General features: G+C 43.2%; 74 protein-coding genes (2 of these 74 only partly in view). 5 read left to right on the top strand and 69 right to left on the bottom strand.

All coding sequences use genetic code 11. The features are described 5' to 3' along the window. From ACQKMP_RS15285 to ACQKMP_RS15095, 39 genes are all read right to left on the bottom strand, one after another. Positions 1-1735 carry the 5' portion of a hypothetical protein gene (locus ACQKMP_RS15285; RefSeq protein ID WP_427469717.1) on the bottom strand. Its footprint begins 470 nt before the window's first position, so 1735 of the gene's 2205 nt are visible here — the first part of the coding sequence; its start codon is at positions 1733-1735; the stop codon falls past the left edge of the window. Between the two features lie 11 nt (positions 1736-1746). Then, on the bottom strand, positions 1747-2355 hold the full coding sequence (locus ACQKMP_RS15280; RefSeq protein ID WP_427469715.1) for a putative phage tail protein: 609 nt from the start codon (positions 2353-2355) through the stop codon (positions 1747-1749). A 3-nt stretch (positions 2356-2358) separates the two neighbouring features. Next, positions 2359-2697: a phage tail protein gene (locus ACQKMP_RS15275; protein ID WP_340974580.1), complete on the bottom strand. Its 339-nt coding sequence runs from the start codon at positions 2695-2697 to the stop codon at positions 2359-2361. Between the two features lie 11 nt (positions 2698-2708). Continuing rightward, positions 2709-3731, bottom strand: coding sequence for a DUF2793 domain-containing protein (locus ACQKMP_RS15270; RefSeq protein ID WP_427469713.1), 1023 nt, complete (start codon positions 3729-3731; stop codon positions 2709-2711). Between the two features lies 1 nt (position 3732). Next, the gene (locus tag ACQKMP_RS15265) at positions 3733-4146 is read right to left on the bottom strand and encodes a phosphoglucomutase (protein WP_427469711.1); all 414 of its coding nucleotides are present in this window, start codon (positions 4144-4146) and stop codon (positions 3733-3735) included. A gap of 1 nt (position 4147) precedes the next feature. Continuing rightward, positions 4148-5212, bottom strand: a complete 1065-nt coding sequence (locus ACQKMP_RS15260; RefSeq protein WP_427469709.1) for a baseplate J/gp47 family protein — start codon at positions 5210-5212, stop codon at positions 4148-4150. Beyond that, positions 5199-5612, bottom strand: a complete 414-nt coding sequence (locus ACQKMP_RS15255) for a DUF2634 domain-containing protein (protein WP_340974576.1) — start codon at positions 5610-5612, stop codon at positions 5199-5201. Before ACQKMP_RS15255 ends, ACQKMP_RS15260 begins: the two co-directional genes overlap by 14 nt. Beyond that, complete coding sequence (locus ACQKMP_RS15250) at positions 5609-5902, bottom strand: DUF2577 domain-containing protein (RefSeq protein WP_340974575.1); 294 nt, start codon at positions 5900-5902, stop codon at positions 5609-5611. Before ACQKMP_RS15250 ends, ACQKMP_RS15255 begins: the two co-directional genes overlap by 4 nt. Positions 5903-5904: 2 nt before the next feature. Then, positions 5905-6870 carry an XkdQ/YqbQ family protein gene (locus ACQKMP_RS15245; protein WP_427469707.1) on the bottom strand — a complete coding sequence of 322 codons (966 nt, stop codon included), beginning with the start codon at positions 6868-6870 and terminating at the stop codon, positions 5905-5907. A 4-nt stretch (positions 6871-6874) separates the two neighbouring features. Continuing rightward, positions 6875-7570: a LysM peptidoglycan-binding domain-containing protein gene (locus ACQKMP_RS15240; RefSeq protein ID WP_427469705.1), complete on the bottom strand. Its 696-nt coding sequence runs from the start codon at positions 7568-7570 to the stop codon at positions 6875-6877. Further along, positions 7570-10035 carry a hypothetical protein gene (locus ACQKMP_RS15235; RefSeq protein ID WP_427469703.1) on the bottom strand — a complete coding sequence of 822 codons (2466 nt, stop codon included), beginning with the start codon at positions 10033-10035 and terminating at the stop codon, positions 7570-7572. The genes ACQKMP_RS15240 and ACQKMP_RS15235 overlap by 1 nt, the downstream gene beginning before the upstream one ends. 68 nt (positions 10036-10103) lie before the next feature. Next, positions 10104-10499, bottom strand: coding sequence for a hypothetical protein (locus ACQKMP_RS15230; RefSeq protein WP_427469701.1), 396 nt, complete (start codon positions 10497-10499; stop codon positions 10104-10106). Positions 10500-10737: 238 nt separating this feature from the next. After that, positions 10738-11160, bottom strand: coding sequence for a phage tail assembly chaperone (locus ACQKMP_RS15225; RefSeq protein WP_427469699.1), 423 nt, complete (start codon positions 11158-11160; stop codon positions 10738-10740). Positions 11161-11186: 26 nt separating this feature from the next. Beyond that, on the bottom strand, positions 11187-11648 hold the full coding sequence (locus ACQKMP_RS15220; protein WP_427469697.1) for a phage tail tube protein: 462 nt from the start codon (positions 11646-11648) through the stop codon (positions 11187-11189). After that, positions 11649-12965: a phage tail sheath family protein gene (locus ACQKMP_RS15215; RefSeq protein WP_427469695.1), complete on the bottom strand. Its 1317-nt coding sequence runs from the start codon at positions 12963-12965 to the stop codon at positions 11649-11651. A 3-nt stretch (positions 12966-12968) separates the two neighbouring features. Next, entirely contained in the window at positions 12969-13163 is a 195-nt protein-coding gene (locus tag ACQKMP_RS15210; protein ID WP_427469694.1) for a hypothetical protein, read from the bottom strand. After that, positions 13160-13582, bottom strand: coding sequence for a phage tail terminator family protein (locus ACQKMP_RS15205; RefSeq protein WP_340974565.1), 423 nt, complete (start codon positions 13580-13582; stop codon positions 13160-13162). The genes ACQKMP_RS15210 and ACQKMP_RS15205 overlap by 4 nt, the downstream gene beginning before the upstream one ends. 2 nt (positions 13583-13584) lie before the next feature. Next, positions 13585-13989 (bottom strand): HK97 gp10 family phage protein, encoded by a 405-nt coding sequence (locus ACQKMP_RS15200; RefSeq protein WP_340974564.1) that lies wholly within the window; start codon positions 13987-13989, stop codon positions 13585-13587. Further along, on the bottom strand, positions 13986-14357 hold the full coding sequence (locus tag ACQKMP_RS15195; RefSeq protein WP_427469692.1) for an ABC transporter ATP-binding protein: 372 nt from the start codon (positions 14355-14357) through the stop codon (positions 13986-13988). The genes ACQKMP_RS15200 and ACQKMP_RS15195 overlap by 4 nt, the downstream gene beginning before the upstream one ends. A gap of 2 nt (positions 14358-14359) precedes the next feature. After that, positions 14360-14728 (bottom strand): phage head-tail connector protein, encoded by a 369-nt coding sequence (locus tag ACQKMP_RS15190; RefSeq protein WP_427469690.1) that lies wholly within the window; start codon positions 14726-14728, stop codon positions 14360-14362. Continuing rightward, positions 14712-14990 (bottom strand): hypothetical protein, encoded by a 279-nt coding sequence (locus ACQKMP_RS15185; protein WP_427469688.1) that lies wholly within the window; start codon positions 14988-14990, stop codon positions 14712-14714. The genes ACQKMP_RS15190 and ACQKMP_RS15185 overlap by 17 nt, the downstream gene beginning before the upstream one ends. A gap of 19 nt (positions 14991-15009) precedes the next feature. Further along, positions 15010-16002 (bottom strand): major capsid protein, encoded by a 993-nt coding sequence (locus tag ACQKMP_RS15180; RefSeq protein WP_427469687.1) that lies wholly within the window; start codon positions 16000-16002, stop codon positions 15010-15012. A gap of 26 nt (positions 16003-16028) precedes the next feature. After that, positions 16029-16385, bottom strand: a complete 357-nt coding sequence (locus ACQKMP_RS15175) for a hypothetical protein (RefSeq protein WP_076303915.1) — start codon at positions 16383-16385, stop codon at positions 16029-16031. Then, the gene (locus ACQKMP_RS15170; protein WP_427469686.1) at positions 16382-16996 is read right to left on the bottom strand and encodes a phage scaffolding protein; all 615 of its coding nucleotides are present in this window, start codon (positions 16994-16996) and stop codon (positions 16382-16384) included. The genes ACQKMP_RS15175 and ACQKMP_RS15170 overlap by 4 nt, the downstream gene beginning before the upstream one ends. Before the next feature lie 141 nt (positions 16997-17137). Further along, positions 17138-17299 carry a hypothetical protein gene (locus ACQKMP_RS15165; RefSeq protein WP_427469685.1) on the bottom strand — a complete coding sequence of 54 codons (162 nt, stop codon included), beginning with the start codon at positions 17297-17299 and terminating at the stop codon, positions 17138-17140. After that, entirely contained in the window at positions 17256-19058 is a 1803-nt protein-coding gene (locus ACQKMP_RS15160) for a minor capsid protein (protein WP_427469684.1), read from the bottom strand. The genes ACQKMP_RS15165 and ACQKMP_RS15160 overlap by 44 nt, the downstream gene beginning before the upstream one ends. Then, on the bottom strand, positions 19055-20554 hold the full coding sequence (locus tag ACQKMP_RS15155; RefSeq protein WP_427469683.1) for a phage portal protein: 1500 nt from the start codon (positions 20552-20554) through the stop codon (positions 19055-19057). Before ACQKMP_RS15155 ends, ACQKMP_RS15160 begins: the two co-directional genes overlap by 4 nt. A 19-nt stretch (positions 20555-20573) precedes the next feature. Beyond that, the gene (locus ACQKMP_RS15150) at positions 20574-21818 is read right to left on the bottom strand and encodes a PBSX family phage terminase large subunit (protein ID WP_200870224.1); all 1245 of its coding nucleotides are present in this window, start codon (positions 21816-21818) and stop codon (positions 20574-20576) included. Continuing rightward, positions 21811-22668 (bottom strand): terminase small subunit, encoded by an 858-nt coding sequence (locus ACQKMP_RS15145; RefSeq protein ID WP_427469682.1) that lies wholly within the window; start codon positions 22666-22668, stop codon positions 21811-21813. Before ACQKMP_RS15145 ends, ACQKMP_RS15150 begins: the two co-directional genes overlap by 8 nt. 65 nt (positions 22669-22733) lie before the next feature. Continuing rightward, a complete protein-coding gene (locus tag ACQKMP_RS15140; protein ID WP_427469681.1) occupies positions 22734-22961 on the bottom strand; it encodes a hypothetical protein in 228 nt (75 codons plus the stop codon). A gap of 73 nt (positions 22962-23034) precedes the next feature. Beyond that, the gene (locus ACQKMP_RS15135; protein ID WP_427469680.1) at positions 23035-23643 is read right to left on the bottom strand and encodes a hypothetical protein; all 609 of its coding nucleotides are present in this window, start codon (positions 23641-23643) and stop codon (positions 23035-23037) included. Positions 23644-24125: 482 nt separating this feature from the next. After that, a complete protein-coding gene (locus ACQKMP_RS15130) occupies positions 24126-24323 on the bottom strand; it encodes a hypothetical protein (protein WP_427469679.1) in 198 nt (65 codons plus the stop codon). 171 nt (positions 24324-24494) lie between these two features. Next, a complete protein-coding gene (locus ACQKMP_RS15125; protein ID WP_427469678.1) occupies positions 24495-25019 on the bottom strand; it encodes a sigma factor-like helix-turn-helix DNA-binding protein in 525 nt (174 codons plus the stop codon). 44 nt (positions 25020-25063) lie between these two features. Continuing rightward, positions 25064-25285, bottom strand: a complete 222-nt coding sequence (locus ACQKMP_RS15120; RefSeq protein ID WP_427469677.1) for a hypothetical protein — start codon at positions 25283-25285, stop codon at positions 25064-25066. A 13-nt stretch (positions 25286-25298) separates the two neighbouring features. Next, the gene (locus tag ACQKMP_RS15115; RefSeq protein ID WP_339189771.1) at positions 25299-25724 is read right to left on the bottom strand and encodes a YopX family protein; all 426 of its coding nucleotides are present in this window, start codon (positions 25722-25724) and stop codon (positions 25299-25301) included. A gap of 35 nt (positions 25725-25759) precedes the next feature. Then, positions 25760-25927: a hypothetical protein gene (locus tag ACQKMP_RS15110; protein WP_427469676.1), complete on the bottom strand. Its 168-nt coding sequence runs from the start codon at positions 25925-25927 to the stop codon at positions 25760-25762. A 28-nt stretch (positions 25928-25955) separates the two neighbouring features. Then, a complete protein-coding gene (locus ACQKMP_RS15105) occupies positions 25956-26300 on the bottom strand; it encodes a hypothetical protein (protein ID WP_339189767.1) in 345 nt (114 codons plus the stop codon). A 3-nt stretch (positions 26301-26303) separates the two neighbouring features. Continuing rightward, entirely contained in the window at positions 26304-26741 is a 438-nt protein-coding gene (locus ACQKMP_RS15100) for a hypothetical protein (RefSeq protein WP_427469675.1), read from the bottom strand. Positions 26742-26764: 23 nt separating this feature from the next. Continuing rightward, complete coding sequence (locus tag ACQKMP_RS15095) at positions 26765-26926, bottom strand: hypothetical protein (protein ID WP_427469674.1); 162 nt, start codon at positions 26924-26926, stop codon at positions 26765-26767. Positions 26927-27081: 155 nt separating this feature from the next. Between ACQKMP_RS15095 and ACQKMP_RS15090 the strand changes: the two genes are divergently transcribed. After that, positions 27082-27354, top strand: coding sequence for a hypothetical protein (locus ACQKMP_RS15090; RefSeq protein ID WP_427469673.1), 273 nt, complete (start codon positions 27082-27084; stop codon positions 27352-27354). A 327-nt stretch (positions 27355-27681) separates the two neighbouring features. On the opposite strand, the gene ACQKMP_RS15085 is transcribed toward ACQKMP_RS15090, so the two are convergent. From ACQKMP_RS15085 to ACQKMP_RS15070, 4 genes are read right to left on the bottom strand one after another with little or no spacing between them, the layout of a single operon-like run. Beyond that, positions 27682-28908, bottom strand: a complete 1227-nt coding sequence (locus tag ACQKMP_RS15085; protein WP_427469672.1) for a phosphoadenosine phosphosulfate reductase family protein — start codon at positions 28906-28908, stop codon at positions 27682-27684. 4 nt (positions 28909-28912) lie between these two features. Further along, a complete protein-coding gene (locus tag ACQKMP_RS15080; protein ID WP_427469671.1) occupies positions 28913-29302 on the bottom strand; it encodes a hypothetical protein in 390 nt (129 codons plus the stop codon). After that, the gene (locus ACQKMP_RS15075; protein WP_427469670.1) at positions 29299-29793 is read right to left on the bottom strand and encodes a hypothetical protein; all 495 of its coding nucleotides are present in this window, start codon (positions 29791-29793) and stop codon (positions 29299-29301) included. The genes ACQKMP_RS15080 and ACQKMP_RS15075 overlap by 4 nt, the downstream gene beginning before the upstream one ends. 17 nt (positions 29794-29810) lie before the next feature. Beyond that, positions 29811-30374 carry a dUTP diphosphatase gene (locus ACQKMP_RS15070; RefSeq protein WP_427469669.1) on the bottom strand — a complete coding sequence of 188 codons (564 nt, stop codon included), beginning with the start codon at positions 30372-30374 and terminating at the stop codon, positions 29811-29813. A gap of 53 nt (positions 30375-30427) precedes the next feature. Here ACQKMP_RS15070 and ACQKMP_RS15065 point away from each other — a divergent pair, with 53 nt between their 5' ends. Beyond that, positions 30428-30592 (top strand): hypothetical protein, encoded by a 165-nt coding sequence (locus ACQKMP_RS15065; protein ID WP_188114692.1) that lies wholly within the window; start codon positions 30428-30430, stop codon positions 30590-30592. Positions 30593-30644: 52 nt separating this feature from the next. Here the strand turns inward: ACQKMP_RS15065 and ACQKMP_RS15060 are convergent, their stop codons facing one another. From ACQKMP_RS15060 to ACQKMP_RS15000, 13 genes are all read right to left on the bottom strand, one after another. Further along, positions 30645-30911, bottom strand: coding sequence for a hypothetical protein (locus ACQKMP_RS15060; RefSeq protein WP_405176318.1), 267 nt, complete (start codon positions 30909-30911; stop codon positions 30645-30647). A gap of 34 nt (positions 30912-30945) precedes the next feature. After that, on the bottom strand, positions 30946-31623 hold the full coding sequence (locus tag ACQKMP_RS15055) for an HNH endonuclease (RefSeq protein ID WP_427469668.1): 678 nt from the start codon (positions 31621-31623) through the stop codon (positions 30946-30948). A gap of 200 nt (positions 31624-31823) precedes the next feature. Next, complete coding sequence (locus tag ACQKMP_RS15050) at positions 31824-32066, bottom strand: hypothetical protein (protein WP_427469667.1); 243 nt, start codon at positions 32064-32066, stop codon at positions 31824-31826. Next, complete coding sequence (locus tag ACQKMP_RS15045) at positions 32059-32589, bottom strand: Holliday junction resolvase RecU (protein ID WP_427469666.1); 531 nt, start codon at positions 32587-32589, stop codon at positions 32059-32061. The genes ACQKMP_RS15050 and ACQKMP_RS15045 overlap by 8 nt, the downstream gene beginning before the upstream one ends. Further along, positions 32573-32731 carry a hypothetical protein gene (locus ACQKMP_RS15040; protein ID WP_427469665.1) on the bottom strand — a complete coding sequence of 53 codons (159 nt, stop codon included), beginning with the start codon at positions 32729-32731 and terminating at the stop codon, positions 32573-32575. Before ACQKMP_RS15040 ends, ACQKMP_RS15045 begins: the two co-directional genes overlap by 17 nt. After that, on the bottom strand, positions 32728-32988 hold the full coding sequence (locus ACQKMP_RS15035; protein WP_427469664.1) for a hypothetical protein: 261 nt from the start codon (positions 32986-32988) through the stop codon (positions 32728-32730). The genes ACQKMP_RS15040 and ACQKMP_RS15035 overlap by 4 nt, the downstream gene beginning before the upstream one ends. A gap of 166 nt (positions 32989-33154) precedes the next feature. After that, positions 33155-34147: a Lin1244/Lin1753 domain-containing protein gene (locus ACQKMP_RS15030; RefSeq protein ID WP_427469663.1), complete on the bottom strand. Its 993-nt coding sequence runs from the start codon at positions 34145-34147 to the stop codon at positions 33155-33157. A gap of 18 nt (positions 34148-34165) precedes the next feature. Then, complete coding sequence (locus ACQKMP_RS15025; protein ID WP_427469662.1) at positions 34166-34489, bottom strand: hypothetical protein; 324 nt, start codon at positions 34487-34489, stop codon at positions 34166-34168. After that, positions 34489-34887: a hypothetical protein gene (locus ACQKMP_RS15020; RefSeq protein ID WP_427469661.1), complete on the bottom strand. Its 399-nt coding sequence runs from the start codon at positions 34885-34887 to the stop codon at positions 34489-34491. The genes ACQKMP_RS15025 and ACQKMP_RS15020 overlap by 1 nt, the downstream gene beginning before the upstream one ends. A gap of 455 nt (positions 34888-35342) precedes the next feature. Beyond that, entirely contained in the window at positions 35343-35570 is a 228-nt protein-coding gene (locus ACQKMP_RS15015; RefSeq protein WP_427469660.1) for a hypothetical protein, read from the bottom strand. Then, positions 35567-36310 (bottom strand): phage antirepressor KilAC domain-containing protein, encoded by a 744-nt coding sequence (locus tag ACQKMP_RS15010; protein WP_427469659.1) that lies wholly within the window; start codon positions 36308-36310, stop codon positions 35567-35569. Before ACQKMP_RS15010 ends, ACQKMP_RS15015 begins: the two co-directional genes overlap by 4 nt. 274 nt (positions 36311-36584) lie before the next feature. Beyond that, a complete protein-coding gene (locus tag ACQKMP_RS15005) occupies positions 36585-36863 on the bottom strand; it encodes a group-specific protein (RefSeq protein ID WP_427469658.1) in 279 nt (92 codons plus the stop codon). Positions 36864-37022: 159 nt separating this feature from the next. Beyond that, positions 37023-37208: a helix-turn-helix domain-containing protein gene (locus ACQKMP_RS15000; protein ID WP_427469657.1), complete on the bottom strand. Its 186-nt coding sequence runs from the start codon at positions 37206-37208 to the stop codon at positions 37023-37025. A 217-nt stretch (positions 37209-37425) separates the two neighbouring features. Here ACQKMP_RS15000 and ACQKMP_RS14995 point away from each other — a divergent pair, with 217 nt between their 5' ends. The 3 genes from ACQKMP_RS14995 (at position 37426) to ACQKMP_RS14985 (ending at position 39546) form a co-directional block, all read left to right on the top strand. Further along, positions 37426-37857 carry a helix-turn-helix domain-containing protein gene (locus ACQKMP_RS14995; protein ID WP_427469656.1) on the top strand — a complete coding sequence of 144 codons (432 nt, stop codon included), beginning with the start codon at positions 37426-37428 and terminating at the stop codon, positions 37855-37857. A gap of 20 nt (positions 37858-37877) precedes the next feature. Continuing rightward, complete coding sequence (locus ACQKMP_RS14990; RefSeq protein WP_427469655.1) at positions 37878-38339, top strand: ImmA/IrrE family metallo-endopeptidase; 462 nt, start codon at positions 37878-37880, stop codon at positions 38337-38339. 73 nt (positions 38340-38412) lie between these two features. Continuing rightward, on the top strand, positions 38413-39546 hold the full coding sequence (locus ACQKMP_RS14985; protein ID WP_427469654.1) for a tyrosine-type recombinase/integrase: 1134 nt from the start codon (positions 38413-38415) through the stop codon (positions 39544-39546). A 118-nt stretch (positions 39547-39664) separates the two neighbouring features. Here the strand turns inward: ACQKMP_RS14985 and glnA are convergent, their stop codons facing one another. The 13 genes from glnA to mutS form a co-directional block, all read right to left on the bottom strand. Next, positions 39665-40993, bottom strand: coding sequence for a type I glutamate--ammonia ligase (glnA, locus tag ACQKMP_RS14980; RefSeq protein WP_042128352.1), 1329 nt, complete (start codon positions 40991-40993; stop codon positions 39665-39667). A 33-nt stretch (positions 40994-41026) separates the two neighbouring features. Continuing rightward, positions 41027-41437 carry a MerR family transcriptional regulator gene (locus ACQKMP_RS14975; RefSeq protein WP_042128355.1) on the bottom strand — a complete coding sequence of 137 codons (411 nt, stop codon included), beginning with the start codon at positions 41435-41437 and terminating at the stop codon, positions 41027-41029. 83 nt (positions 41438-41520) lie between these two features. After that, positions 41521-42774 (bottom strand): aminotransferase class I/II-fold pyridoxal phosphate-dependent enzyme, encoded by a 1254-nt coding sequence (locus ACQKMP_RS14970; RefSeq protein WP_042188884.1) that lies wholly within the window; start codon positions 42772-42774, stop codon positions 41521-41523. Between the two features lie 133 nt (positions 42775-42907). Further along, the gene (hflX, locus tag ACQKMP_RS14965; protein ID WP_042188885.1) at positions 42908-44197 is read right to left on the bottom strand and encodes a GTPase HflX; all 1290 of its coding nucleotides are present in this window, start codon (positions 44195-44197) and stop codon (positions 42908-42910) included. A gap of 40 nt (positions 44198-44237) precedes the next feature. After that, positions 44238-45203, bottom strand: coding sequence for an AAA family ATPase (locus ACQKMP_RS14960; RefSeq protein WP_042188887.1), 966 nt, complete (start codon positions 45201-45203; stop codon positions 44238-44240). Positions 45204-45296: 93 nt separating this feature from the next. Then, on the bottom strand, positions 45297-45953 hold the full coding sequence (locus ACQKMP_RS14955) for a YdcF family protein (RefSeq protein WP_340970217.1): 657 nt from the start codon (positions 45951-45953) through the stop codon (positions 45297-45299). Positions 45954-45957: 4 nt separating this feature from the next. Continuing rightward, the gene (locus tag ACQKMP_RS14950; protein WP_042128364.1) at positions 45958-46512 is read right to left on the bottom strand and encodes a DUF402 domain-containing protein; all 555 of its coding nucleotides are present in this window, start codon (positions 46510-46512) and stop codon (positions 45958-45960) included. Positions 46513-46722: 210 nt separating this feature from the next. Further along, entirely contained in the window at positions 46723-49293 is a 2571-nt protein-coding gene (locus ACQKMP_RS14945) for a transglycosylase domain-containing protein (RefSeq protein ID WP_042188891.1), read from the bottom strand. Between the two features lie 139 nt (positions 49294-49432). After that, positions 49433-49672, bottom strand: a complete 240-nt coding sequence (hfq, locus tag ACQKMP_RS14940) for an RNA chaperone Hfq (RefSeq protein ID WP_042128368.1) — start codon at positions 49670-49672, stop codon at positions 49433-49435. Positions 49673-49691: 19 nt separating this feature from the next. Continuing rightward, the gene (miaA, locus tag ACQKMP_RS14935) at positions 49692-50651 is read right to left on the bottom strand and encodes a tRNA (adenosine(37)-N6)-dimethylallyltransferase MiaA (RefSeq protein WP_340974876.1); all 960 of its coding nucleotides are present in this window, start codon (positions 50649-50651) and stop codon (positions 49692-49694) included. A gap of 10 nt (positions 50652-50661) precedes the next feature. After that, entirely contained in the window at positions 50662-51441 is a 780-nt protein-coding gene (locus ACQKMP_RS14930) for a class I SAM-dependent methyltransferase (RefSeq protein WP_427469653.1), read from the bottom strand. 42 nt (positions 51442-51483) lie between these two features. After that, entirely contained in the window at positions 51484-53469 is a 1986-nt protein-coding gene (gene mutL / locus ACQKMP_RS14925; protein ID WP_081951145.1) for a DNA mismatch repair endonuclease MutL, read from the bottom strand. Between the two features lie 32 nt (positions 53470-53501). Further along, positions 53502-55124: the 3' portion of a DNA mismatch repair protein MutS gene (gene mutS, locus ACQKMP_RS14920; protein ID WP_340970224.1), read on the bottom strand. Its footprint extends 1131 nt past the window's final position; only the last 1623 of its 2754 coding nucleotides appear in the window; its start codon lies off the right edge, out of view — the gene reads right to left on this strand; it ends in the stop codon at positions 53502-53504.

Genomic DNA, 55124 nt, shown 5'->3' with positions numbered 1-55124 from the left:
GCACAGCTTCTGGAGTCGTGCCGTTAGGCTGTGTGCCATATTTATTAATGGAACCGCTATGTGAGGAATATATACCAATAACATTTCCCGTACCTGTGTTAGTAATTGATGTAACTTCCCCGTTTTCCGTAAAAATACCCATATTACGGTTGGATATTGTGCAGTTTCTGATATCTGCTTTCTGTGCACTGATAGTAATACCCGGCTGAGATGCTGCACTAGCTATAACAATGCAATTGCGGATATCTATCATTCCACCATCATACACGTTAAAAGCAGCACCTATCGTAGAAGTAGCAGTAAATCCATTTACAACAATACGTTTACAACGCTCTGCCGTAAAGCCGATGATTGTCGCACTCGTCCCCAAGAATTCAACATGAGCGCTTCCTTCCTTTCCGCTTATTTTCACCGACTCTGAGTATGATCCGCTTGCAACATTAATCGTTACAACATGATTTAAGATTTGAGGAATCATGCTGATAGCCTTATTAATTGTTTTAAATGCTCCTGCTGCTGTATTAGCTAACCCCGTATTACTATCATTACCATCTGTACGGACATAGTAAGTGATATCTGCCGTGGTTTGTAGTGGAATAGATGATTCTCTCGGATCTCCTAAAATTAACCCACCCTGTTTCGCATCTGATAACAAAACGGCTGTTAGTGTATTGGCACTTAAACCAATTTTAGAGCCTTCTGTAGCTAAATAACCAATGCTGTTATTAGCGCCTTGTATGTTAGTTGCGAAAACATTAGAAGAGTTACGTGACCATATGGCCCCGCCTTTATTCGAATATATTCCGTTACTCACTATAACGTTGGACCCATAAGCACAAACGCCGTAAGTAGTTCCCCCACCACCGCTCAACGCGTAGCAATTACTTAACCATACCCAAGTACAAGCGATCACATCAAAAGCGTTATCTGTTGTCGCTGTTGACGTTATTCCAATCAAGGTTATCTGAGAAGAACAACCGACAACATTTACTCTTTGTACATTGGTAACTCCGCTCGCTAGTGTGCCCAAACTTGCTATTTCAATCGGGCCACTTCCACCAAAACCTTTTAGATCAATTGCTTCTGCATAGGTTCCAGCTGCAATTTTTATAGACCGTGAATGTTCACCAATCTTAGGCAACATTGATACAGCCTTGGCAATTGTTTTAAAAGCAGCCCCCGCCGTATTTGATAATCCGGTGTTATTATCATTTCCATCAGATCTAACGTAATAGGTAATACTAGCCGTTGTCTGCTTGACTCTTTCGTTTAATTGGCCTTGGATTGGTGCAGTTACACCATAGAGTTGATCTAGTGTAGCGTTATTTATCTTACCAGTACCGATCTTGAGCATGTTAATATATGCTTCATCATTGATGTCACTATCCATGATGGAACCAGCCGCATTTATCTTACTGAACTTAATTCCGGCATTAGCATTAACATCAGTATCTACAATTACTCCTGCTGCAATAGCTGTAACTCCATCACCGGTACTGGTAACGTCTCCGGTATGGTTTGGATGCGTGTAGTTATTCGCGCCTGTTGCAATACCCGCTAGCTTTGTTTTTTCAGCTGCGGTGTAATCGTTCGTAGATAATTGTTTGCCAGTAACTTTATCGACCTTTCCAGTAACGGCATTATCCAATATGTCCATATTCCCGTTCAGATCGGCAATATCAACGAGATCCGTTCCCTCTGGCTTCTTTAAGCCCAAATTCCCTGTAGTTTTCATTTGTCACTCTCCTATCCAAAAGTTCTTAAGTCGTTCCATGTACCAGTACCAGCAGTATTCCATGATATTGCTTTAAGCGAATCCCAGAAGGTATACGTATAAGCAAACTCATAAGCTAAGTGTGCTGGCTTAATCTCATCGATTATCTGAATTAGTCCAGCCATATTCGGAGGTATGCCTAGAATCCCAATAAATCTAATGATGAACCGGTATTCTCCAGGAACTTCTTCTACGGATACATCCCCGCCAGCAAAAGCCGATGCTGTTCGTTGAATCATTTCGGGTGTTGTTGTGCCAGTTCCCCGCCGTTTAGCCTTAATCATTTCTCTTCTACTGATGTAAGACTTTGATGGATCCGAACTTAATCCAAGCTCAGCCTCCCAACGTGCAAGGCTCCATGTTGCAGTTTCAACATAAGCCTGATCTAGCACGTCCTGTACACCTGTAGTTAAGCCATGTATTTCAATACCTAAAGATTCCTGCAGTTCTTCTATTTCTTGTATACCCCTGTAATAGGATGGTAAGTATTTCATAAGATCAACTCTATTTATCTCATCGCTGTCTTCTATTTCATCAGCCGAAAAAAGAAGAGTGCTGTATAAAGAATCTCCATAGCTCAACCATCACACCCCCTTTAATTGGTTCCACGTTAATGGACCCTTACCCATGTATTCGGAGTGTGTGTGTGATGATGGAGGATATGTTGATGGTTTCCCAGCTACACCAGACCAAGGGACAGCATCAGCGTTAGCAGCATAGTCAACTTTGCCATCGTTGTTCGTATCATAAATACTTTTAAGCATATCTCCTGAGCTTTGAGCAGCCACCAACAACACATTACCGGTTATTGTACCAATATATAACTTACTCGTATCAGTACAATAACCAAGCTCACCGACAGCTAGTGTTCCGATGGCACTTTCCAGGCCTCGTCGGATCTGGATCATTACATTTCTAGCCATTGCCTCGCCTCCTAGAACGTACCGCCATCAATCGTAGCCACCGTAAGTTTATTGCCATTAGCTGTATCGTATACAATGCTGGAACTATCAATATTAGCCTCGATCCCGGTCGCGTTAACAACAATGCCTTTACCTGGCTTAGCAGCTACCGTAGTAGAATCTACAACAATCCCGTTTCCAGCTCCTACCGTCAATGTAACTGTATCAGACTGACCGCCGCCAGTTAGACCGTTACCCGCTGTAATCGTCTGAAGAGCGCCGCCTGTCCGAACCCACGCCGTACCATTCCAGCTATAAATCTTCTGCTCATCGTCTACATAAGCAGTCCATCCTATAGCAGGGGTATAGTAAGCCCATGCCCCAGATTGAAATTCAGCAATTTGATTTGTCTTTCCCGCCCAAACCCCTGTCGCTGAGGCAGGAATGATGTAACGGTCGGCTTCAACCGGACTTGCAGGCGGAGTTAATAAATGCTGATCTTTAACTGATGCTTGCGGTTCAATGTTATGTTTCGCAAGTTCAATTTCATTCTTAATCTTCTGTGCTGACCACAAGTCTGTAATCGTAGTTCCGGAATCATTAATCACTCTGTGCTTGGTAGCATCATCGATGTGAGTCTTGATCTCAGCAGCAGTTTTAGTGTTCGTCCCATCTGACACCTTATTGATATGCCCTGCACTGACATCAGCCTTTAATATCTTTGCATAATTAGCACCATCCGCTATATTATCAAGTGACCCCGTTAAATCGCTGAGTGCTTGAGCATTCACTCGCCTCCAAGCTGTCCCATCATCAAAGTAAAGATATCCGCTATTTGCCCCGCTCGTTACGTAAAACAGACGTCCAACCGATGCGGCCACCGGACGAGAAGCCTCTGCACCTGACAAAGCTCGCCCAACCATTGAGTTTGTTGTACCGTCTCCGATATATATTTCTTTAGTATCTGTACAAAAACCCATTTCGCCAACAAGCAATGCACCATACGTGCTAAGTTGAGCTTTAGTACCACGTTTTATTTGTATCGTCTGTGCCATCTTATACCCCTCTCGTAAATGATCCGCCGTCTATCAGACCACTCGATTTATACCGCTCTACCTCTGTCTGTGTGGCTGTTACAGACTTTTGTAGCACATTAATATCATCAGCCTCTACCGTGTCCCCTGGTGTTTCATAGGTTACGTAAACTTCAGCAGCTCCACTAAATATCTTAATTAACCTACGCCATGGTGTATCACTTGGAATAGTTAAAGTCCAGTTTGTTAATTTATCACCAGTTAATTTACTACCGCTATAGACTTGAATAGTTGAGTTATTGATATTATCGTGATTCAATAAACCCTCATAAACGCCTGCAACAGGTGCTATCCGTTCTTCAATAACATAGTTGTTTCCAGTTGGATTTTTGTTCAGCTTCTCTTGAAAAACATCTATTTTATTCGGGTAGGCCATGTTACACCCCCAATTCCACAGTACCGATCACTGGCACCTCTTCTTCGGAAAGAACAATGTTCCCAGCAACTCCATTGAGTAGCAATCCAACATAATCAATAACCCCATCAGTGCCTAAAAGGAGCGATCCAATTACGGCTTGACTAACATAAGTAGATACAAAAGACGCTGACTTACGCCAAGCTTCCAATCGCTCCAAAAAGGTATTCTTCACACCCTGCAAGCTATAACCAGGTGCTAAGGTTACCTTAGCTGATATATTAATAGTCTTGCCGATTGCTGATGTAACTGTTACGACTGCACCTATTGGAGCTTGTCCTTCGCCTTTCCCTGCGACTGGATCGATGTAGTCTTGTACTTGATTAACAAGAACGCTTGATGCCGGAGAACCTTCTGTATTTACAATGACGACTTTTACGGTTTTCGGACCTGACCATAATGGAAATACGCGAGCTCCGCCCACTCCGGAAACTTCAAGAGACCATTCAATGTAATGATATTTATTTCCACTGGTCGCTGGACGTCTGGCAGAATCAAGGTACCGCTGTCGTAATGCATTGTCAGTCTCTCTATCAGTACCGGGAACAAGTAACTCTTTCAATTCAGCTCTTGCTAGATTGTTAATAAAATCGATAGGGATTAAGACACCGAAATGCTGATTTCCCGCAATTCCATCAACCTCTGCCTCAAGGCGGTACTCTCCTAAGGAGAGCCGAGAAACCACCTTATAATTGTTTGAACCAATCGCGAAGCGACTACCAATTGGAACATCCATTAAGGTGTTGGTCGCATTATAAAACAGCCCCCGGAGTTGAGCCTTAGTTGCCTTCTTGCGGGTCACACCAGACCAAGCAATCGACCGATCCAGATAATCGCCACTAGCGGTATCGGCAAATATTAAATTCGCGTTAATATCCAACTCAACATACATCTGAGCCAACTCCATTGCCGCCGGAGCCATAGCATCATAAATAATACTGCCCTCTCGCTTATCCAGCTCATCGGGTATTCGATCTAGCATCCGCTCTAAGATCGTTTCAAACGTTTGGTTCTCATACACCACCATTCACCTCCAATCGGTCTGTATAGTTTCCGTAGTCGCTCTCCACATCAAATAAGACAAGTGCAGTATCACCATCATAGGTAAATCTAAAGTTGGTCACGGAAACGATACGATCATCTTGCAGAAGCGCCTCCCTAGCCCAGCGTTCTAATTCTGTTTCAAAAACTGCTCTCCCACGCACTACACCTACATCCGCCTCACTACCGTAATTGTCGCTGTAAATTAGATTTTCAAACCGGGTTGTGGAGAGGATTTTAATAGCTGCCTGTTTTACAGCATCCAATCCGTCCACTACCACGGATCCTATACGTCCGTTTACAAGGTCTAATTTGTAGGTGAGGCTTGGTTGTGGCGTATCCTCCATGTCCTCATTTAGCAGTACATTATCGCTCTGTGGTATCAATTACTCACCACCCTATCCATGATTACGTAATGCTGACCGCCCTGCATACGGATAAGAAGCAGTTTATCTCCAGCGGCAAGGGCTTTCCGGATTACAACTTCCTGAGTGCCTACAGTCGCCTTTAGCTCAGTTAATGATTCCGGCACAATTAAAAAATCCTCTGGAAGAGATAGCCGGTTATCGACTAGCACTTCAAGAGGATTTATCTTTGTTACGGATCCTAATTGCACTATGACGGGACCTTGAGCATTGACAGCGCCTAAGGCAGCTTGTTTTATCGCTTCAATCATGTTTACACCAACCTCAACTCTAGGTCCATGGTATGCACGCCACCTTCTTTCTTGTGAGTACATTCATCGACCAAGAAGAATTTATTTATGTTCATCGCCTTGATATATAAATTGACGTAACATCCTGCGCGCATCCGATAATCGCCAAGAGCCTCTATACTAAGCGTTCTCTTTTCTCGATTTTTCATAAATAATTGCTGTTCCAATTGCTCTTTAATCTGAGCCTGATTCAATTTTTCATCCACCGATTCGTAGAGTTGTAGTAACCCCCACTTAGCAATACTGGCGCTATCCTTGGTAACGTAAGTTTCCCGCTTACCCGTTTCCTTGTTATCCCGATACAAGACGATTTGATTATAGGTTTCATCATCAATGTTGCGGCTGTAGGAGTAATCAGTCATAAGTGAATCATCACCCACAACAAAAGGAAAGCGCATATTAGAAACATTACGTATCGTCAAGCTCCCAAAATCGTCGAAGAATACGAAGTTGGTCCCGTAATTAATCAGCGTTTCATCTAACGCCATGCAGATCATATCAATAAACGTTTTATCGTCACGGATTTGGGAAGGTATAATGTATCTAGTATCTTCCAGCTTTCCAGTCTTTAGCTGCATGTCCTGTGCGATCTTTTGAACTACCTGAGTCGCAGTCTGTTTGCTGAAAACATAAGTTCCGCTATTCATCAGATAACGAACTTGATCATAGGCCAAAATTGTTATTTCTTCAGCCGTACCCGTTTCAATACTGAAGATATATCCATAGAAGACCTTATGTCCTTCATCTGTGTACCGAACCACATCGCCATTGTTCAACTGGAATTTTTTATCTTGCCATGGTCCATCGTCTACAAGAGTGAATTCTAGGGACGCTGCCTTGCCTATGCGGATCGTCTTCCAAGATATATCAGTAACGATGCTGGATACATCCCAGACGGCTCCATTTTTATTATCGATCAATAATTCCACTTAATCACCCCGGGAGCTTCAGGACGGAACCGATCTTGAGCGTCTTCAGCTGCGCGTCCGTTAAGCCGTTTAACTTCTGAATCTCTTTCCACCGGCTGCCGTCACCGAGTTCTCTTTTAGCAATCTTCATCAGAGTGTCCTCGGATTTGACAGTAACTGTTTTCGACTTTGTACGTTCATCTGCGCGTTTCGCTGGCTCTTTCTTTGTTGTAGTGGTTGTACCGGCTGCTGTCTCGGTTGTCTTCAGCTTCACTTTTTTAGCAGCGTAAAAAACATACTCCTTCAAGCTGATATCATATTCAAAATCACCTGGGGATCCAGCAACCTCTTTATAATTGAATTCCTCAATACTGGCCGCAATGTTGATTTTTAGACCCGTTGACGTAAAAATAAACCGGATAGGCTTCCTCTTGTTCATCCAGGTTTCAATCAATTGGATGTAGTCCGCAGGTTGCCCCCAGTTTTTTGATGATACATAGCTTGGTACGGTACCACCTACAGCGATAGCCGGGAAAAAGCTGCTGAAGCTGATCTCTTTCAACTTAGCTGCCTTGATCACGTTTATTTCACCGAGATCAGTTATATTGTAGGTCTCACCATCCCCTTCTCCGCCGATCTCAATTTCTTCCGGCAGGACAGGGATCTCAAACCATATCGCACGATTGTTAAAACTCAATTCGATACTATAGCCGTTGTTCATTAGGAGTATACCCCCTTGGCTGTACTGGCCACTTCTTCAGTAAGCATGGTGCCGATCTTTTTAACGATAGAATCGACATTAGCCTCATTGGTTACTGGTCCTGTCTTCACCTGAATTGTAGGTGTCAGCGTCACAAAGTTTTGAATGTTCTTCATTTCGGCGACATCACGCATAACCTTGAGATCCTCTTTGCTGATATCAATTGGCTTTTCCACTTTGCCGAGTTTATCCACTTTTTTGAGCTTATTCTTTTTATCATTGTCAGTCGCTGAACCATTTCCCGCACCGGTGTGTGTGGAATCCCATTTAGAGAAATCATACCCTTCTGCAGCTTCTTTATTTTTATTCTGCTTGGCTAATTCCTCTGCTTCTTTTGCCATTTGATCTTTGGCTCGTTTATCCGCTCTATCCTCAAGCATTTTCTGTACTTTAGCTTCTCGTGCAGCAGCCGCTTTGGAGGCATTATTCTCAGCAGCTGTTATATTCGCTGCCCTTTGTTGGCGAGCCGCTTCTTCTTCAGCGGCAGCTCCCGTTGCAAATTCAACGTGCCCAATTGCTTTTATGCTTACAAACTTTAATCCGTTGAGTTTTTCGATAAGTCCATTCAACCTATCTATTGCTCCGTTTGCTAAATCTTCCATTAACTTAAGAGATTCAACTTTCGCATATCCGAATGCATCAGCTATTCCGTATCCAACCTTCATGAAGAAGATAGGAACCTGGTCGAAGAAATTAAGAATTGCATTCCATGCCCTCATCATACCTGCAGCAAATTGGTCGTTAGTCTTCCATAAATTTATCAACCATTTAACAAGTAAATAAAGAGCTGCCACCACAGCAATAATAATAACAATAACCCATGTAAGAGGATTTGCTAATATCGCAGCATTCAAACCAACCTGGGCACCAGTGGCAGTCGTTGTTGCAGCCGCCTGTGCTAGCGTCGCACCTGTCGCAAACGCCGCTCGTGCTGCAGCAATTGCCTGCAATCCGTTTTGAATACCCATAACAATATTGGCACCAATAATCGCTGATTTCCATGTAACAAATGCTGCTGCAAGACCGATTATAATTGGTTCAATAGTTGTCCAATTATTTGAAAAGAAATTATAGACATCCTTAATAACACCTAGCAAGGAAATAACATGAGTTACTACCCAATCCAGTCCCGTTCTCAAACCCTCGAAAAAAGGTTGAAAATCTCCATTTTTAAACGCTGTATTAACCATTGTTATGAGTGGCAGTAGGGACTCCATAGCAGCTCCACCGGCGTCAGCCAATTCTGATCTTACATTGTTGCCTAACGTCTCCAATTGTTTCGCTGGCGAAGCCATCATGGTATCAAAGGCTGCTTGCCCCATCTTTTGCTTTTCAAGCAATTTATCAAAGGCTTTAATAAAACCATCCATGTTCCCCGATTTACCCAAGTCATCAATCTTAAATGCCCGTATATCACTTTTAGACATGTTAAAGCGTTCTGCCAGAGACACAATATCACCGGACATTGCCTCTTTGAGAGCGAAAGCCGCTCCTTCGATGCCATTGCCTGCTGAATCAAAAGCATTGAGCCGTTGAGCTAGGTTATTAAGTTCGCTTAATTGATCCGTATTTTGAGTGGTAGAGAAAAAGGACAGCGTACTTTGTAGCGATTTAGTAACATCCTGACCAGCTGCAAGCGCTTCGGCTTTGAACTTATCAAACATTGCCTTCCCAATCTCAGCATCTCCGGTACGCGCCTTGAACATATCTTCCATTTTCTGTTGCTCCATTGCCCCTCCAACTGTCTTTTCGAAGAGTGCTTTAGCACTAGCCAGAGACAGGTAGGCAGCTACCAAACCTTTAATGTTACTTAGCCAAGCTGAACTACTTTTACCAGCTTCTCGCACTCTACCATTAACCCTAGATTGCAAGTCCGCTATTTGACGTTCAAGTCTAGCTATACGTTCAAGCGCTTGACGTAGTTCATCAGCGTCAGAACTACGTGTACGAAGTTGACGTGTAACACTTATAAGTTGCAGAACTAGCCTTTGTAAGTTAACAAACATCGCTTCAAGTGAGCGTGGGAGCTCAATCCTGATGCGTGCTTGAATATTACCGAGCTCCGAATCAATCTGTCTTCTGATGGCAGCAATCTCAGTGGTGATATCTGCTGAATTAAGACGAATTTTTAGAATAGATTCTTCTCCGCCTAACTGCTGACGTATAGTTGTTAGTCTCTGCAGAATCTCACTAGAGTTAATACTGATTCTGATTAGGCTACCAGATCCCAAAGCAGCTATTTGCTGTTTAATAATATCCAAATTATGAATAACATCGAAAGCACTAATCCTTAATGTAATTGGATTTTGTACTTGTGCTTGCAAACGAGCCATAAGTTGCAACGTAGACGCAAGTACAGTATTCACCTGTGATAACCGTTGGCTGAAAGCATCGTTCAGAGCTAAACTGGCGGCAATACCATTCATACGAGCTCTCCTTTCTAAGGAAATAAAAAAGCACCCCTTTTAGGAGTGCCTTCCGATGATTTAAAAATTTATAATTCAACTACGTTGGAGTTCTTTGCTCTTAATGTCAACTCATCTGCAATTTTTTGAGCCTCTTTGATGTCTATTGATTTGCCCGTAGCAATATCTATTTTAAACGTAACAGAATTCAATTGTCCTGATTTATTGGTATAACTAATTAATAGATAGGATGACATCGAAATACCACCGTTTGGCGCTGGAGTTTTCTCTGTTTTAAATTGAGCCCCTTTTATTTGCAAGACATCAATTAAAAAATTCGTCCCTCCACCTTCAATATTTAATTGAGTAGAGTTCAGTTCAACCTTGCAAAGATTTCTTTCCGGTAAAGGTAGCCCATCTACGTGATATAAATTTGCTGTTATAGACTGAATCTTTTTTGAATCACTTTTCTTAAAAAAGCCCATTTCATCACTTCCCCTAGAACATTTTCCTATATTCTACCATAGTAATTGTGAGGTTGTGATCATTTTTTGCGAGCCTTGGACTTAGCTGCATCCCTTTTCTCTTTATCGATTCGGACCAAGATCATAGCATAGATCGCGGATCTATCTGGTTTGGACAGTGCCATTAACTCGTGTGGCATGATATGAAGTTCGTGGAGGGCGTAGTAAGCTAAGTTAGCCTCACTATCACCCTCCTCGATTAGTTTTTTACATCTTCAACCAGTTCATTGATATCCTGATCAAAGCCGTTCAAGGATTGGACCTGATCAGTTAACTTGGTAAACTCGCCTGGAAGTAACATCTTGCGCACCAGGGCCTCAGCACCTTTTACCCCGTATGTCTCTTGTAAAGCTGCGTCCTTCAGGTTAGGGTAAACAACAGTTGCTGTAACCAATTTAGCAACATACTCATTCGGATCAGTCTCAGAAGTATATTGTCCATACTTAGCCTTTGTACGTTTAGTTGCTGCCTTTCGAATCTCTTGATTCTCCGCCTCAGTGATACTACGTAGCTTCCAAGGAATAGCCTTTCCATCTTTATCTTTAAATCTAGGAGAGACCACGAAATCCTCTGTAGTCTCCACCGCTGCGTTTTGTGCGTAGAATGCTGAAAAATCGCTCATATTATTAATTCCTCCTGAATTTTATTTTAATTGGCTGGTGGGTTAAATGATTGACCCATATCAATATCCTCAAAGGTAAAATCAATATCCTCTTCTAGTGCATCGGACTCTGTATCCAGTGATACCATAACTACACTATCCAAGTTTACACCTAGTAGAGTAATTGTTTGAGACCCAATGGTAGATCCCGGATCTTCATTAGTTACCGTAATATCAAAGTTGGTATCTCTACCCGTTTTGATATAATCGATCATCAACTGGCGGAACCGACTTGTTACATAATAAATCGTCATGCTGCCGGTACCCGACCATCCAGTAGTTTTATGCTGAGTACCACGGCGACCTAATGTTTTAACTTCAGCCTTTTCCTTCTCTACGGAAGCTTCCAGCGTTTTGATATAAAACATTTCCTCAACCTGGCCGTTAATTGTGGCGTAAGCCCGCCCCTCTTGTCCGCTAATCGTGTCATTTGCTTTTAAGAACGACATCTATCTCACCTGCACTTTCATATATACTTTTTCGATACTGTCTACTGGCTGGATATTAGCTTCAACGTAGATTGCATCTGAGTCAACACCAGGAAGTACCGTGATATCCGTCTGGGCATCAAAGTTTTGAATAGCAGAAATGCCCTGCAAACTATCCAGATAGATTACAGCCTCTTTACGAAACAAAACTCGGCCATCGACATTGTTTGATACCTTACCGATGTAAAATGATTCAAAGATACGCTTCAAATCATTGGCAATACCATCCAGCACACGAAGCACACGGTTTTTTTGAAGTTGTTTCCCCTTCTTTGGAGTATAAGAGAGGAAAGTATTAATATCCTGCTCCACCACGGCCCGATTAACGGAAGGTGTAAAGACAAATTCCCCAGCTTTTAACGCTGCCTCAATTTGTGTGCTCGTATACCTTGGTGCCACATCTACAGCATCGTCGTATGCCGAATAAGTCAGAGACTCATTCATTTCTGCACCAGCCGTCGCTCCAGCAACCCATGCTGTCGCTTGTGCTGCTGTTAATGTTGTCCCATCGGAGAGAACCACACCATTCTTAACGCTGATTACACCTTCGAAATCGGCAACAGGGTAGTTTTCAAGTACAGCCTGTACCTTTTTACCTTCCGACTCTCTTAAACGCCGTACAAAGGCAGCATATACCGCTTTGAGTGCGTTGTCCGTGGATGTGAGTGCAACTGTCTGGAAATCGTACAGCTCTAGTGCAGCTAAATAAGCAGTATGATCAGCATTAGTCACAGTACCATTAGCACCGCCCACTAGAGGAGCACCTGCGCTTGCTGTTAAAGCACCAGTTCCACCCCAGACAATCCAATCATTAGCTTTGAGTCCAGCGATGTTAGCGACCACCTGAGTATCCACCACTGCGTTATCCAGCAACGTTTTCACATCGAATTTGCTACTGTCATCAATGTTGGTTTGTACTACAACCTTCAGCGAGTTCCCACGAGTACCACCGTATTTTGCTGTGGGCACCAAAGCGCCTATTGTTACCGTTGCCTTAACACCTTCATCAAGCTTATAGAGCAACACTGTCCGAGCTCTTTTAAACGCCTCACGCACCAGCAATAATTCCGGGGCTGTAATGTCATAGCCGAGCGTTTTGAATGTATCCTCACCAGCTACAATCGGTGTGATGACCTTAGCCGCTCCCCATGGGAGTGTTAGCGCTAAAGAGGTTATTCCCCTGCTGCCGACTGTACCCAATGCACCGCCATTCGTTTCCACGTTGATATATACACCAGGTCTTACTTTATTTTGAGTGGTCCATGTTCCACCGGCCATAATCTATTCAACCTCCTTGTTCTTAAATTCTTCGATGGCCTGCTGTGCCTCGGACGCCGTATACAACTTTTCCGGCTCCAGCAGCGCCGACAGGACATCTTTATCCTGGTATGAGTATTTGGTAGAGTTCAAGAACTGCTCCTTTGTATACGAAGCCTCAGGAGCTTCAATAGCTTCCTTTTCATTTTTCACACTCACTTAATACCGCCCCCTTGCTTCATAGTCTGCATTTTAATTTCCGGTGCTTTGTCTCGGATCAGGTGTACATTGTACTCAACGAAGAAATGCAACACTCCATCTACAATTTCATGACGCATCCCAGTCCCTCGGTAAATACCACTATGTCCCGTTAGGTACTCCAGTTCTGAGTAAAACTTTTCAGCTACTAATTCACACTCTTCGCGGAGAGCAGCCGATTTACGTTGTGGGAAGTAATGGACATCGAAGGGATTAAAACGCTGGTAGCGTCGGTTAACCCCTCTGACCTGGCTACTTTCCAATAACAGCACAAAAAAGCACGGCTGCTTCATGCCCTGCTCTACTGCTTCGTCATAAACCGGATACTCCGGAGTAAATAACGATAGCTTTTTTATGAGTGCGTTTTTGATATCCTGCATACTCACCGCCCCAAGTGTTTCTCCATGTATTTCTTAAGCTTCCTCTCCATGATCCCCGGCAACTCTCTCTCAAGTTCCTGCTCGGATAGAGTCAGCATAAATTTACCGTTAACCCAACCGGTACGCAGTCTGGTAACATGGCCGTACTCAACATAGAGTGCATACTCTACATTGTTGACAATCTCAACGTGTACACCGCCTCCTGGGAGCCGAACCACATCACCAATTTGCCAGCCCCGACGCAAGTCACCCGATTTTACCGGAGTTCTAGCTATAGTCTTAGCCAGTAACCGTCCTGCAAGCTCACGAATACACTCCTCCATAAATGCTGGAAATTCATTTTGCATCCTTTGAAGGTTCTTCTGAAGCTTTTTGACATCGGAGAAATCGAATTTACCCATACTCATGCGTTCAGGACCTCTTTTAGCTTAATCTCCTGATGAGTGGCATACCTGAATGCCTTACCCGCCTGCTCTCCTTTGAACTCCATGCCGTTCTGCTGAACCGTGATTCGACTTCCTGGCTTGATAGTCACATCAGGGGAGATAAACAGCTTAGCATCGTATTCCACCCTGTCTGACGTTACGGTCTGTGTCGCGCTTGGAAGAGTTGATTGAGAGAGTCCACACGGCTCGTCAGCAAACACAACGACAGGCTCCTGTCGTGTTTTACCGCTCACTGGATCTTTTACATCCTTCATTTCCGAAACAGTACACAAGCCTTCATAGGTGCTCTCCAGCGCTGCCCGTTCCGCAGCTACCATGCCAAATTGCATAGTTACCACCTCAATCTGCGGAACGCTTGCAACTGAGCCGCATAATTCCGCACGAAAGCTGCTCCAGATCCGACCGTAACCGTAGCCTTAGCGGATCCGAACGCTGTTGTAACATCCCCGCGCTTGATACTGGTTACAGCTGGTGTAGTCTGCTCAAACTCTGTCGGGTACTTCGTCCGGTAGTAATCCTCAGCTATATGCAGAACCACGTTATCTAAGGCTTCAGGAATAAAAGAAATGTTGCAATAGGTCTTTATCTCCTGAACAATGGTCTCCAGAGCAAACAGTAACCTTTGATCCTTGGAGGTATCCTCTATTGTGATTGAGAGCAAATGTTTTAGCTTAGGTAGATATTTAAGATACTCCTCCATCAGACTCACCAGCTTTCAGGATAGCTGCAAGAACGTCCTCCCTTTTGGTAGCCTCACCGAGATCAATGTTATGATCTTTAGCGTACACCTTGAGTGCAGGCAACTTCATCTCTTCCAAAGGAACAGATTCTTCAGGGACTTCCTCTCCGATAGCACTCAACTCTTGCAATCGTAAAGCCTGTTTATCATCTAATTCAATTTCCCCAGAAGCAACAATAACCCCGCCATGAAGGACGGGGGTCAGCACTTTATATCTAGTCATATTTATGATAGCTCCTCTCTTAGACCGACAGGCGGTAGATTTGGGATGGTTGTTTGATACCTACAAAAGCCGATTCCCCTACATAGATTTCATCTTGTGGCGGTGGACCAAGATCACTTTTTGTAACAACATAAATACCGGGCTCAAAGCCCTTTTCTACTGTAGGGCCGTGAACTGTGATAACTGGCTGCGCTCCTAGTAACGCCACAGTTCTCACAGGAAGCAAGCGAGATGCTGCTGCTCCTTCTAATGAGATTTGATCGTCATTGATCCGGATTTGAATTGTAGCGTCGGCCGCTTGAGCCAAAAGAGCCTCAACCTGTGAACGGTTTGGAATCATCGAACTATTTACTCCGAAGATAGCCCCTCTTATTTGCTCATTGAGTGTGATATCAAGCATTACGCTGCTGGACATATCAATATATACCGGCGCCAAGCCACCGTTTGCGTCTTTATATGCTTGTACAGCTGCCCGTAGATCATCTAATGGTGTAGAAGTCGCGCGATTACTCCATGCCGTTGCTGTTGGGACGATAGGAGATACTCCGAAACTAACATTAATCAGAACGTCATCCCCAGATTTATACACAATGCTTCCCCCATAAGTGGCTTGAGCACGCAACCATTCTTCAATATCTCTAACGCCTTCGATCAATCGGTCAGTTTGATCATAAACCTTTTGAATAGCGCGCTCCCTTTCAGCTTGCACCCGCGGATTCATAAATTTAAGCTGTTCACGCTCATCAATCCGTACACCGTGCTGGATCTTTGCTACTTCTTGAGTCAGTGTTTTGAATCCTTGCTTATCACGAAGTGGAGCTCCTGCATTCCATCCGGTAATAGAAGCCGATGGCACATACGTTTGTGTGAATACGTCATAATCGAACGACAGATCATATACCGTGTCGTGATCACTGATAGCATCAAGCAAGTATTTTTTTTGCAAAATCCGGTTCTCTACATATCCCATAAATTGAGGTTGTTTAAATTGATCCAGTGAAAGAATTCCCATTCTTTATTCACCCTTCCTTTTCTATTTTAGTAGTATCTATAACGACCGCCAGCAGCTGTCTTAAATGCTGCTGTAACCCCAGTGAGTTTACTTGCAACAACCAGCGCCTCAGCCCATGCCCCCACAATCACATTCACAGTAGTAGCTTCGCCCGTAAATACATCGTGGTTCGTCAGATATGGTGTACCTGTATCAGCATCTGCCCAAGGTTTAGCCAATCTGTTTGCCTGGATGCTAACTGCTGTACCAGCTGGAATCAATGTGTTTAGTGCGAATTTAGTGCCATCCAGAGTAATGCCCCCGACTTTTTCGATAGATCCTTTAACTGTATAGAGAATTTCCTTTTGTGATCCGTATTCCTTAACTCTTGGATTCAAATTCATTTTTTCTCACTCCCTTGGTTTCTTTGTTCTGCAATAGACTTCCCGGCGTTGTACCCTTCAGGCGTAGTACCAGCAGGTTTTGTTGCATCAAGCGGTGTTGTCCCTCTGAATGAGGGAGCCGGCTGTTGCTGCTGTGGATCGGCTTCCGGCTTGAACAGGTATGCATCAGTATTTTTTAAGCCTGTGAGTTGTTCATCCAAGCCGACCAAATTCCCATCATCACCAAATATCAGCCTGGTCTTGTCAATCAAACCAGTTACCACCTTCTCGTTATGCACCTTACCAGTGAGTACAGCAGTAATGGCATTGTCCAACTTGATCTGTTGCAGGTCGGCATCATATTTGTCCTTTGCCGTCTTGTTATCAGTCTTGAGCTGGTCAATCTGCTTCTTCAGATCATCTGACAGTCCAGCAGCTTTACTCAGATCCTCGATTTGCTTGTCCCGATCAGCGACATCCTTCTCAGCCTGCTGTTTAGCCGTAGAAACTTCGTTATACTGACTCTTCGGAACAAAGTGCTTCGGAATCTCTTTGCCAGCATCTGCAATAGCTCCGTCAATCTTGGATTCTTCAACACCCAACTTCTTCAATAACTCTTTCAGCCAATCCATATATCTACCTCCATAGATTTGTATAGCTGCTCTCCAGCTTAGGGAGTGAACCGATATGCTCCGGTTCATGAGCAAATAGGCCGCGGTAGTCTCAACCGTGGCCCAATATAAAAAGCACCCTCGCATATTGGAGAGTGCTTTTTATGATTGATCTTTTGTTTTATCCTTCAGGTGATCAGGCAACGGCGGAAGCTGCTGCATCAAATGATCAACAAAATCATCACCGGACTTACTGAAATCCGGACTTAAAGGTACGTCATCATATTCGCGGATCGGTTTTTGTTGCTGTGAAGTCTTCCTCATATACCCACCCCATTTCTTTTGCTAGCCTTAGCAGCACTTGGTAATCAAAGTACTCATCTTGTGCTGTTTTTGACATTGTAGCATACTTCTTATCCTTTTGTAATACAGCATTGATCTCCAAGAAAATGCTAGGGAGTACACTACGAAGTGCCACTCCATCAGCTGTTGATTTAGCCGCATTTACAAAGCTTATCCCCCCGTTATGCCCTGTAGCAACCACAGTATCGATTGAGAGGTAATCACCCAGATTCATAGAGTCTTTAACATTGACCCTCGTTCCTCGTGGATGGTTGTGTGTCAATATAACTGATCTAGGTGAAGCTTCTCGGAGTTTTTGGTCTACTTCCTTGCTGAATGTTACCTTATTGACGGAACCAGAAAGGCGAGCGATTTCTTTCCCAGTAGTTTTATCCAGCATCACAAGAATTTCTTTTGCTTCCTTGTATCCACTTCGTGCAACTTCGCGGTTCACATCTGCTACCTTTTCCAAGACATCATCTGACAGATTCGGCAAGTCTGCGAAGTAACTGGCACGCGGATTATATTTCCGGTTTACCACACCCCGTCGAGGTTCCTCTACTCCAGCTTCGAAATCATCCATAGTAGGTACGGACATCGATTGTTGCGTTATTGGAATATCCTTTGTTGGTCCACCTGGAATCTCGATAGTAGGCAATGGAGTTTCAGGTGTCTTCTTGGATGGCACCCCCACGGTAACCGCATCAGAGGCTTCAGGAACATATTTCTTTTCCCACTCTGGATAGGTTATGTCCTCTGGTACCTCGTAAGTCTTACCATCTTCGTCACGGGCTACCCTCTCTTTGATGTTGTCATCATAGTGCGGTATAGTCGTGGATCGGCAGTGACCATGCATAGGTGGATAATTAACATTAACCTGAGCATCTTCAATATCAAATACTTTACCATCTAGATCTCGGCAAGTAATGGATGTACGGCTGTCTAGTGTGGCAGTGTAGCGGTATTGTTCCACCCCAAGTTCTTTGTAGCCAGCTATGCGAGATTGGCCTGCGAAGTATGCTGATTCCGTCAGTATCAACCGCTCTGCATTCTTCCGTGACACATCAAAGCGCTCCATAAGTTGCTCTACCATTTGCTTAGATGTATCACCACGAATTAAACCCTGAGTAAAGATGTTACGAAGCGTTCCAGTCAGTTTGACGCGATCAGTCCATATACGTTGGGAAAAGCTGCTGCCATCCGGCGCCCAAGGTGCGGATAAGATAGCTTCCAATTGCCGCTTATCTACCTTAGAGAATGAGGCTCCTATACCTATACCCTTTTCAAGTTCAAAAATACTCCGATAGTAACCGTCCTTGTAGACGTTGCCTAGTAGCTCTGTTGTTCCTGCCAGACGCTTAGTGGATAATTCCTCGACATGTTGCTTCATCTGTAATTGAATGGATTCTAAGCGGGTAACGCGCACTTTTATGCTGGCATTCTCTAGTTCCTTCATCCATCGCTGATCTATGGCGTTTTCTTTACCGCGAGCAATGTAATCCTCAACGGTCCATTTGAATTCTTTGAGCTCGCCTGCTTTGAGAACTTGTTTAGCAGCGGATAAACTAACGATCCCGTTATTATCTGCGAACCGCTGATAGAAATTGTTAACGTCCGTCTGGATGGATATCTGAGCCTTGCGGTATTCCTTATTCATTGCCTTTGTGAATGGTACACCCTTATTTAGTAGTGACTCATTCAGTTGTTCCATACGTTTAGACCAATATACCTCTGACCTCATTGGTCACCAGCTCCAACCTCAACAGGGGGCTTATCATCGGTCAAACCTCCATACTCCTGAGCGCGATCCATAGCAGCCTTTTCTTCGGCTTCCTTACGCTTCAATTCCTCCCTGGTATCAGTCACCCATGGATGGTTAGCGAGTATGGTTTCATCTGAGACGATCCCTACGCTGTTCTTGGCATCAGTGATAACTTGAGATTCATTAATGACGATATCTCGGTTAAACAAGAAGTTAACTGTCTTTTCTGAGAAGTCATTCCCCGTGGTATTGAAGATATGTTTATCAACGAACCACAAAAGTTGCTCAAGTGCTGCTTGGAATTCGTTTTCGATATCGTTAGCGTCCATATCCAGATCAGCATAAAGAAATTTCAAGGCTTCACCACTTGGAGCCGTTGCGAAAGAATCAGACTGAGTATCTACACCGCGCCCAAACTCGTAGATATCGTTTCTAGTCATGTCCATGTGATTCTTATATGCTTCAGTGTCGATCTCAAGATTCAACGTATCCACACCACTGTTATCGTCAGCAGAAACCTTGACCGCTTTTAGTATTGAGAGGTTACGACGAAATTCGCCTAAATCAGATCCTTCATAGCCTCTGATTACATAAATGCTGTTTGGTAGATCCTCGAGATTATTACTATTATCTGATTTCTTCTGATCATACTCGTCAATCTGAGATTTTAATAATGAGATCAGCGGCATTTCATCCTCGTTATACTTGAAGCAAATGAACGGTATACGCTCCCAGTTAAGAGCTTGTGTCTGATTCGCAGAGTCGATTACATTAAAATGACTACTGAACTCACCTAACTCCACATCAGGTATGAGTTCGCTCGTAGTCGGCACAGCTAGAGTACCCTTACCGATCACATAACGGTTAACACCTTTAGAGTGCCAGAATTCAACCTTCTGGATAGTTGTTTTCTTTTTCCCTTCATAAGCTTCAACCTCATATACACGAATAAGAGCATCCAGCTCTGTATGAGCGGCGTCTTTCCATAGCGGTATGATTTCTTCAGATGGCAGCTTTTTAAACCGGAAATGACCCTCTTCGTCATAATAAACATGCAACCATGCGCGACCCTTTTTAATGCTCTCCTTCAACAGGCTTTTTAATAGTCGTTTAAATCCTTTATCAAAAATCCCTGTCAGCAGTTCATCATAAACTTTGTCCTTTGTCTGGATGCTCATTTCCTTACTCAGCAAATAACCAGCTTTCTGATCAACGAGCTTTCGCAAGAATCCATGAACGATCTTATTATTTGCAAGGTTAGTGGCTTCAATCATCGCCCCACCATCACCAATAGTCATCCGTTTACGCTCCAAGATGTCGCTTTTATTCCGGTAATACCGTTCTCCGATTATCATGTCTTTCCGCTCTTGAGAAGACATCCAGTCATAAATTTCCTGCTTAACGATCTCCTCGTCTGTCATAGCGGATGCCGCACCTTTTTCAATGATTCGGTTAATCTCTTCCGTTGTGCTCAATTAGTTTCCTCCTCTCTTATTAATCAAATGAGAATGCATCAGGCTTACGGATTTGTTCCATAGCATAACGCAACGCGTCCATAGCATGGTTAAAGTCATCAACTGGCTTTTTCGTGAACTTCCCAGCTTTATTCTGTTCCCATACATAACTTGATAGCTCTATACTGACATTAGGGCATTTGAATTTATGAACTATGATTTCATACTGTTGAATGGTCTGAATACCGACCTTGACGCTATCCCCACCCTTTTCAGCGGCTCTGATCCTACCAATCCCGAAACCACGAATTTCAGCAATGGATTTTGGCTCTGAGGAATCCGCAATAATACGCTCCTTTGAGTAGCCCTTTTCTTTCAGCATATCGGCAATATCATCGTTCAGCATGCCATGCTCATAGTGTTCATCGAAGATATATAGCTTCTTCTCCTCTTTGTTAACCAGAGCGCATACAAGAGCGGTAGGGTCATTCGTATAACCAAAGTCGAGTCCAAACACTGCCCTGTAACCCTTTTGCTTGGCAATAGCTCGGTAATCAAACTCTTCTTCCCGCCAGTCTTCATATATAGCACCCTCAGCAATACCCCAATCTCCGTCACCCTCTACCCTATGACGCTTTGGTTTATGCTTCTTCATCCACTCAAATAGTTTGCGGTCCTCGTCTCCCAGGAACTCATTACAGCGGTATGTTGTCGTATCCACGAATGTATCTGGGTTCTCGGTATCGAAGAAGCGATGTTTCAACCAATGCTTTTCATTCCATGGGTTAAAGGTTATCGTCAGTTGCTTATAGTACCCTTCTGGTAGTAGACCACGAATAGACATATCCACCTTATCGAAATCATCTTCATTAAGGATCTGATAGGCTTCTTCAAACCACGCCCAACACAAATAGCCGGTGTCCACCGTAATAGAGGTGATTGACATCGGATCATCAAGGCCGCGGAACAATATCTTTTGTCCTGTTGGCTTATATATGGCTTCTAACGGCACTTTCTTAAACTGCCACTTGTTACCCACTCCTAACCTATTAGCTGCCCATTTAAGCTGTGCCCAGGTAGAGTCTTTATGAGTATTGAACGTCTTACGCAGAACTAAAGTATTCGCTAATGGATATTCCATCATCTTTGCAATAATTGATAAAGCGGCTGTTACGCTTTTTTTCGAACCCCGACCGCCTTTGACTACTCGGTAACGTCCTTTAAAATGCCAAAACTTTGCGTATCCCTTGCCAACGGTCTCCTGTAAGCTGATAACCTTACTCATGGAGATCATCCTTTATGAATACGACCTCTGATTCTACCGTTTTACTGATAGCCGTAACCTCAAGCTGCATTTTCTGAACGCGAAGCTTAGTTTCTTCATCCATATAGCCTAGGTACTTCTCCAGCTCTTTCAGCGCTCGCATCTTATCATAAAACTTGATGCTTACACCATCACGGCCTTGCTTCACTTCACTAATTAGCGTACCGTCTACCTCATAAGCTGACTTAAAGTGGACAAAACTAACTGTTTTGGTTACCGGATCGCCCTCTTCATCATAAGTAGGTCCATCTATACCGATTACTGGTTCTTCCGTTGTACCGAAGTCTACATAATCAGTAGTGTCAGCAAAAGCTATTTTAAGGTACTCAGCTATGACTCGATGAACGCTCAGTCCGAGCTCACCAACCATCTGATCCTTCAACCTTGTGATTTCTGCCTGAATTTCAGGTTTCCTCAGGTTTTCCCATCCAATGGAATAAGCTGCTCTCTTTGAATAACCAGCAGCTAATGCCGCTCTAGTTGCGTTGAAGTCTCGCATATATTCAAGGACAAACATTCTTTGTTTATCAGTTAGCTCAGCTTCTTCTTCCGGCGGATCGCCCCGAGCTACTTCTTTATTCTGTTTATTGGACTTCTGCTTCTTTTGTTGTACAACACTCTTCTTTGACTGTTGTACAACGTTATTTGATGATTGTTGTACAACACTCCATTTATCACGCTGTTTCCAGACGGCTACCTTCTTTTCGTCAATGTCTAGTTGCTCGGCTATCTGCCTGTTTGTTATTTCCCCACCGTGTTCACGCCATATTTCTAGTGCGCGGTCCCGGTTTGGATCACGTGCTCTTGGCATTACATTATCACCACCCCCGAATAAAGATTTGTGCAAAAGAAAAAGCACCCGAAGGTGCTTGGCATTCAATCTCGCATTGCATGAGCTATGCAGTCACTACAAATGTATTCTTCATCATTTTCATAAAGAAGATTCGAACAATTTTCACATTGTTTCACATCAGTCTCAATGTCGCACTCTTTGCAGTGAAAGTTTGGTGAATCTCCCCATTTAACCCAAACAGTTCCCCCGCACTCTGGACATTCACGTTCATGCTCATCTTGTTCTATTTGTTTATTTTTGTGGTATCCCATTTTAATCCCCTCCCTTCGAAATAATAATTCGACATTTAGGGATTATTTTCCTGCTACTATTTACCCATGTACCTTACTTCTCCGTCACTTCTGCAGCTTTTGGAATATCCAATGAGGTATCATCATCCTCTACATTTGATGATGGTGTGATACTATCACCTTCACATCCCAAAGAATTGCCTTTGATTTTAATTAATTCCTCGTATGCGTCTAATGCTGTTTTTACTATTGAAGATTTTGCCTCGCGGTTTGACATATGCATAAGTATCGAAAAGTAAATAGCAATTAATATTATCACAGTGATAAACGTAGCAGCTATATTTTCATAAATGATGCCCATCTCATTTTCTTTGCTGAGAACAACTGCCGCGAAGCCAATAATTGCGGCTACTAGCATCGGAATAAACACGGAAAATAAATTAAGAGTTCTCTTTTTCCCAATCTCATCTGTACGAATGTAACCCCTTAAAACTATTCTTTGATCTAAACTCAACTCTTCTTCTTTTAACTGTTTTATTATCTTATCAAATTGTATATTTTCAGATCTAAACCATATTCCATTTTTAAGATTATCCTGATAATAATTATATAGACAATTTTCTTGACTTAGTATTTTGTCATTTTTTCTTAGGATAGATGGAATTGTCCATGGACCTAATATAATATAGTATATTTTTTTCATCCATCCACTATCACCTAAGTCCTTCCTTTGAACAATCTTAAAATTAACCCATACAGATCTGATATACGAACAGAACAACAAGAAAAATAAAAGAATCCAAAATATAATAATCTCCCCCTTAATACCATATTTCGACATTAGGAAAGATTTACCTGCAATAAAATAATACAGTATGTCGCTATCCCCACCATGGAAAGTAACGACATACCGTATGAGCAATCCATATACCGCGATAATGGGATTTGGGTCACCTTAACGATATACAATTGCTATCAAGGAATCCTCATTTATAGGTTCCTCCTATATATAGGTGGCAACCGTACGACAAAAAAAAGATACAACAATAGGGAAGTACGATTGACTACCTTCGTCGAATCAACCGATACTTCCCCTTTACGTCGGGTGTTATAGGTTCCGAATTGTTTTGATGGAGTCCCCATCACGACAACAGAGATCAAATTTTATAGGTGATGAGGGTTGCACTAGGCAACCCCTTTATCCATCCACTTACCGAAGGCGTAAGCTAACAAGATAATAACTATCTGTTCAACACACCATCGAATCCCCGTCCATAACTGTTCTTGAGTGATTACAATATGTAAAATACCGTAATGAATACCCAATAAAACAACAACTACGAACACAACTGCTACTGCAGCGATCAAAACAATTTTCTTCACCAATATAAACACCTCGTTAGATTTTTTCGACGCTTGTCGCGCTAACGGAGGTGCGCTTCCACGCGCTCTTTAGATGATGGCTGCCTCTAAGCCCACATCCCCACGTGTCCTTGCACAATTAATATAACATCAATCTATTTTTGTGACTATAACTTTTATTACCACAATATTCTACTTGTATAGAAAAATGCTTTCTCTTAAATCCCTTGATATTTTCTCCTGAGCGCGTTTAACATAGACTTCCACGCTGCTTTTATGAATAGTTAATAAATTTGCGATTTCTGAGAAAGAAAAACACTCGCCATGAGCTAGAACAAAACAATCACGTTCACGATTCGTAAGACGAGATAAAGCATCTTCAATTTGGAATCTTTCCCAATCATTAAGGTTGCTTGGGCTTCCAGCGCTACTATGTTGGACAAAGGACTGCATTCGAATAGGATCCATAAGTTTCTCTTTTTGATACGCCGCCCTCCGCTCAACCCCTCTCTTATTCCCTGGCCGCCGTCCTGTAGTCAGCCACTCAATCACAAATTCACAATCAGACTTCATTCCAGAAATGACCTTTTTATCATCAGCATCAGCCTTCCTATATGCTCGCTCCGCGCTTTTGAGGGAGAGTTGATAGTTAAGGGCAGTTGCTGGACCCAAGTCCGTTACCTTTAATACAGGAGCCTTACTATTCGCGATGTTCATCCTCATTCCCCTTTGTGGTATAATTTGGTCGAGGATAAAAGCTGCTATTGCCCTGATGCATCAGGGCTTTTTTCTGTGTAAATACCTTCCACCATCATAGAAAACATCTTCATGTTTGTGCTGATTGGATACTTGTTGTATGCATCCTTAAATCTAACCCAGGTCGGTCCCCACGCCAGTACATCTACAGGTAAGCCCGGGCTTGCAGTAAAGACAAACTGCTTATGGCCGGCTCTCAATGCATTTTGAGTGTCCTTATACCTCATCCTCTTCTCCCCCTTATACCTCTATTAGATCTGGATTCTCGTATATAGTTCCAATTACTTCAGCATTTTCGTTCTCAAAGTAAAGCATGGTGGAACCGTATGGATGATGACCGATAAGTTCTGCATTGTATTTCCCTTTGTCAAAGGTGACTTTATAATGTCGTATCACTTTTTCTTGAGACATTGGATTAATCCAACTTCCATCTAGGACATCCCCTTTGTATATCTCCCGTCCGTTCTTGTCTTTTAATCCGGTGTACTCACCCATTGACTTTAAATCGCATTTAACTGGAGAGCTTTCTGTGTAAAGAACCGCATAATCCTCAATGTTTTCACGCTGTTTGCATTCATCCGTTAGTCCATCTAAACACCAACCAAAACCATAATGCCACGACTTATTTTCTATACTATAGCCCCTATATTTAGGCTCTCTGATCACGGTGTATCGTCTCCTTTGATTGGGGTCTCAGCCCCCTAAATTGTCCGTTCATCAAACCAACGCATGCAGTATGCAATCCGACCAGCTATCCTTGTGACCTTGAACCACTTGTTTTGAGCATCAATCAGGATCACATCTTCCAAATTCGGTTTATAGCACAGTCCGCATATTTTGGTACCATCCTCCAGCTGTAGTCCAAACATGTGTGTCTCAGCCCCCTTATAAGTTCAGTCACTCCATTAGTTCTTGTGCGTACTGAAATTGCTCCTGTGTAATTTCAATGTTTACTGGTTCGTAATGTTCGCATACGGCTTCGAAGTCCAATGTTATAAACGGATCTGGTCCAAATTTTTCTATGAGCAATTGTTTCAGTGCGACATGCCATTTTTTATGTTCTTCAAAATCTTCAATAGTCGGAGCAAAATTATCTTTGCGGATAATCATGTAAGCGTTCTGTATATCATCCAAAGTAACGTCCAAGTTTTCATCTTCCCAATCTCCAACATCAACACTTGCAGCAAGATACCTTTCTGCATTCTCCTTGTTTCTCATTACCATAACCGGGACTCTATTCATGATCTATTCTCCCTCCTTGGGTGCTGGGGCTGCCGGAATCACGATTGGTGTCCAGTGCGTATGATAATCGGGCCAATCCATGTCCAACGGTGACCCACAGTATGGCGGTTCGTTAACCGGGAATGTCCACCAAAGTACATCTCCCAAGTCTTCATTCCATTCGTCTATTGGTCTTGCGGTAATCTCTGATGTGGGTGCTGGGGTATCTGGGTAAAGGGTGGACATAGCCTCTTGAAGAATGCCGTACATCATCGGAGCTGCGGTATCTCCACTCTGCCATAGGTGATATTCGTTCATTGCCATTTCAATAGTGTCTCTCAGCATCTTGGCTTCTTGGAGCCAATACCCCAAAGTTACCTCCGTTGGTTCATATTCAATGGATGGAGGAAATGGATTGTTACAGAGCATTTTGGCATGCTCGAAAATCTTGACTCTCTCCATATCCTTTTGCCAGTCCCTTTATGTCATTGGGCTTCCTCCCCTGAAACTATTGAAGCGAGTTTTCGCACAGATTCAGCTTCTTCTTTCGTATAAGCTCCTGTGTTGCCATAGTCAGCATCAAAACACGATTTCATGAGTCCAAATGCTTCAATATCAGCGTCTGATAGATAAACTCTTTTAGGCATGTTTATATCCTCCTTGTGGGAGAGGAGGGCTATTAACCCTCTCTGTCCCTTTATCTTCGAACTGCGTATTATAAAACAATATAAAAACCAAAGGTTTACTTTTGGTAAAACCAAAGGTATACTAAAGGTATCCTTTAGAGAAGAGAGTGATTCGAATGGCAAAAACTTTTTATCCCAAAATGTTTATTATGGTACCAGCTAGCACTCCGCCACATCCACCAAACACACAATATAAAGTTTCTATCGGTAATGAAATATGGGGTGATAAAGAAAATCCCGTAATCAAAGTTCAGATGGTGTATGATGGGGAAATCGCTGGTCGACGTAGTCCATCTTATCCTCTAGGTACTGATGATTTTCAAAGGGTTACGATAGCAGTTGAAAAATTGCTTTCAAAAATGCAGGATTCGGAGATAGAAGTGTTATAAACACTGGGGACCATTAGGTCCTTTTTTAATGCACAGTTTGCGTCTACTTCGTCATAACCTTTGGGAGAGGAGGGATACTCCTACTCCCTAAAAATAGAATGCGTTGTATCTGTTGTAACCCCCATTACTATGGTATATATTGAATTTATCTCACTTATTGGAAGGGCGTCTTAACATGACCAGAAACCAAAGTACATATCTGATAATTTGGCTATCTGCTGTAACATGCTTCGTGTCGATAACATCTCTAAATATCGTTCCCCGCACTATTTTGTTTGGACTGACAACTGTTGTTTGCACAGTAGGATACTTTAGACACAAAAATATCTAGTCATTAACCTGACATAAGTCAGGTTTTTTTATTTGTTCTATTGGTTCTGATGTGTCGTATAGATAGTTCCAAACTAGTTGATAACCCACCTGGAGCCCTCTGATCTTGGTTTCGTAAAATCTACCAACCTCAGCTGCATCCTCGACCCACGGACATTCCCGCAAGTCCTCCTCCCACTGTCGGTGAATCAATTCGTCTAATTCCTTGGAGTAAATGAGTTTCTGCGGTTCCACACCATGCATCCGAGCCAGTTCTTCGTTCTCTTGTTCCGCTTGTCTCACTGCCTCATACAATCGCATCCGCGCTTTTACTGTAAATGTGCCATGACCGTACTCCAACACCGTTCCATCTCGCTTACGTCCAGCCTTATTACGGGGATCTTTGTACATCTGAATCATGAGGTTTCTCAGTCCGACATAGGGCTGTAACCATGGATTGTGCTTTGCAAACTCTTGGCTGCTCTTATCGATGGTTACCACTGGGCAGATGATACAACCAGTACGTGCGCCACATGGATCATCGTTTTTCTCTCCAGACCCCGCCTTGCGTTGCCTTAATCCACATTCCCCAGTAGCCTCTTTGTATAGTTGACCCAACGCCTCTGCATCTCCCCAGGCCATGCCCTCGCGCACCAGGTAGCTCCACACATCGTCTAAAGTGAAGTTGACGATCGGCATGAATTCATTTGCACTGAAGTATTCTGACACCTGTCTGTTCTCGATGTTGTTTCGACGCTCTGCCGACTCGCTTAAACGAACCCCAGTAACAGTGAGCGCTGGTTTAATCGCCTTGTGTTCTTTCTGGGATGGCTCAATCTTCAGACGTTCCGTACACCAGCGGTTCATTCGGCTTTTGGGCAATGGATATCCACGGCCTAGTACCAGATACATGAAGCTCTTTTCGATCGGAGACGATACTTCAACTATTTTCACGGGCAGTTTATGATGGTCAATCAGCTTCTTAATCTTTATAAGTTCACTCTGTTTGAGTGGGTCTGTGACAAAATCAAGATGGGTCTGTGCAGTGGTAAGGTAAATCTCTCGAGTCAGCGATTCGGGTTTACTATTTTTTAATAACAGTAGTGATTTGAATAATTCCGATAAAGTGACTGAGCTGTCTTTACCTCCACTCCAAGCCACCACCCATGGTCCTGGTCTTGTTTCGTCGGTGTACGCTTTTAGAATTTGTCCAGTCGCTATGAAACTTTTTTGTTTATAGTCCATGGTGTCATTCCCCCTGTAGCGTGATATATGCCGCCTCTGCCCTCTCTCTGGGGCTGGCGGTGAGCATTGCTGCGGTCACTTCAACACTTACAGCGCTGTATTCTCCATCATCTTCACATTCCCCGTATATCACAGTGTTGAGATTGTGGATGTACGACTTGTAATCTACCTCTATAGCCTTTGTCTGTACCTCTAGGCTGGCAGCAGAGTCGTTACTGTAATCCGGCGCATACGACCACATTAATTCCTCAGACTCACCTGATGTTGCTTTTATTTTCCCGTCTTTCATTAATCGCCAAAGTCTGGTTACTGGTCCAATTTCTACTGTCCACCCCATCAACTCAGCCAGCGCCCGGTTAAGCTGCTGGTCTGTCTTATCCTTTACCTGTGTCATGCCTTGTCGCTCCCTTCCTTATTTCCTAAGGCTGCCAATCGACAAATAACAATATCTTCATCTTCGAACCTCTGAAAAAATTCATCCAGCGTACATTCATCAAGCTTGCCGTTTGCTCCAGCAGATGGTTCGGAAGTTATGACCATCTTTCCATCCATAACTACCGAATAACATTGGAATACTGTGGTGTTATTTTGAAGATAGTTCCAAACCTCTTCTTTGCTTGCCGTGAACATTTCGCAATCAGCTGTGTTAAAAATTCCATATTCTTTGGAATGTTGCCGGGCTATGGTCTGCTGTGCCTCTACTAACCTTTTTCGCAAATCCTTATTTGTGCCGTGAAGCGTATCATTTAGCTTTTTCTCAACTTCGGCGTTTTGTTGTGACTCTTCTAGAGCAGCCAGCAACTCATTTGCAGCAGATGGCGGTAATGCTCCAAGTTGGTGAATCATCGTCTTATACGCTTCTATCCGTTCTGGTGTCATTCTCATAATGGGTTCACCTTCCCTTAATATCCGCTGGATTGACGTTCATGGTTTACTTGGTTCTTGGCTACATAGGCTTTTGCAATCTGTTCGAAGGTAAATCCAAGGGCGTGACCAAGTTCAATGAAATTAAAGAACGCCACTCCCCATCTTTCATCCGGATTTAAATAATTTTCTGAATCAAGGATATTTCCAACCAAATTGTTTAAATCAATAAACTGATTTGTCAGCAATCTATGAGAAATCGTTGGTTGATAATCAGGAATATTTTTTACTTCAAGTTGCCGCGAGATAGAAAGGAAAAAGTGTAGGCAATCCACGTATTCTTCAATTAAAGGATAGGTTACATCTTCAAATGGTCCGCCCGGATCTGCAAAAGCAATCGACTTTTTCTCGTATCGCGGCTCCTGGTCTTTGCTCCAATGCTTGAATCCGCGCCATTCATTTGCCAGTTCTCCGATTTCTACCTGAAGCGCTAATATCGTATTAGGCAGCAGATCAACGCCTTCAAGCCCCTTTTCTTTGATGATTCGTGCATCCAATACTTTCTGCATTTCATACATTTGATCGAGTGTTAATGTGCTCATACTGGTTATGCCTCCCTATGGTATAATTCAGGAAATTACATCGAGGTGATTTAATGAATAAGAAGAAACCCTCATTGGCGATTAGTTTATTTATTTGCTTATGCTTTGGTCTTGCCTTTGGATTGTTTGTCCACAACATTGCAATAGGTGTTGGCTTAGGAATTGTTTTTGGCGTTTCCATGTATCAGAAAGGGAACAAAAAGCCACCTTCTGAATAACTCCTACTTGCACTTTGTGTATGCCTCTCCTATGGGCTATGCCGAATTTGATTTAAACTCCCAATTCCCGCATTTCTGCATCCTCTGTAGCATCCAACGTGATCGATGGCATTCCATCCCATAACTCTCTAATCTCATTAGCCTTAGAAACTACTGCTGCTTTTTGCTTTGGTGTTAATACAATATCCATAGCCTCTTGATAATGGTTTTCCGCTTTGGTATACGCCCTTGTATGAAGTACATTCATGTACTTCCAAAACTTATTGGTACTCAAGGATTTGATTCGCTGGAAGTGTCTGCGTTGTTCTGTTTCGGTCATTAAACTAACCACCTCTCATTGTTATATGAATTACTTAATCTTCAAATCGGTCATTAGGATGGTAAGATCCCTGTGCAGCATAGCCATTAAGAGCATCAGTAAACATTGCTGTGAAGGTATTTAGATCCTTAGTTTCTAATGATTCCAGAAATCTAATTTCTTTTGCTCGGAGATCCCTGCCAGCAGCCGTTATGATTAAATCTGCTAAAGGTTCAATCTGCTGCAGTCGTTCTTCTTTTGCCTTCTCTAATTCGATCTGCTTATTTAGCTTGTGATTGTGTTCGTCCCAGTCTTGTTCATCAAACCAAAAGTAATCACCGTACTTATTCCAAAATACTGAGATCCAGTATTGTAAGAGCTCTTCATCCGTTTGGATAATGTCATGACACACTCCACAAAGTCGTAAACCGTTTGTTTTAACTCCTCTGCCCTTGCGTCCTCGCGGCATGACGTGATGTGTTGTTGTATCAGGGGCTGTTTTACAATGTGAACATTTACCGTCAGCCTCTGTAATCAATTCCTTAACTACTGACGCTGGAAACTCACAGCGTTGTTTTGAACTTCTGCCAGGCTTATGATCCTCGAAAATCTTCTGTTTCAAAGGAGATACTTCTCTCTTTACCTTCTTACGCTGACCTAAGCTACTCGTCTTCTTGGGCTTTTCTTGCTTTTGTGGTTTCCAAAAAGTTTTATGAGGGGTCTCTTGTGCCATGCTACACCTCATCTCTCTTTGATTTTGTTTAGTAGGTTGTTCTAAAGATAATTGCTCAGCTTCCCACATACATTCAGTACAACGATATAAATCCGGGGTAACTTCCCTCATATCTGATCCACACTGGAGACATACCAGAATCATGATCCTCTCTCCGCTTCTACAAGTTCTGCTGGTGTAAGCTGGCTTGCATCAATCTGTTACTTATCACAAGCATACAAGGGAGCATAGCTGTAAGGTGGTATTGCGTTTCGTACATGAAGATAAGCAATAGGTTGTTCTGTAGCTTCCACATGAGCCTTAAGTTCAGCACATCGGTATTTGGGAAGGATCGCCCAGCCTTTCGAACGTTCCTGACGCCATCCGGGACTACCTGTGATATAAAGTGGTTTACCACATGCCGCGGCTTCGTCACGGGTTAACCACCCGTTTCTATCAGGCATTCATTTTACCTTCCGCGAACCAAACTCTATCAACTACAGCTAAGTAATCCAGCGGTACACGGCCTGTCCTAACTTCAAAAGCGTCAATCTCGAAGTTATCCAACGTCATGCTTTTGCGTCCGCCCCTGGAAGCCTCAACCTTGTATGCACGTAATGCTGTGAAGGGTAAAAGGTATGTTTTACGTTGTTTTCTAAACTCAACTAAAACAAAGCATAGAGCTCCAAACTTATGACACTTCTCTAAATGCTCGTACTGATGATCTTCAACCTTTTTCAGGTCAAATCTATCAAGGTCTTGGATTGACTTAGCTTCGAAAAAAACTGCTCTTCCACGATAAATCCCATCATAGTCAACAGTTGATTTTGCCTCAAAGAATCCAGAGAGCACCTTAGTTCCTTTGCTGCGTGTAACTTTTACTGGTGTTGAACGCTTATTGATAACAGCCAATTCTCTATGTTCATAGGATTCATTTGTAAAATTAATTAGGTTTTCAAAAGCTGCACCTCTATTTCCTTGAGCCATCTTTACCACCCTTTCTAGGAGTCCGCGGCGGATCAAGTACATAACGCTTATCATCAATCATTAGTACACTTGGAACATCCTTGTGAATTTTCACTACAGTTACTATCTTCTTATATTTCTTAGTGACCTCGTAATGTGTCATTTCAGTCCTTTCCTCCCTCTTGTCGGAGATTCTAATTCACGTTTCTCGGCTATTTGGTCAATCATGTCTTCAATCTTGGCCCGTACAACTTTTTGACTAGTTGATAACCCAACACCTGCAGTTGATGCCTCTGAGATAATTTTAGCTACGATATGATCAGCTGCCGCTAGATGTTCAAACAGTCGGTATTCCAAGGATTCAAAAATTCTATCAAATTCATTGAGCAAGTATTTTTCTCGTCTTTCAGCGGGAGTCATAGTCACCACACCTTTTCACGTTTGCGATCGACGAGCAGCATTATAAGTTTTTTTATTTTTTCTCGAGCTATGAGTTCTTTGGTAGCGTGGATCCGTATGTCATAGTCGAAAGAGTCATTGTTCCTTATCTGCAGAAGTTCAGTGTCCGTCTTCCAGTTTAGAAATTTCAACGCTGCTTCTCCTCCTCAGCTCGTTTTCTTTTTTCAAGAAGTTCAGCCATTGACTTCTCATGAAGTTCGATTTCCTCTTGAGTAGGAGGAGCAACAGGGTTCTTAGTAATTTCAATTTGTGGTTTCCCACTTTGTCCACCACGACCATTCCTATATCCATTACTAGAAGTACTACTTCGTGTATCTTTTTCCTTTGTCCATGGCTCGTCTATGCCATCGGATTTCCATCGTTTCAGAATGGCACGAACATAACTAAGATTTCGCTTGCCTGCAATTATCGAAGTTCGCATAGCCTCGCATAGCCATCTTTCACCATAGTCATTTATAAAATCATTAAGCTGATCAGATATCACAGAACTGATCGTGCCAAATCCTTCAGCTTCAAACATCCGGAACGGATTAACTGACAGTGGCACCACTATCTCTGTTGGTTTTATTTCATTTTCTTTTTCTTTACTTTCCTCTCCTTTACTTTCCTTTACTTTACTTTGTGTACTTTCTGCTGACACTTTCCCTTGTTTATCGGGATTAATGTAAACATTAACTGGCGTGCTTTCAGCACTGACGATCACGATTGAATGTGACACCTTCTTACTTTCTTCTAATGGATCTATGAGTAAATGACCCTCAAATAAAGTTACCTCTTTGCGTCTTTTTGCTGCCTCTATATACCTTTTCTGAAACCCTCTTGATGTCAACACCTTGTAATTCTTGTATACATTTTCGTTGAAGAATCCCCAGTTAATGCACTCATTTACGATCTCTCTTACAGTGTTAATGTCAGCATTAACCTTGCTGGAAAGGGCGTAGTGCTCACGCTCCTCCCATGGATAAAAGTATCCATTCCGGTAAATATTCATCATAATTTTCACGATAACTCCGAGTCCCTGCATTCCATATTTAGCTATTGGAACGATCAATTTATCATCCTGATCGAAATCAATGTCCAATGGGAAATAGTCTAGGCCTTCTTTTAATGGCCTTGCCATGATGTCAGACCCCTTTCATTAGCTTCCATCCATTGCACCAACCAGACACTTAAAATCGCAACACAGTCCAAAATGACCGTATTTGACTACTGCTTGTCCGACTATTATTCTTTTACGACACTTGGGGTTAATACAATTCCCGAGAGATTTGCGATTAGGTTTAGGTCGTTGTGTTTTATTGAGATCTTTCAAGTTCTGTCTTAACTCAGAAATTTCTCCTTCAATTTGAATCACACGATTCCGGTTAAGATTTGTTCCTCTATCCATTTCAGCCTTGAGAACTCTAATACGTCTCCTAATGGTCGTAACTTGTAAAGTCTTAATGGCAGATTCGTCTTTCATCAATCCCCGCCTCCTAAAGTGTTCATATCAACCCGCACCCTTAATCTTAGTTCGTAGATGTGTTCACAGAGAGATGAGAACTCATTCTTCCACATCATCTTTTCTTCAAGGGCTGTAGCTTCGACCATTCGTAATTCCTCGATAGCAAGATCGCCAGCTATCTCCTTCTCTCCGCGCTTTGCTTCCTTCCTAGCTTTGGCATAAGTGATTTTACGGGCTGCATAGATACGAGCATGCTCACCGTCTCTAAGAGCCGATACTCGTCCTATAAGCATATGAGCAGCTGTAAGCAGGCGTATTTTTCCCATGATTGCTCCAGGAGCATTGTCATCGTATGCGTCAGCCTGAGCACGCAATTTTCTGATATCCTTGATATACTGCTTGATATCAATCTCCATTAGACTCAACTCGATCTTTTATTAATTTGTTACCGAAGCAATGGTAGTTACAGAAATGACCTCCGAGGGACCATAGATGACTCTGTTTTTTGGGTATAATGCTCCCACAACCTCCGCACCTAAAATCGGTACTGTACCAGTATTTTGAAATTTCCCCATGAGATATCTGTCGCTCTAAATATGATCTTCTTCGTTTTTCTGGACTCTTGTCCCAAAATGCTTGATTCATTGTTTTTGAAACAAGGTTTAGAGACTCTTCTCGCATGTCCTTTAAATTTTTAAAATGATAAATCACTGCTTTCTCTTGCTCAGTAAATTCCATTCCATAAAGCAAAGGAGTGCTATACGTATGCTGATGAAGAACAGCTAAGACTGCTTTAAACAGACTTGTAGATTGGATAGAGATTTCGTGTTTATTGCGATTGTAATCCACCATAGGAATAGTCCAATGCTTATTATCCGACATTGCTTTTCCCTACACTTCCTGATAAACTGATCGTAATTGAATTTTGTAAGTTCGTGATCAGCCGACCGGCTCCTACCCCGGTGGGCTGTTTTTCATTTATCCGACTTGCGGTTGATACATACTGCTTACGATACCGTTCCCGAAGTTTAGTTGAAGGAGCCGTTTCAATAAGTTGCTGCAAGTTCCCACAGACTCTTATGCGTTGTTTTCTGTTCATGATAAATCTCCTTTGTATTTGTTGATAAAGTAACCAATTCCCTTACCCGTGATCTTAGGGGTACGAGTTACCTTCATTCCCTCACTGGCACTTCCACGCTGCCCAACTTTAATTTCCATAATCTGCAGTTGCATGGATCGTTGTGTTGGCATGTTGTATTCTGATCCGGACTTAATTAGATATCCTCGCTCTCTCAGTTCTTTAAAGAGTCTGATTTCTCCGATATTAATTCCATTCTGCTTTAGGATCTTGGCTAAATCAGCTATAAGCACTGAATCATTAGAAACCTCTAACGCCTCCGCAAAAACTACCTTTGGACGATCTTCTTCAACCTTAGCCTCCAGAGCTCGCCGTGCGACACGTTCTTCCTTTAGTTTTGTTGCTGCCTGTATCAGTAAATCAGGGTTTTCTAGAAGCTCATCGGCAGCATACATCCCAGTCCTTCTTATAGCGGGGAGTACATCATGTGTTATCCATCTTTTAAATGGTTTGGCTTCTGGCTTACGACTACCCAGGATCAATGAATATAAACCGGGCTCGTTTACGGTAAGCATTACTTGATCACCACCAAGGGTCTGTATTGAACGCAGCCCCTTTTCATCTTCGTCAAGTCGTCTAGTCTGCGTCTGGTCAACATCAATTGCAGTACATACGTCTTTTGCAACCCACCATGGTTGTCCATCGTGCATTATTACTCGAACTTCTTTCCCTGAAAAATTAAAAACTTGTAATTGCTTCATGGTGTCACTCCTTCCAGAGAGGTTATATACCTTACTTCTAAGTCATCTATGAGTGCTAACATATCAGGACGAGCGATATTGTAATTTCGGGCACGATTGACGAAGTCTTGTAATTGTTCCGGTGTGCAGCCACGATCTAAACAGTTTCGAAATAAAGCCGCAAGATCGGGGTATCTACGCTTCTTATTAATCAAAGAGTTTCTCCTTTCAGCTATAAACTTCTGTGATTATGGCGATGCTTAGCGGCAGCCAATCGTCATGTTTTTATCTTCATTCATTTATATTCTTCAAGCCATATTTCAAGAAATTGTCGTGATTCACGGACTGGATAATACCATTTCCCTCCTACCTTTCGTTTTGGGAACCTTGGATCAAAAAAGAAGGTCTCCTGAATAGTGCTCCAACTCATACATGTACGTTTCTTAAGCTCGGCTGAGTCCCAGAAAACAAATTCAGAATCGAACTCTTTCACACTCGTTGCAATTTGCTCACGGCATAATCGAAGCATTTCGTCTTTATCCACTTTTACATTCACTGTCAAAGGAATCGACATCGTTTCCCGCTCCTTTCTATTTAACTTAAGCTGAGTTTAGTAGTTAGTCATTTTAGACTAAGCGTTACAAATTCCAATTTTCCTTTAAGATCACATTCGGATATTAGCTGAGCCATCCTGAAAACTAAGTTAAATTTTGTTTTCTTCCTTCTATAATTCCTACGATAAAAAGTAATCTACTGTCACTCCGAAATATTCAGCCAAAAGTTTAAGCTTATCTATCTTGGGGCTATAGTTTCCTTGTTTCCAATTAGATAACGTTGCGGTAGATACACCCGTGTTCTTAGAAACTTGATAAGCTGATTTTCCAGAACTTTCTAATAAAACACGGAATTTTTCATACAAATTAAGCACCTCCAATCAAATAATCAGTTGACGAATAGCTAAGATTTCTTATATAATCATAGTGTCACCTAAACTAATAAAGAAATATAAGCTATTCGTTGTTTAATTAACTTAGTTTTCTAAGCTATGTTTGTATACTAGCATAGCTTTCTAAGTTAGTCAACTCAATTAGCTTAGTTTTCTAATTTTATTTTCAAGAAAACTAAGGAGGAAATTTATGTACGAGATATTTGAAGAACTATTAATGAAAAATAATGTGACACCATATCGTGTTGCAAAGGAAACTGGGATCACCACGGCAACATTCACAAGTTGGAAACAAGGTAAGTACACACCTAAGCAAGATAAACTTCAGAAGATAGCTGACTATTTTGGAGTAAATATCGAGTATTTAATGGGGACGGAGAAAGAATCTATTCCCGCTGAGAAAAAAAACTATTACTCTCTAACAGAAAATGATGAAAAAGACATTGCCAAAGACCTCGAACGATTATTGGCAGATCTTGAAAGCAACGAAGCATTAGCCTTCCACGGGGAGCCTATGGATGAGGAAACGAAGAGACTGTTTGCAATTTCATTGGAGAATTCTCTACGCTTAGGTAAAGAGTTGGCGAAGAAGAAATTCACTCCAATGAAATACCGCGAATAGTGCTTCATGGGGGATACAGAATGATCAAATCAACTGTAATCCGATTGACCAAGAAACATAAAACAAATGATCCATTCCAACTAGCTAAACAGATGGGGATTCCTGTATTACTAGAACCTTTAGGTGAAATGTTCGGTTACTACAATAAGGTTCTTCGTAACAAGATGATTCATATAAATGAGAACCTCCCGAGTCCTGATCGTCGCTATACATGTGCGCACGAACTTGGACATGCTATCTTGCATGCTGATGTTAATACACCATTTCTAAGAAAAAACACACTATTCTCAGTTGATCGTATTGAGCGAGAGGCTAATAGATTTGCAGTTGAATTATTGATTCCTGACGAAACGTTACTAAGCGGGCTTTCACTCAGCCAAGCCGCAGCCTTATGCGGAGTTCCTGACGAACTAGCCCGTTTAAAAGAAACATCGAAGACCTTGACCTTTTTGAAAGACGATCGCTCGTATCTTCACCTCTAACCTTCGCGCTTTCCAGCCGCAAGGCTGTTTACTATAAACAAAAATAGAACGTATGTTTGGAGGTTGTTAGTATATGGCAAGTATTAAGAAGCAGACAACAGGATGGGAATATCGAATTCGATACAAAGACCCAATCACTCAGAAATTTAAGGAGAAGTCACAACGAGGTTTCGATACAAAAAAGGAGGCACAAATTGCAGCTGTAGCTGCAGAAAGAAGAATGGCTGAAGGATATGAGCAGACAGACCTACCACTAATTGATTACCTTGAACAATTTGTGCAAGAATACAAAGTTGGTACTGTGCGGAGAAACACTTTACTTCAGCATCAAAACAACATTTCTAATCATATCAAACCATACTATCAAGCAATGATGCTTAAAGAAGTGAAGCCGATTGGTTATCAAAAATTCCTAAATCATCTTGCCGATCAAGGATACAGTAAAAGTACGATACAGATTATTCATAACACCATGAACGGTGCGCTAGAGAAAGCCGTAATTCTTGGAAAATTAGAAAAGAACCCTTGTAAAGGAGTTACTATTAAGGGGGGTGTTAAAACAAAGAGTTTAAAATATATCGAATCTGAAGACATTCCAGCCTTTTTACAAAATGCTCACCAATATGGTTACATTTACTGGATCTTTTATAAAGTCCTCATTGAGACAGGAATGCGTAAAGGTGAAGCCGCAGCACTAACTTGGGACGACATAGATTTGAAAGCCGGAACAATAAACATTTGTAAGACGTTAGATTTTTCAGCTGAGGATGAAGCAACTCTATTCGGAGATACAAAAACGTTTAATTCGCAACGAACGATAAAGATTAGTCAATCTATCATTAGCGATCTAAAACAACACATTAAATACCAGAACCAAAATAAATTAGCTTGGAAGGGTTCCTATAAACATAAGTTAAACTTAGTTCTTTGTAGAGATGATGGAAACTTCATGCCAAAGTCTTCTTTATTCAATTCCTTTTCGAGAATTTTGAAACGGATCGGTCACCCACCTATGCCGATTCACTCACTAAGACACACTCATGCAGTGTTACTACTAGAAGCAGGCAATGATATGAAGTATGTTCAGGAGCGACTCGGACACGGCAGTATTACAATTACATCTGATGTCTATTCTCACATTTCCAAGAAAATTGAAGAAAGTAGTATGGAAAAGTACGAAGCCCACATGAGATCTATCCTCGAATAGCACCCACTATTTATTTGTGGGCATTTTGTGGGCACCGGCATTACAGAGGTCCCTTACTACTCCCACGCCCACACACAAAAAAACCCTCAACGCCAAAGGCGTCAAGGGTTTGAACGTTCTAGTAAAGAGTCATGTATTGTGCTCTTTCCCACTCGTGAACTTGTGTGCGGTAGATATCCCATTCGATTTCTTTTAGCTCGTAGAAGTGAGCCAAAGCATGTTCGCCGAGAGCTTCGGTGATAACATGACTGCGGATCATTTCGCTAAGTGCTTCTTTCAAATCGGATGGCAAGCTTGGAATGCCTTCTTCGATGCGCTCTTCTTCAGACATCACATAGATGTTACGGTCAATCGGAGCTGGAAGATCAAGCTTACGTTTAATTCCGTCAAGACCTGCTTTCAACATAACAGCAAGTGCGAGGTAAGGGTTAGCTGCTGGATCCGGGTTACGAACCTCAACACGTGTGCTAAGACCTCTAGAAGCCGGAATACGAATCATTGGGCTACGGTTACTTGCAGACCAAGCTACGTAGCAAGGTGCTTCATAACCAGGAACAAGGCGTTTGTATGAGTTCACTGTTGGGTTAGTAATCGCTGCAAAAGCACGAGCGTGCTTCAAAATACCAGCCATGTAGTAACGTGCAGTTTTGCTCAGACCCAGCTTGTCGCTTTCGTCGTAGAACATGTTTTCTTTGCCTTTAAACAAGGATTGGTGAGCGTGCATACCAGATCCGTTGATACCGAACAATGGTTTAGGCATAAAAGTTGCATGCAGGCCGTGTTGACGGGCTACCGTTTTCACGACGAGCTTAAAGGTTTGAATTTGGTCAGCAGCAGTAATCGCGTCAGCATATTTAAAGTCAATTTCATGCTGGCCCGAAGCTACTTCATGGTGGGAAGCTTCGATTTCAAAGCCCATTTCTTCAAGGGTCAGTACGATTTCACGACGACAGTTTTCCCCTAAATCCGTTGGCGCTAAGTCAAAGTATCCACCTTGGTCGTTCAATTCCGTAGTAGGATTTCCTCTTTCGTCTGTCTTGAATAGGAAGAATTCAGGTTCTGGTCCAACGTTCATAGCTGTGAAACCCATTTCTTCAGCTTCCTTCAGACAACGTTTGAGGATACCACGCGGGTCTCCAGCAAAAGGTGTACCATCTGGCATGTAGACGTCACAAATCAGACGAGCTACACGACTATCAGTCACCCAAGGGAAGATTACCCATGTATCTAGGTCAGGGAAGAGATACATATCAGATTCTTCAATCCGTACGTATCCTTCGATGGAAGAACCATCAAACATCATTTTATTATCAAGCGCTTTTTCCAATTGGCTAACTGGAATCTCTACATTCTTGATAGTACCTAATAGATCCGTAAATTGCAGACGAATAAAACGAACATTCTCTTCCTTGGCAATGCGTAAAATATCCTCTTTAGAAAAGCTCATGTGATCCTCTCCCTTTCGAACTTCTATATATTATTATTTATTAAAAAACCGGGATAACTCACCTTGAATCAGAGACACTTGTCCCGGTCTTTTACCGGAAACTAGTTCTTGCTTCAGCATTCGGTGAAGCTGGGAATCGGATAACTCTCTACGTCTTACCTCTGTATCAGGGGTAATAACAGTAGCTTCCTCAGATTCCTTAGAGACAGGATTCATTACTTGCTTAATGCCAGCAATATTAACACCCTTCTCGATCAGAGCTTTAATTTCTAATAGGCGCTCAACATCATTAAAAGAGAACAAACGCTGATTCCCCGACGTACGTGCTGGTACGATCAGACTGTGCTGCTCATAATAACGAATTTGTCTCGCGGACAAATCAGTCAGCTTCATTACAATTCCAATAGGAAATAATGCCATATTTCTGCGGATTTCATCACCCATGACTCATCCAACCTTCCAATGATCTTTTTCTGATCTCATTGTACATTTCCTAATACAGCGTGTCAATGGTATGTGAGATATTCTTACAGCAATTTTCTTTCACGCATACTTTGAAGTGCCATCAAAACGCCATATTTAACATGTGAATAGGTTAACCCGCCTTGCATATAGCCAATATAAGGAGCCCGTATAGGCGCATCTGCAGATAACTCCAAGCTTCCACCTTGTATAAACGTACCTGCAGCCATAATAACAGGATGTTCATAACCTGGCATATCCCAAGGCTCTGGTACCACATGGCTGTCCACAGCCGCAGCGCGTTGTATGCCCTGAACAAAGGCAATTAAGTGTTCTGGTCCATCAAAGGAAACCGCCTGAATCAAATCTGTACGAGGCTCGTTCCAGGCTGGCTTTGTCTCAAACCCGCAACGCTGAAATACGGATGCAGCAAAAATACTCCCTTTTAAAGCTTGTCCGACCGTGTGTGGTGCCATAAATAACCCTTGGTAAAGCCCACGTGTTGTTCCTAACATAGCCCCTACTTCACCACCTATGCCAGGAGCGGTTAATCGATAAGCTGCCAATTCTACAAGATCCTGTCGGCCACAAATATAACCGCCTGTCTCAGCAATACCGCCACCCGGATTCTTAATTAACGATCCTGCTACTAGATCCACACCAACCTGTGGAGGCTCAAGATCTTCGGTAAACTCACCATAACAATTGTCTACGAAGACAATCACTTCCGGTTTCAACACCTTTACCCTCGAAGTCATTTCACCAATTTCAGCCACTGTGAAAGAAGCACGCCAATCATATCCTCGTGACCTTTGGATTCCAATCACTTTAGTATTTTCGTTAATAGCGAGAGCTACCTCATCCCAATCGATCTTGCCATCTGCAGTAAGAGCAACCTCCCGGTAAGTAATTCCGAAATCTGCGAGTGAACCTGTCCCATCCCCTGTGTGACCAATTACCTTATGTAAGGTATCGTACGGACGTCCTGTGATGTATAGCAGCTCATCTCCTGGACGCAGTACACCAAATAGGGCTGTTGATATGGTGTGTGTTCCTGAAGCGAAATGCGGGCGAACCAGAGCAGATTCCGCACCAAAAACGTCAGCATAGACAAGATCCAACACTTCACGGCCACGGTCATTATACGCATACCCCGTTGAACCGGCAAAGTGAAAATCACTGACTTGATGACGCTGGAACGCTTCTATAACCTTCCACTGATTCTTATCTACAATACGATCAAGGGCTTTGACAGCGCCTTCTATTTCAACTTCTGCGGCCTCTGCCGCGCTCAAAATATCCTCTGCAAAAACTACCATTCGTTCTTATTCGCTCCTTACATTTACTTGCCATCATAATGACAGAAAGCGGCAGTAAACTGACGCTTTCTAGATTAGCTATTATTTTATACCTATAAACGAAGCATTTCCACCTTAGGAATGACTGACAAGATTACTGCTGGTCCACAAAATCAGCAAGCATGTAACCCCATTTGTCATAATCCTCTTTATTAAGACGAACGTTATAGAGCACATCGTTCTCATCATATGTCGTTTCCAGAACCTCTCCCACCCTGTAGAGCAAGGAAGAAATGTCACCTCGGTCTCCGGGAATGCGGAAGTTGAGTGTGTCGCCAGCCAGTTCATCGGCGATCATTTCGGTAATCCGAGTTAAATCTTCAGGATTAAATGCACTGATCTTCAAGTACCCTGTACCTGTAGGCAACATTTCCAGTTGCTCAGGCTGACATAGATCAATTTTATTAAAAAGTACGATTTGCGGTGTACCAGATGCACCTAGATCCTGCAAGATGGATTGGACAATCTCCATCTGCTCCTCACGCATTGGTGAAGAGGCATCCACCACATGTAGCACCAAATTGGCCTCATTCACTTCCTCCAGCGTTGCACGGAAAGATGCGACAAGATCATGCGGAAGATTCTGAATGAAGCCTACAGTATCCGTCAGCACAACCTCTTTACCACCTGCTAGCTCAAGTACACGTGAAGTAGGGTCCAGTGTGGCAAACAACTGGTTTTCAATATAGACATCCGCATCGGTTAGTTGCTTAAGTAGCGTTGATTTCCCTGCATTCGTATACCCAACAAGTGCGACTTGCACTGCTCCCGCCTTGCGGCGACGCTCCCGATGTAGCTCACGAGTCTTAACAACCTCATCCAGCTGGCGTTTCAGCTCCGTAATCCGATCACGAATATGTCGGCGATCAGTTTCCAGCTTACTTTCACCCGGACCTCTGGTACCAATTCCGCCACCTAGTCTGGATAGGTTCTTCCCTTGGCCGGAAAGCCGGGGTAACAGATAGGACAATTGTGCCAGCTCTACCTGAATAATTCCTTCTCGCGTCTTCGCACGCCCCGCAAATATATCCAGAATAAGCTGCGTCCGGTCAATAATCTTAAGATCCAGAGCCTCCTCAAGGTTCCGTACTTGGGCTCCTGACAATTCTTGATCAAAGATAGCTGTATTAGCCCCGAGAGCATCAGCAGCCATCCGTAGCTCTTCTACTTTACCTTTACCAATAAACCATCTAGAATCAGGTGTTTCCTTGTTTTGACGCAGCACATCCAGAACTTCAACACCAGCCGTTTCGGCTAATTGCACTAATTCCTGTAGTGAAAGCTCTGGATCAATTCCGGTTCTTTTAATTTTATCTGTGACGAGACTTACCAATATCGCTCGATCTTGTACATCTGTTTCCGTATCATGCGTAGTTATTGCCATGTATGTCATGCTCCTTATGACGGTGATAGTATCCTGTAATTCATAATTTGAAATCCTCAGTTCGAAGCGTCATTAATTCCTGCTTGCCTGGGCTGGTACTTTCATACTGGTTTAACAGTCTGACAGCCTGACCCCGAACAGCTTTCTCAATGGCGTTGCGAACATACCTCGCATTACTGAAAGCATGAAGACTCTCCGTCTTCTCTACTAACAAATGCTGCTTTAACTTGAGTATCGCCTGTGGCATCAAAATATAGTCGCGATCTTTTGCCATCAGTTCAGCGATTTGCAGCAGTTGATCGATCGTATAATCAGGAAATTCCACTTGTATCGGAAACCGTGAAGGCAATCCGGGATTGCTCATCAAAAAATACTCCATCTCTCCAGAGTACCCCGCTAAGATAAGTATAAATTGACTGCGATGATCCTCCATGGCCTTGACGAGCGTATCAATCGCTTCTTTCCCAAAATCCTTTTCTCCACCCCGAGCAAGGCTATAAGCCTCATCGATAAACAAAATACCGCCCAAAGCCTTTTTTACCAGGTCGCGAGTCTTCTGTGCAGTATGACCGATGTATTCTCCTACAAGGTCGGCCCTCTCCACCTCAATAAGATGTCCTTTGGTCAGTACACCCATACGCTGGAACAGCTTAGCCACGATTCTAGCCACGGTTGTCTTGCCAGTTCCGGGATTCCCTTTAAAAACCATGTGATAAGCTTGCCCGCCGCTTGCAAGTCCTGCCTCAGTTCGCATTTGAGCAATTTGTAACAAGGCGTAGATTTCAAAGACTAGCTCTTTGATATTGTCCAGACCCACTAAACCTTCCAATTCTTGCGTTAACTCTTGGAATAGGCTAGTGTGGCCGTGATTTTTTGGAGGTACCGGCCGACTCTCTCCAGAAGGGTTAGTTATAGCCGGAGGCTCTTGACTCCGCAATACAATATTGATTTGTCGAGACGGTCTTTCTTCCTCCCGTCCACTGGCCGCTGCTACGCGTCCGCTCATCGGTATCACCTCATTATCCAGGGCTGACTTCTCTAATCAAGTCTATTCCAGTAAATGAAGTGTTATTAGAAGATTCGGGATTTTTTGGACAAATCACAGGAATAGCTGCTGAAGCTTCCATTTCGTATAGGCTAGAATCTCACGTGTTTTATGTCTTGTCATCGATAGAACGGTGGATTCTGTAAGTCCCAGCTCAGGATTCACATATCCAAGCTCGCCAGCAATTTCATGAGCCCGCCACCCATGATAAGTATGCGTAATGATTATTGTTGAGGACAAACCTTCTCGTGCCATAATCTCTTTACTAAACAAAAGATTCTCGTAAGTGCTGGTAGCTTCATTCTCTACGTAAATGGCGCTATCTGGCACTCCTTTAGCAACCAAATAATTACGCATTCCTTGAGCTTCTGTGTATTGTAAATCAGGTTTATCTAAACCACCAGATACAATAAGATGTGGGAACATCCCTTTTTGATAAAGCTTCAGTCCGTAATCCAGCCGTTCCTTAAGTCCTGGGCTAGGCTCATCCCCCCACATCGACATGCCAAGAATGATCCCAACATCCGCCTTTTGCATAGGATCTGTGGTGGCAGCTTTATTAATATTGTTTAACGCATAAGCACACCACAACAATCCAGCAATCACAATTATCGATAAAGCGATAAGCAACGTTCGTTTCGTCCAGAATCTGCGTTTTTTGGAAACAATCCGAATCGGGGAAGACCCTCTTCCGTAGACATACCATTCCATTTCTTTATTTCCTCCTGAATTCTCCATGATGAAATAATTCGGCACGATGCTTCAAAGATAGTGAGAAATAAGGGAAAGCATGAGCATCGATGCCGCGTAAAATAGTATTGGCTGTCTCCCAGGCGAGTTTATAATCACTCTCGGAAATATCTTCCCTCTCCAGCGCTTCCTCTAATTCATCCTCATCAAGCAAGAAAACCTCGCCGTTCCAAAGCACAACCACATCCAGATACAAATCATCAAACCATGGAACGCCTTGGTCTGTGACGCCCTGCACCTTGCAGGTGTCTATGTACCATTGAATGATATTTTGCCGTTCGTCGAACATAGCCGTCACAATATAGTGACTGTCTTTTGGGAAATATTGCAGCCAGGAATAACCTTTATCCGCAATACGATATGTATGCCGTCCATAGCTCTTCCACAGTGGTTCTTTCAGCCCGTAGATGGTATAAAGCGTAATATATCCGCTGAATTCCCGGCTCTCCACATAGCGGCAGGCAAAATGGCGACGCGTAATCCGGCGCCAGTTGGCCCGGTCTCCGAATTTACGTTTCATAGAAATTACCCTCTCCAGTATGGTTTCTTCAGCTTACCACATTTAGAGGATACACTCAAAACATCCCGCAAAATACAGCAAATTTTTATCACAGATTCGATTAGAAAAATATGGAGTTATAAAAGAAAGAAGCTGTCCCATAAGTAGCATTCACTACTTTTGAGACAGCCTCAGGAAAAGAAAAGCTAACTTCATAAATTCAAAGCATCACTATTGAACAGAAGAATCACCATTCATATTACTAGCCTCTTGATCAGGGCTTTGTGTTGCATTACCACTGTCATTCCCCGAACTTCCGCCTCCAGAAGGTACATCTGGCGGAGCAGTAGGTATCGGTGTTGCTGACGGTGGAGGCGTAGTGAATTCAGGCAAGGTTCCTGTTCCACCATTATTCCCGCTTCCATCGTTGCCACCACCATTATTACCACCGTTGCCATTATCCCAGCCATTGTCTCCACCATTCTCAGGGGTTGGTGTCGGGAGATTAGGATCAATGGTCGGCTCAGGTGTTGGCATCTCATCCTGCACAGAGACAGTAACCACATTCGATGGTTCACTTTCTACTTGGGTTGCAGGATCGTAGGAAGTAACATAATACTCGTAAACCAGACCAGGCATTGCACTAAAGTCTCCTGCACTAGTCGTGACCGTATTTAACAGTAAACCGAAATCAGCCTCGGATGTCTCTCTACGATAAATACGATATTCTACACCCGCAACAGGAACTGCCTGCCAGCCCAGATTTACTGTCATCGTAGATGGATCATAAGCTGCAGTAAGTCCACTAACATTCTTAGCTGGTTCAGGTGTTTCTGTAGGTGCAGGAGCGATTTCATTATCTAGCTGTGGGAAGGACTTCTTAGGAACATCCCTTAACGCTTCCTCCATCACTTTACCCCAGAATGCTGCGGCAAGCCCACTGCTATTCTTAAGCAGATGTTTCTTGCTTGGCTTGTCATAACCCATCCAAACAGCAGCTGTCCATTCAGGTGTATATCCCACAAACCAAACATCACGGTTCGAGCTGATTCCAGAATATCCACTTTGAGTCGTACCGGTCTTACCAGCAACTGGACGATCAATCCTTGCTTTTCTACCCGTACCACTCTCTACAACCTTTTGCATCATCTCGGTCATTTGATAAGCCGTTTGCTTACTCATAACACGCTCAGGCGTTGTATTAGCCTTGAAGACGGTCTCTCCACTACTATCAGTGATCGATTTAATGGAATATGATTCTCGAAGTTCACCGCCATTTGCAAAAGCACTGTAAGCTTGTGCCATTTCCAGTGTATTCGTTCCTTTGCTCATACCTCCGAGAGCCAGTGAGAGGTTCTTGTCCTCGTCTTCCAGTCCAATCCCCAATTTCTTGGCAAACTTAAATCCGGTATTCACTCCAATTTCATTAAGCAACCAGACCGAAGGAATATTCTCTGATTTCTGTATAGCATCACTCATACTAATACTCTTGGAATATCCGTGAAGGTTAGTTGGGCAATAGTTGGAAAAACACTGCTTCTCGTTGCTTAACGTAGAATACTTGTCGTACTTTCCAGTTTCCAGTGCTGGAGCATAAGCAACGATTGGTTTAAAGGCTGAACCAGGAGAACGTCGGCTGCCATTTACACGGCTATAGCCTTTTTTCTCATAATTCCGTCCACCTAGAAGTGCGACAATGCCGCCATTCTCTTGATTCACGATGGTCATAGAACCTTGTACCAGTTCGTCGTCTACACTCTTCTCGAAGTTATCACTGTCTGCAAAAGCATCTTCTACGGTTTCTTGAGCGTGCTTATCCATCGTGGTGTATATCTTGTAACCACCAATATTCAGATCATCTTCGGATAGTCCAAACTTCTCTTCTGCTTCTTCCACTGCGAAGTCAATAAAAGCTTGATAACGCTGTTTCTTTTCAGGTGGCTTATAATTATAATCCACGGCTTGTGCTTCGTCTCTCTCTTGCTCCGTAATATAACCTTGTTCGTACATGAGCTGAAGTACTACTGCACGACGTTCCTTTGAAAGATCCGGGTTACGCAGAGGGTTGTAACGAGACGGTCCCTTAGGCATCGCAGCCAGTGTCGCAATTTCCCAAACTTTCAGATCATTCAGATCACTCTTACCAAAATATCTTTCAGATGCTGCTTTAATTCCGTAGATCGTACCCCCAAAGTTTATTCGGTTCAGGTACATCGTAATGATCTCTTCTTTAGATTTCTGGTTCTCCAATGCTACAGCAATGGATACCTCAGTCGCTTTACGGAAAAATGTTTTATCCCGTGTCAAAAAGATGTTTTTAGCCAGCTGCTGAGTAATGGTACTACCACCTTCTACCATGCTGCGTGCAGCAATATCTTTTACCGCTGCCCGGCCGATTGACCATAAATCCACACCAGAATGCTCAAAGAAGCGTTTATCTTCTGTGGCCACAAAGGCATTGATCAATAACGGTGGAATCTTCTCATACTCTACAGGATCGCTTTTCTCAAGCGATAATTCGCCGATTAAATTAGCATTGCGGTCATATACTTTTGTAGTTTCATTTACGGTCAGTTTGTCTTGGTTCTCTAGGAGAAGTTTTTGCCCATTCAGCATAATGAACAGATAACCGCCAAGCGCACAGAAAATGGCCAACGCTGTAGCAAAGAACAAGCTCCACAGCACACGCTTTTTAGTCAAAAACTTCTTTTTCTTCTTACTTTTCGGTTTTGGTTTTGAATTGGTACTGGACGATCCTCTATTTCTATTGTTGTTCGTCCTTGATGTATCATCTCTAGACATGATGCCTCCTGACTCCCTTCCTTGAATAAATCATGTATGGACTTCTCTGAATGAAAAGAACAACCTTCTCAGGTTGCTCTCTCACACTCTATTCAAACGATTTATTAACAAGAAAGGTTTCACTTCAATTTTGTTAATGTTATTCTTCGTTACTATTGTCCTGCATAAGTGACACACTGCGCTGTGGTGTAAAAGTGGAAATCGCGTGCTTATACACCATTTGCTGGCGTCCATCACTGTCAATAACGATTGTAAAATTGTCGAATGCTTTAATAATTCCCCGGATTTGAAAACCGTTGGTCAAATATACTGTAGCAGGGATATTTTCTTTGCGTAGTTGGTTCAAGAATGTATCTTGGATGTTAATGGACTTGTTCATATGACGTACCCCCAATGGTTCAATTATATTGTTCAGAAGTATATTCAAGACCTGAGAGAAACTTTCCTGCTATTATAGCACGTATTTTCGAGAAATTCTCAGAAAAGTTTTGCTCACCTTCGACATCGATCCACTCGATTTCCTTCATGTGGCGAAACCATGACAACTGTCTTTTGGCGAATCGGCGAGTATCGCGTTTAAGCAGTATCACAGCTTCCTCAAGCGTCAGTTCCCCTGCGAGGTAAGCGGCAATTTCCTTGTAGCCCAGTCCCTGCATGGACACAAGGCTTCTGCTGTAGCCGTTTTCCAGCAGTCCCTTCACCTCAGCAACAAGACCATCCGCAAGCATGCTATCAATTCGGTCCTCAATACGTTTATATAGTATTTTCCGGTCCATTGTCAAACCGATAAGGCATAAGTCATAGGGCGACTCCTTCTTTTGAGCTGCATGAGAAGCAGAAAGTGTGGTGTTTGTCTGGTGATGAATTTCCAGTGCCCGTATAATTCTACGGCGGTCATTCGGATGCAATTTCGCTGCACTGACCGGATCAACGGCTTCAAGTCTGGCATGCAGTGCAAGCGCTCCATGTTCTTCTGCAAATTGATCCTGTTCTTTACGGAAAGCTTCGTCAGCCACAGCTTCAGAGAATTGAAAACCGTAACATAAGGACTCAATATAGAGACCCGTTCCCCCAACAATAAATGGAAGTTTCCCACGACTGCTTATCTCTTCGATAAGTCTGCTACCTTGTTCCTGAAATTCAGCAGCAGAATATGGGTCCTGTGGATCATGAATGTCGATTAGGTGGTGAGGAATTCCCATCATCTCAGCTGGAGTAATCTTAGCTGTACCAATATCCATACCACGATAAACCTGCATCGAATCTCCAGAAATAATCTCTGCGTTATATGCAGCCGCAAGCTCCAAACTTAACCTGGTTTTACCTACGGCTGTTGGTCCTAGTAAGACTAGAACCATATGTCTCTCTTTAGTTGTCAATGTGTATCACCCCGTACGATGTTTTGGAGTTGCTCCGGAGCAGCTCTATAAAGCCAAGCCTTTCGAATTCGCCGCTCAGAGCCTTTTCTTTCAAAAGAACAGTTTTACGTGCAACTCTTACCGCCTCAGCCACACTCTCTAGTGATAGTGCTGCACGATTAGCAAACTGCCGCAGCGGGGAAATCGAAGCAGAACCGGTCAGCGGCACTCGGAACATAGGATCGAAGTACACAATATCTACACTGCGATCCGGTAGAGCACGTAAGTAGTCCAAGTGTTCACTATGGACGACATTAATTCTACGCAAGGCCTCATTAACCCTTACTTGCCCAGAGGTATAATGCCGCATCCCTTCATAGAGCAGTGCATACAGCGGCAATGAGCTCTCCAGAGCGGTAATCTCTGAGGACTCGCCACCATGCACAGCAAATAGCAAAGAATCAGCACCAAGACCCGCTGTGCAATCTAGTACGCTATCTCCGGGAAGCATTCGAGCAGCGACAAGCATCGGTTCTATTTCACCCTTTAGAATCCGTTTCGCACGAACAAAACCCATGCTTGGGTGAAACTCCATAGGCTCCATCCCTAATCGGTGTAAACGAACGGCTTCTTGAGAAAGAATTAGTATATCCTCATCTCCGTAGTGTTCCACCATCTTGGGTATAGAGAATTTCTCGCGTGGAGCGTATTTACAGCCCGTTCTCTCTGCGAGATTCTGAGCTCGCTCTACAATATCCATTATCGGGCTATAACCCGTAGTTATAATCATGTTGCCTCCAGTCTTGCTATAAACAAATTTCTAATCGTACAATTACATCACCCGTTTGAACAATTTCTCTAAATCATAGGATGAAAAAGAAATCACAATCGGACGCCCATGTGGACAAGTATACGGCTGTCTGCATGCTGCCAGACGTGACAACAATGCCTCGACTTCCTGTTCTGTTAGTTTCTGGTTGGCTTTGATGGAGGCTTTACACGAGCATAGAATAGACGATTTCTCTCGTAGCTTTGCTAGGTCAATCAATCGTTCACTCAAGACCCACTCCGCCATTTCTTCAACGATCGCCTTCTCCTCGCCTTCAGGAAACCAATACGGCAAAGATCGAATCAGAAAAGTCTGTCCTCCAAAATGTTCAAGGTACACTCCAGCCTGCTGAAACCAATGTAGACGTTCACTAAGTTGACGACTTTCCGAAGGCGTGAACTCAAGTGTAATTGGCAAAAGCAGATCCTGAGAAGCGTCTTCAGGACGACCGAACTTCTCATAAAAAAACTCGTAATTTATGCGTTCGTGTGCCGCATGTTGATCAATGAGATACAGTCCGCCGTCATTCTGAGCGATAATATAAGTCCCATGATGCTGTCCGATATAATTTAGTTCCGGGAAGGCAGGAAGCCCAGGTTCTTCATCGACTGGCGGTGCCCATAACGCTTGGGCAGAAGGAATCTGCTTCTGCAGGGATGAAGTTTCTTGCGGGCGATACCCATTAGCATAGTTGTTGCTCACATTATTTTGACGTCCTTGTGAAGAGGAAGACTGGTATCCTGACCCGTAGGATGGAGCCGTTTCACGGGTCATCGGAGTATCAATCTGCCCCTCTTTTCTGATCTCCCTGGCGCTCTGTTCAACATTTGATGGTTGTTGTCTACTAAAGGAACTACCAGATCCCTGAGGAACTGGATCCTTGCCCACCTCAGACGGTGGGGGTGCCGGAACTGACCCTTTAGAAAAAGCAAACTGCTCCTGTATAAATGAACTGCTGCCCTTTGGCCCAATGGTTTCTTTACCGGGACGCGGTATCAAACTTTGCCCTAACAACACTTTACGAATTTCTTGTTCAACAAACGTGTAAAGCTCATTCTCCTTACTAAACCGAACCTCCAGCTTAGCTGGATGAACATTGACATCCACAAGTGAAGGATGCATGTCCAGTTCGAGCACCAGCAGTGGATAGCGATTAATCGGAAGTAAAGTATGATAAGCACGCATGATCGCTGCGTTCAGACCATTGCTGCGAATATATCGTCCTCCCACAATGGTAGTCACTGCGTTTCGATTTGAGCGTGTCCATTCCGGACGACTTATATAACCAGAAATACGATAATCCAAGTCCTCTGCCGTAATCGGCAACATAGCCTTAGCTGCGGAGGTTCCGTACACCGCTGCGATCACTTGCAGCAGATCACCATTACCAAGCGTGTGCAGCAGCTGATTGCCATTATGATGCAAGGTAAAAGAGATTCCCGGATGGGCTAACGCCATTCGATACATGGCATCCGATATATGACCAAGCTCCGTCTGGATACTCTTCATGTATTTCAGCCGTGCCGGTGTGTTAAAAAATAATTCACGCACCGCTAAATCGCTCCCACGGCCCGAAGGGGAATCTTCATTCCGAATTAAATTACCACCCTCAATATCAATCAGGCGTCCTTTGCCGTCATCGGCAGTAGCCGTTAGAAGAGAGACTTTGGATACCGCAGCAATACTGGGGAGCGCCTCACCACGGAACCCTAAGCTAGTGATCTGGAATAGATCACGCCCATTAGCGATTTTACTTGTAGCATGGCGATAAAAAGCGGTCTCGCAATCCTCAGGCTCGATCCCTGAGCCGTTATCTTTCACTCGGATGCTCTGTAAACCGCCTTCCTCCACCGAAACCTCAATCCTTGTGCTTCCTGCGTCAATAGCATTCTCAACTAGCTCCTTCACAACAGAAGCTGGTCGCTCTACAACTTCACCCGCAGCAATCTGGTTGGCAATATGCTCGTCCAATATATGAATTTTGGCCAATTTCATTCACCTCTTATTTAGGCAATCAATAATTAAAGATCCTTTGCTTTCATCTTCAGGTCGTTCAGCAGACTCATAGCCTGAAGCGGAGTCATATTCATAAGATCTGCGTTACGCACAGAAGTGATGAATTCTTTTATCGCAGGATTCTCTTGTACTTCAGTTACTACAGCCGACTGATTTGCACTACCTTTCCGATTCTTACGTGGTTCTTCCTCGCCAAAGATAGACAGTTGAACTACTTCATCTGCTATTGATGAATAGGAGTCTGCAGGAATCCCCGAAGTTTCTGCGATGACATTATCGGGTTGTTGGGTAGATGTAGTTGCGACCTCTTTTGCAGCGGCCTGACTTTCTAGTCCACCCCCATAATGAATAGAGGAACCACCTGGATGAGCCGCCTGCTCGATACTCTGAAGCAGACCGTAAGCACGATCAATGATCCCTTCAGGAAGCCCAGCTAGGCGTGCACAATAAATCCCATAGCTACTGTCTGCCGCTCCCGGAACAAGCTTACGCAGGAAGTTAACTTTATCCCCGCTCTCCTGTACGGCCATAGAGTAATTCTTAAGCCCTTTAAGACTTTCTTCTAAGTGAGCCAATTCATGAAAATGCGTCGAAACTAAAGCTTTGCAAGAAATGGTATCGTGCACATACTCAATTACCGCTTGTGCAATCGCCATGCCCTCACTCGTCGATGTTCCTCTACCAAGCTCATCTATGATAATTAAACTCCGGGCTGTTGCTTTTTCTGTCATGACCTGTATGTCGGCCATTTCTACCATAAATGTACTCTGACCTCCGATCAAATCATCAGCTGCCCCAATACGAGTAAAGATTCGATCAATTAGCGGAACTTCTGCACTGGTGGCTGGAACGAAACAGCCAATTTGAGCCATAATACAAATGAGTGCAACCTGCCGCATATAGGTACTTTTCCCAGCCATATTAGGACCAGTGATCAAAAGAATATTTCCATCTTCTTTACTTAGCGTACTTCCGTTTGCTATAAATGCCGAATCCTTTAACACAGCCTCCACGACAGGATGCCGACCACCTTCAAGTCGAAGATCGTACCCATCCGATAGGACGGGTTTTACGAAGCGATGCTCGGCACTGACGGCTGCCAGACATTGATACACATCAATCTCAGCTACCTTTTCTGCAAGATTCTGCAGTCGCGGAATTTGGCCGCTGATTCGATCACGCAGTTCAGTAAACAGGCTGTACTCCAAATCTGTCATTTTATCTTGCGCTTCAAGAATCAGTGCCTCTTTCTCTTTAAGCTCAGGTGTAACAAATCGCTCTGCATTTGCAAGCGTCTGCTTACGTTCATAACGCCCTTCCGGCAACGAAGCCAGATTGGATTTGGTGATCTCTATGAAATAACCGAAGATTTTGTTATATCCGATCTTCAGTGATTTGATGCCAGTGGCTTGGCGTTCTTTCGCTTCCAGTTCGGCGATCCAACGTTTACCATTACTGCTAGCTTCCCGCAGCTCGTCCAACCGGGCATGATAACCAGAACGGATAATTCCTCCGTCTCTCACGGACACCGGCGCATCTTCAACAATTGCTCGATCTATATCCTCCCGTATCTCGGCACATTCATCCATGCTAGCACCGATCTCGCGTAGGGTTGCAGATCCCGAAGT

This window comes from Paenibacillus sp. NPDC101420 (assembly GCF_050277435.1).
Lineage (GTDB): Bacteria > Bacillota > Bacilli > Paenibacillales > Paenibacillaceae > Paenibacillus_AQ.
This window is presented reverse-complemented; position numbering and strand designations above follow the sequence as displayed.

Excerpts from the sequence above, each read along its gene's own strand:
- ACQKMP_RS15275 (WP_340974580.1), bottom strand. The coding sequence starts at position 2,697 with ATGGCTAGAAATGTAATGATCCAGATCCGACGAGGCCTGGAAAGTGCC.
- ACQKMP_RS15270 (WP_427469713.1), bottom strand. The coding sequence starts at position 3,731 with ATGGCACAGACGATACAAATAAAACGTGGTACTAAAGCTCAACTTAGC.
- ACQKMP_RS15265 (WP_427469711.1), bottom strand. The coding sequence starts at position 4,146 with ATGGCCTACCCGAATAAAATAGATGTTTTTCAAGAGAAGCTGAACAAA.
- ACQKMP_RS15260 (WP_427469709.1), bottom strand. The coding sequence starts at position 5,212 with ATGGTGGTGTATGAGAACCAAACGTTTGAAACGATCTTAGAGCGGATG.
- ACQKMP_RS15250 (WP_340974575.1), bottom strand. The coding sequence starts at position 5,902 with ATGATTGAAGCGATAAAACAAGCTGCCTTAGGCGCTGTCAATGCTCAA.
- ACQKMP_RS15240 (WP_427469705.1), bottom strand. The coding sequence starts at position 7,570 with ATGAACAACGGCTATAGTATCGAATTGAGTTTTAACAATCGTGCGATA.
- ACQKMP_RS15235 (WP_427469703.1), bottom strand. The coding sequence starts at position 10,035 with ATGAATGGTATTGCCGCCAGTTTAGCTCTGAACGATGCTTTCAGCCAA.
- ACQKMP_RS15230 (WP_427469701.1), bottom strand. The coding sequence starts at position 10,499 with ATGGGCTTTTTTAAGAAAAGTGATTCAAAAAAGATTCAGTCTATAACA.
- ACQKMP_RS15225 (WP_427469699.1), bottom strand. The coding sequence starts at position 11,160 with ATGAGCGATTTTTCAGCATTCTACGCACAAAACGCAGCGGTGGAGACT.
- ACQKMP_RS15220 (WP_427469697.1), bottom strand. The coding sequence starts at position 11,648 with ATGTCGTTCTTAAAAGCAAATGACACGATTAGCGGACAAGAGGGGCGG.
- ACQKMP_RS15215 (WP_427469695.1), bottom strand. The coding sequence starts at position 12,965 with ATGGCCGGTGGAACATGGACCACTCAAAATAAAGTAAGACCTGGTGTA.
- ACQKMP_RS15205 (WP_340974565.1), bottom strand. The coding sequence starts at position 13,582 with ATGCAGGATATCAAAAACGCACTCATAAAAAAGCTATCGTTATTTACT.
- ACQKMP_RS15200 (WP_340974564.1), bottom strand. The coding sequence starts at position 13,989 with ATGAGTATGGGTAAATTCGATTTCTCCGATGTCAAAAAGCTTCAGAAG.
- ACQKMP_RS15195 (WP_427469692.1), bottom strand. The coding sequence starts at position 14,357 with ATGCAATTTGGCATGGTAGCTGCGGAACGGGCAGCGCTGGAGAGCACC.
- ACQKMP_RS15190 (WP_427469690.1), bottom strand. The coding sequence starts at position 14,728 with ATGGAGGAGTATCTTAAATATCTACCTAAGCTAAAACATTTGCTCTCA.
- ACQKMP_RS15185 (WP_427469688.1), bottom strand. The coding sequence starts at position 14,990 with ATGACTAGATATAAAGTGCTGACCCCCGTCCTTCATGGCGGGGTTATT.
- ACQKMP_RS15180 (WP_427469687.1), bottom strand. The coding sequence starts at position 16,002 with ATGGGAATTCTTTCACTGGATCAATTTAAACAACCTCAATTTATGGGA.
- ACQKMP_RS15175 (WP_076303915.1), bottom strand. The coding sequence starts at position 16,385 with ATGAATTTGAATCCAAGAGTTAAGGAATACGGATCACAAAAGGAAATT.
- ACQKMP_RS15170 (WP_427469686.1), bottom strand. The coding sequence starts at position 16,996 with ATGGATTGGCTGAAAGAGTTATTGAAGAAGTTGGGTGTTGAAGAATCC.
- ACQKMP_RS15165 (WP_427469685.1), bottom strand. The coding sequence starts at position 17,299 with ATGAGGAAGACTTCACAGCAACAAAAACCGATCCGCGAATATGATGAC.
- ACQKMP_RS15160 (WP_427469684.1), bottom strand. The coding sequence starts at position 19,058 with ATGAGGTCAGAGGTATATTGGTCTAAACGTATGGAACAACTGAATGAG.
- ACQKMP_RS15150 (WP_200870224.1), bottom strand. The coding sequence starts at position 21,818 with ATGAGTAAGGTTATCAGCTTACAGGAGACCGTTGGCAAGGGATACGCA.
- ACQKMP_RS15145 (WP_427469682.1), bottom strand. The coding sequence starts at position 22,668 with ATGCCAAGAGCACGTGATCCAAACCGGGACCGCGCACTAGAAATATGG.
- ACQKMP_RS15140 (WP_427469681.1), bottom strand. The coding sequence starts at position 22,961 with ATGGGATACCACAAAAATAAACAAATAGAACAAGATGAGCATGAACGT.
- ACQKMP_RS15135 (WP_427469680.1), bottom strand. The coding sequence starts at position 23,643 with ATGAAAAAAATATACTATATTATATTAGGTCCATGGACAATTCCATCT.
- ACQKMP_RS15125 (WP_427469678.1), bottom strand. The coding sequence starts at position 25,019 with ATGAACATCGCGAATAGTAAGGCTCCTGTATTAAAGGTAACGGACTTG.
- ACQKMP_RS15120 (WP_427469677.1), bottom strand. The coding sequence starts at position 25,285 with ATGAGGTATAAGGACACTCAAAATGCATTGAGAGCCGGCCATAAGCAG.
- ACQKMP_RS15110 (WP_427469676.1), bottom strand. The coding sequence starts at position 25,927 with ATGTTTGGACTACAGCTGGAGGATGGTACCAAAATATGCGGACTGTGC.
- ACQKMP_RS15105 (WP_339189767.1), bottom strand. The coding sequence starts at position 26,300 with ATGAATAGAGTCCCGGTTATGGTAATGAGAAACAAGGAGAATGCAGAA.
- ACQKMP_RS15100 (WP_427469675.1), bottom strand. The coding sequence starts at position 26,741 with ATGGAGAGAGTCAAGATTTTCGAGCATGCCAAAATGCTCTGTAACAAT.
- ACQKMP_RS15095 (WP_427469674.1), bottom strand. The coding sequence starts at position 26,926 with ATGCCTAAAAGAGTTTATCTATCAGACGCTGATATTGAAGCATTTGGA.
- ACQKMP_RS15090 (WP_427469673.1), top strand. The coding sequence starts at position 27,082 with ATGGCAAAAACTTTTTATCCCAAAATGTTTATTATGGTACCAGCTAGC.
- ACQKMP_RS15085 (WP_427469672.1), bottom strand. The coding sequence starts at position 28,908 with ATGGACTATAAACAAAAAAGTTTCATAGCGACTGGACAAATTCTAAAA.
- ACQKMP_RS15080 (WP_427469671.1), bottom strand. The coding sequence starts at position 29,302 with ATGACACAGGTAAAGGATAAGACAGACCAGCAGCTTAACCGGGCGCTG.
- ACQKMP_RS15075 (WP_427469670.1), bottom strand. The coding sequence starts at position 29,793 with ATGAGAATGACACCAGAACGGATAGAAGCGTATAAGACGATGATTCAC.
- ACQKMP_RS15070 (WP_427469669.1), bottom strand. The coding sequence starts at position 30,374 with ATGAGCACATTAACACTCGATCAAATGTATGAAATGCAGAAAGTATTG.
- ACQKMP_RS15065 (WP_188114692.1), top strand. The coding sequence starts at position 30,428 with ATGAATAAGAAGAAACCCTCATTGGCGATTAGTTTATTTATTTGCTTA.
- ACQKMP_RS15060 (WP_405176318.1), bottom strand. The coding sequence starts at position 30,911 with ATGACCGAAACAGAACAACGCAGACACTTCCAGCGAATCAAATCCTTG.
- ACQKMP_RS15055 (WP_427469668.1), bottom strand. The coding sequence starts at position 31,623 with ATGGCACAAGAGACCCCTCATAAAACTTTTTGGAAACCACAAAAGCAA.
- ACQKMP_RS15050 (WP_427469667.1), bottom strand. The coding sequence starts at position 32,066 with ATGCCTGATAGAAACGGGTGGTTAACCCGTGACGAAGCCGCGGCATGT.
- ACQKMP_RS15045 (WP_427469666.1), bottom strand. The coding sequence starts at position 32,589 with ATGGCTCAAGGAAATAGAGGTGCAGCTTTTGAAAACCTAATTAATTTT.
- ACQKMP_RS15040 (WP_427469665.1), bottom strand. The coding sequence starts at position 32,731 with ATGACACATTACGAGGTCACTAAGAAATATAAGAAGATAGTAACTGTA.
- ACQKMP_RS15035 (WP_427469664.1), bottom strand. The coding sequence starts at position 32,988 with ATGACTCCCGCTGAAAGACGAGAAAAATACTTGCTCAATGAATTTGAT.
- ACQKMP_RS15030 (WP_427469663.1), bottom strand. The coding sequence starts at position 34,147 with ATGGCAAGGCCATTAAAAGAAGGCCTAGACTATTTCCCATTGGACATT.
- ACQKMP_RS15025 (WP_427469662.1), bottom strand. The coding sequence starts at position 34,489 with ATGAAAGACGAATCTGCCATTAAGACTTTACAAGTTACGACCATTAGG.
- ACQKMP_RS15020 (WP_427469661.1), bottom strand. The coding sequence starts at position 34,887 with ATGGAGATTGATATCAAGCAGTATATCAAGGATATCAGAAAATTGCGT.
- ACQKMP_RS15015 (WP_427469660.1), bottom strand. The coding sequence starts at position 35,570 with ATGAACAGAAAACAACGCATAAGAGTCTGTGGGAACTTGCAGCAACTT.
- ACQKMP_RS15010 (WP_427469659.1), bottom strand. The coding sequence starts at position 36,310 with ATGAAGCAATTACAAGTTTTTAATTTTTCAGGGAAAGAAGTTCGAGTA.
- ACQKMP_RS15005 (WP_427469658.1), bottom strand. The coding sequence starts at position 36,863 with ATGTCGATTCCTTTGACAGTGAATGTAAAAGTGGATAAAGACGAAATG.
- ACQKMP_RS14995 (WP_427469656.1), top strand. The coding sequence starts at position 37,426 with ATGTACGAGATATTTGAAGAACTATTAATGAAAAATAATGTGACACCA.
- ACQKMP_RS14990 (WP_427469655.1), top strand. The coding sequence starts at position 37,878 with ATGATCAAATCAACTGTAATCCGATTGACCAAGAAACATAAAACAAAT.
- ACQKMP_RS14985 (WP_427469654.1), top strand. The coding sequence starts at position 38,413 with ATGGCAAGTATTAAGAAGCAGACAACAGGATGGGAATATCGAATTCGA.
- glnA (WP_042128352.1), bottom strand. The coding sequence starts at position 40,993 with ATGAGCTTTTCTAAAGAGGATATTTTACGCATTGCCAAGGAAGAGAAT.
- ACQKMP_RS14975 (WP_042128355.1), bottom strand. The coding sequence starts at position 41,437 with ATGGGTGATGAAATCCGCAGAAATATGGCATTATTTCCTATTGGAATT.
- ACQKMP_RS14970 (WP_042188884.1), bottom strand. The coding sequence starts at position 42,774 with ATGGTAGTTTTTGCAGAGGATATTTTGAGCGCGGCAGAGGCCGCAGAA.
- hflX (WP_042188885.1), bottom strand. The coding sequence starts at position 44,197 with ATGGCAATAACTACGCATGATACGGAAACAGATGTACAAGATCGAGCG.
- ACQKMP_RS14960 (WP_042188887.1), bottom strand. The coding sequence starts at position 45,203 with ATGAGCGGACGCGTAGCAGCGGCCAGTGGACGGGAGGAAGAAAGACCG.
- ACQKMP_RS14955 (WP_340970217.1), bottom strand. The coding sequence starts at position 45,953 with ATGGAATGGTATGTCTACGGAAGAGGGTCTTCCCCGATTCGGATTGTT.
- ACQKMP_RS14950 (WP_042128364.1), bottom strand. The coding sequence starts at position 46,512 with ATGAAACGTAAATTCGGAGACCGGGCCAACTGGCGCCGGATTACGCGT.
- ACQKMP_RS14945 (WP_042188891.1), bottom strand. The coding sequence starts at position 49,293 with ATGTCTAGAGATGATACATCAAGGACGAACAACAATAGAAATAGAGGA.
- hfq (WP_042128368.1), bottom strand. The coding sequence starts at position 49,672 with ATGAACAAGTCCATTAACATCCAAGATACATTCTTGAACCAACTACGC.
- miaA (WP_340974876.1), bottom strand. The coding sequence starts at position 50,651 with ATGGTTCTAGTCTTACTAGGACCAACAGCCGTAGGTAAAACCAGGTTA.
- ACQKMP_RS14930 (WP_427469653.1), bottom strand. The coding sequence starts at position 51,441 with ATGATTATAACTACGGGTTATAGCCCGATAATGGATATTGTAGAGCGA.